This window comes from Sphaerisporangium sp. NPDC005289, from assembly GCF_040607455.1.
Lineage (GTDB): Bacteria > Actinomycetota > Actinomycetes > Streptosporangiales > Streptosporangiaceae > Sphaerisporangium > Sphaerisporangium rhizosphaerae.
Genome location: NZ_JBEXGS010000001.1, coordinates 620,517 through 677,387 on the forward strand (window position 1 = coordinate 620,517; position 56,871 = coordinate 677,387).

The following is a 56,871-nucleotide window of genomic DNA, read 5'->3' on the forward strand; positions in this document are numbered from 1 at the left end:
GTGCATCATCAGTACGGCGGCGATGCCGAAGTTGGGGGCGATCAGCGCGTTGACCCCGGGGTTGGCCTCCAGCCAGCCCCGGACGGTGGCCAACCGTTCGGCGTCGAAGCCGGTGGTGCCGACCACGGGGTGGACGCCGTGCTCGACGCACCACCTGAGGTTGTCCATGACCACGTCGGGATGGGTGAAGTCGACGACCACCTCGGCGGCGGACAGCCCCTCGATGTCGTCACCGGCGTCGACCGCCGCCACCAGCTCCATGTCGTCGGCCGCGTGCACGGCCTTGCAGACTTCCACGCCGACGCGCCCACGGGCGCCCAGAACCCCAACCCTGATCACGAGCCCCAAGCGTACCGTCACCACCACCGCGCGATTCCGGGGACCACTGGAGGGCGGCGAAGACGGCGAGGATGCCCGGCCGGCTTTCGCGGGCGGGGCATCCTCGGGGTGTGGCGGCGGGTCAGGCGATGAAGGAGCTGAAGTCCTTGTCGCCGTAGGGGCCGATGACGGCCAGGGTGAGGGGCTGGGTCAGGATCTCCTTGGCCACCGCGTCGACCTGGTCGGGGGTGACCGCCTCGATGCGGGCGAGCACCTCGTCCACCGGCATCAGCGTGTCGTACACCAGCTCGCTCTTGCCGATGCGGGACATGCGCGAGCCGGTGTCCTCCAGGCCGAGGACGAGGCCGCCGCGCATCTGGCCCTTGCCCCGCTGGAGCTCCTCCTCGGTGAAGCTCTCGGCGACGACGCGGGCGATCTCCTCGCGGCAGATCTTCAGCACGTCGTCGGCCTTGCCGGGCAGGCAGCCGACGTAGATGCCGAACTGGCCGGTGTCGGCGTACTGCGCGGTGTAGCTGTAGGCCGAGTAGGCCAGCCCGCGCTTCTCGCGGATCTCCTGGAACAGCCGCGACGACATGCCCCCGCCCAGGGCGGCGTTGAGGACGCCCAGGGCGAAGCGGCGGTCGTCGGTGCGCGCGTAGGCGGTGGTGCCCAGGACCAGGTTGGCCTGCTCGGTCGGCCGGTCGACGACCCGGACGCCCGCGCGGGGCGCGGCTCCCGGGCCGGACAGGCGCGGGGCGGCCGGCTCGGCCGAGCCGCCAAGGGCGCCCGCCCGCTGGTAGGCCGCGGCCACCAGCTCGACCACGCGCTCGTGGGTGATGTTGCCGCACACCGACACGACGGTGTGCGGGGGCCGGTAGTAGCTCTGGTAGTACTCGGCGATGCGGTCGCGCGACAGCTCGTTGATCGACTCGACCGAGCCGAGGATGGGCCGCCCGATGGGGGTGTCGCCGTACAGCTCGGCGGAGAACTGCTCGTGCACGACGTCCGAGGGGTCGTCGTCGTGCATGGCGATCTCCTCCAGGATCACCCCGCGCTCGGACTCGACGTCCTCGGCGGTGACCAGGGAGGAGGTCACCACGTCGGCGAGCACGTCGATGGCCAGCGGGAGATCCTCGTCGAGCACCCGCGCGTAGTAGCAGGTGTACTCCTTGGCGGTGAAGGCGTTGATCTCGCCGCCGATGCCCTCGATCGCCGCGGAGATCTCCAGCGCGTCGCGGGTGGGAGTGCCCTTGAACAGCAGGTGCTCGAGGAAGTGGGTGGCCCCCGTGTGCTCGGGGGCCTCGTCACGCGAGCCGATGCCGACCCACATGCCGACCGCGACGGATCGCACGGTCGGCATGGTCTCGGTCACCACCCGGAGCCCACCTGGGAGGACGGTGCGCCGGACGACTCCGGCGCCGTCCTTGCCGGGGTGCAGAGTGGCGGTCGTCACGAGTTGCGGTCGTCCCGTCCGCCTCGGGTGCGGGAACGGCGCGGCCGGTCGCCGCCGGAGCGCTCGGAACGCTCACCGCGCTCCGGACGGTCCTCGCGCGGCTCGGCGTCGGCCTGCGGGGCGTCATCGGCATCCCCGCCGCTCTCGGCCTTGGCCGCGGCCTCCTTCTCGATGACCTCCACCGGCACCAGGGACAGTTTGCCGCGCGAGTCGATCTCGGCGATCTCCACCTGGACCTTGTCGCCGACGTTCATGACGTCCTCGACGTTCTCGATGCGCTTGCCGCCGTGCAGCTTGCGGATCTGCGAGACGTGCAGCAGGCCGTCCTTGCCGGGCATCAGGCTGATGAACGCGCCGAAGGCGGCGATCTTGACGACCGTGCCCAGGTAGCGCTCGCCGATCTCGGGCATGTGCGGGTTGGCGATCGAGTTGATCGTCGTCCGCGCGGCCTCGGCCGACGGGCCGTCGGTCGCCCCGATGTAGATCGTGCCGTCGTCCTCGATGGTGATCTCGGCGCCGGTGTCGTCCTGGATCTGGTTGATCATCTTGCCCTTGGGGCCGATGACCTCGCCGATCTTGTCGACCGGGACCTTGATGGTGATGATGCGCGGCGCGGTCGGGTTCATCTCCGCCGGGGAGTCGATCGCCTCCTGCATCACGTCGAGGATCGCCAGCCGCGCCGCCCTGGCCTGCTTGAGCGCGCCGGCCAGAACCGAGGCCGGGATGCCGTCGAGCTTGGTGTCGAGCTGCAGGGCCGTGATGAGCTCACGGGTGCCGGCGACCTTGAAGTCCATGTCGCCCATGGCGTCCTCGGCACCGAGGATGTCGGTCAGGGTGACGTACTGGTCGCCCTCGCCGATGAGGCCCATGGCGATGCCCGCGACCATCTCCTTCAGCGGGACGCCCGCGTCCAGCAGGGCCATGGTCGAGGCGCAGACCGAGCCCATGCTGGTCGAGCCGTTGGAGCTGAGCGCCTCCGACACCTGGCGGATGGCGTACGGGAACTCCTCGCGCGTGGGCAGCACCGGAAGCAGCGCCCGCTCGGCGAGCGCGCCGTGGCCGATCTCGCGGCGCTTGGGCGAACCCACGCGGCCGGTCTCACCGGTGGAGTACGGCGGGAAGTTGTAGTTGTGCATGTACCGCTTGGTGCGCTCGGGGTTGAGCGTGTCGATCATCTGCTCCATGCGCAGCATGTTCAGCGTGGTGATGCCCAGGATCTGGGTTTCACCGCGCTCGAACAGGGCCGAGCCGTGGACCCGCGGGACCACCTGGACCTCGGCGCTGAGCTGGCGGATGTCCTTGGTGCCGCGGCCGTCGATGCGCACGCCCTCGCTGATGACCCGCTCGCGCATGAGCTTCTTGGTCAGCGAGCGGAAGGCGGCGGAGATCTCCTTCTCGCGGCCCTCGAAGTCGGAGCCGACCTTCTCCAGGGCAAGAGTCTTGACCCGGTCGAGCTCGGTCTCGCGCTCCTTCTTGCCCGCGATGGTCAGCGCGGAGGCCAGCTCGCTCTTGACGGCCCCGGCGACGGCCTCGTAGGCGTCCTCCTGGTAGTCCAGGAAGATCGGGAACTGCGCGGTCTCCTTGGCGGCGACCTGAGCGATCTTGCCCTGCGCCTCGCAGAGCACCTTGATGAAGGGCTTGGCGGCCTCCAGGCCCGCGGCGACGGTCTCCTCGTTCGGGGCGACCGCGCCGTCGGCGACCAGCTTGAGGGTGTCGCGGGTGGACTCGGCCTCGACCATCATGATCGCGACGTCGCCGTCCTCGAGCACCCGGCCGGCGACGACCATGTCGAAGGTCGCGCCCTCCAGCTCGGAGTGGGTCGGGAAGGCCACCCACTGGCCGCTGATCAGCGCGACGCGCACGCCGCCGATCGGGCCGGAGAACGGCAGCCCGGCGAGCTGGGTGGACAGGCTGGCCGCGTTGATCGCCACCACGTCGTACAGGTGGTCGGGGTTGAGGGCCATGATCGTCGCCACGACCTGCACCTCGTTGCGCAGGCCCTTGACGAAGGACGGGCGCAGCGGGCGGTCGATCAGGCGGCAGGTGAGGATGGCGTCCTCGGACGGCCGCCCCTCACGGCGGAAGAACGAGCCGGGGATGCGGCCCGCGGCGTACATCCGCTCCTCGACGTCGACGGTGAGCGGGAAGAAGTCCAGGCTCTCCTTCGGATGCTTGGACGCGGTGGTGGCGGACAGGACCATCGTGTCGTCGTCAAGGAAGACGACGGCGCTTCCCGCCGCCTGGCGCGCGAGCCGCCCGGTCTCGAACCGGATGGTACGCGTGCCGAACGAGCCGTTGTCGATCACGGCTTCCGTGCTGTGGACACCCTCCACGGGGGACCTCCTCTTCGGTCGCCCGCGTCCGTGTTGTCGCGCACTCAGGCACTCGCCGGGCCGACCGGTTTCTCGTCGCGGTCGGCGGGCTCGTGCCTGGCTCCGTTATGCCGGCTCCCCGTCATGTGCAGCGCCGGTCTTCGATCGAAGCACCCGGACTGCGCGGCGCATTCGCCGTCGGCATCCGGAAGCCACTACCGAGGACCGGCCCGCAGGCGTCACGGGACGCGCGTTGCTGTGCTGTGCGGACGCGGGGCACTTTCTCGGCTGTTCAGTTGTCTCGTCAGGCCAGTGTGCTCGGAAACGGCGCCCGTCGCGCGGGACGCGCCGACCCGTTTCTCCATATCAGGCGGCCTTTGCCCTGATATGGAGAGGGAGCGGCGCGGAGCCACTCCCTCCCAGACTATCGGCGCAGGCCGAGCCGCTCGATCAGGGTGCGGTAGCGCGTGATGTCCTTGCTCATGAGGTACTTGAGCAGGCGCCGGCGCCGGCCGACCAGCAGCAGGAGCCCCCGGCGGCTGTGGTGGTCGTGCTTGTGGGTCTTGAGGTGCTCGGTGAGCTCGCTGATGCGCTTGCTGAGCAGCGCGATCTGCACCTCGGGGGACCCGGTGTCACCGTCTCCGGTCCCGTACTCGTCGATGATCGTCTTCTTGGCGGCGGTGTCGAGCGACACGGCTCTCCTTCAACTGTCTACGGGCACACCTCAGATTCGGAACTACGCACGACCGTGTGTGCCTACAGTCGCCGTAACAGGTCGGCGGGCAGCGCGAAGCCGCGACCGAGCCGACACGTCAGGCTACCATCGCCGCGAGACCGGCGCGTTCAATGCGCGAACAGGCCCGCGAACAGGGCGCGGACGGCCGGCCGCGGCGCCGGGCCGCCGCCCGGGTCGCGGCGCGGCGCACGGCGCGCGGGTCAGGGGCCGGTGAGCAGCCGGCGCGCCTGGTCGACGTCGTGGCGCATCTGGTCGATCAGCGCGTCGATGGAGTCGAACTTCAGCGTGTCGCGCAGCCGGGCCGTGAAGTCGACCACCACGTGCGCCCCGTACAGGTCGAGGTCGTCGCGGTCGAGGGCGTAGGCCTCGACGGTGCGCTCGACGCCCTCGAAGGTCGGGTTGGTGCCGATGGAGATCGCCGCCGGCCACCGTTCGCCCTCGTACGGGGAGGGCGACTGGGTGCACTCGAGCCACCCCGCGTAGACGCCGTCGGCCGGGATGGCGGTGAACGAGGGCGACTCGACGTTGGCCGTCGGGAAGCCGAGCAGCGCCCTGCCGCGCTGGTGACCGCGCACGACGACGCCCTCGACGCGGTGCGGCCGGCCGAGCGCCACCGCGGCGCCCTCGACGTCGCCCGAGGCGAGCAGCTCGCGGATCATGCTGGAGGAGATCGCCTCGCCGTTGCTCACCAGCGGAACCCCTTCGGCCACGAAGTCGTACTTCTCACCGAGCTGGCGGAGCGTCTCGATGTCGCCCGCGGCCTTGTGGCCGAAGCGGAAGTTCTCCCCGACGACGACCCCGGCGGCGTGCAGGCGGTCGACGAGCACCGCCTGGACGAACTCGTCCGGGCTCATCTGCGAGAACTCCAGCGTGAACGGCAGCACGCACACGGCGTCCACGCCGAGCGCGCCCAGCAGTTCGATGCGGTGCCGCGCCGTGCTCAGCCGGGGCGGGTGGGTGCCCGGCCTGACCACCTCGTCCGGATGGGGGTCGAACGTGATCGCCACGGAGGCGGCCCCCAGGTCGGCCGCCATGGCGACGGCACGTTCGACCATGCGCTGATGACCTTGGTGCACACCGTCGAACACCCCGATCGTGATGACGGACCTGCCCCAGTCTCCGGGCACGTCGTCGAGTCCGTGCCAGCCCTGCACCTCGACCTCGTTCCTTGGTGATGGTCGCGCTCATCCAAGCCTGCCATGCGCGGAGGGCATTTCCCCGCACGGGGACGAGGGTAGCCCAGCGGCGGGCCCGGCGGGCGACGGCCCCGGCTCGCGTACACCGCGACGACCGGGTGCGGGCGCCGCGACGACCGGGTGCGGGCGCCGCTCCAAGGTCTCCGGCGCCGCGCGGCCGGGCGTCGTGCGCGCCGAACGGGCTCAGAGGGACGCCTTGAGCCCCGAGCCGCACAACGGCGCCACGACCTCCCCCTCGGCGTAGGGCGAGCCCTCGGCGCGCAACCGGCGCACCGCCGCGTACGCCACCGCCGCCGTGGGCTCCACCCACAGCCCCCGGGCGGCCAGGGCGGCGTGCGAGCCGGCGACCTCCTGCTCGGACACGGTGACCACGGCGCCGCCGGTGTCGCGGACGGCCGCGAGGATGCGCGCGCCGCGGGCGGGCGCCGCGATGGCGATGCCCTCGGCCACCGTCGGCCCGGCGGCCACCGGCGCCACCTCGGCGCGCCCGGCGGCGAACGCCGCGGCGACCGGTGCGCACCGCTCGGCCTGCACGGCGACGATGCGCGGCACCCGGTCGGCGAGGCCCGCCTCGCGCAGGGCGGCGAACCCGAGGTGGGCGCCGATCACCAGCGTGCCGTTGCCCGCCGGCAGGACCACCGTGCCGGGGACCCTCCCGCCGAGCTGCTCGAACAGCTCGAAGGCGTAGGTCTTGGTGCCCTCGTAGAAGTAGGGGTTGTACACGTGGCTGGCGTAGAAGGCTCCGGTACGTTCCACGTGGCCGGCGGCGGCGCGGGCGGTGTCCTCGCGGGTCCCCTCGACCACGGTCACCCGGGCGCCGTGCCCTCTGATCTGGTGAAGCTTCTTCTCGCTGGTGCCGGCCGGCACGAAGATCTCGGCCGGGACGCCCGCGCGGGCCGCGTACGCCGCCACGGCCGTGCCCGCGTTGCCGCTGCTGTCGGCGACCAGCCGGTCGGCGCCGAGCAGGCGGGCGAGCGCCACCAGCATGACCGCGCCGCGGTCCTTGAACGAGCCGGTCGGCGAGGCGTACTCGAGCTTCAGCCGCACGCCGGGCTCGCCGTCGAGGGCGGCGTCGACCAGCGGCGTCATGCCCTCACCCAAGCTCAGCTCCCGGCCGGGCACGGCGATGGCGTCCCGGTAACGCCACAGGGAGTGGTCGCCGGCGCGGGGGTTCCAGGCGAGCGGGACGGGCGCGAGGTCGAGCGTTCCTCCGCAGTCGCACCGCCACCGGCCGGCCGAGGGAGCGCTGGAACGCCCGCAGGCGCACACGTAGTCCGGCAGATCACGCGTCAAGGGGCACCTCAGGGGACGAAGACGGCGAGAGGCTTGACCGAGCGGCCGCGCTCCTCGACCAGGGCGAGAAGGGCGCCGTCCGGCCCGAACACGCCGATCGGGCCGCTTCCCAGACCCGCCGACGCGAGCCGGCCGCCGTGGCCGATGAGCCGGGCATCCTCGGCCGAGACGTCCATGCGGGGGAACGCCGCCGCGACCGCCTCGGCCATCGGCAGGATCACGCAGTCCTGCGCGAGCTCGTCCAGGGTGCGCGCCACCGACAGGTCGTAGGGGCCGACGCGGGTGCGGCGCAGGCGGGTCAGGTGACCGCCGACGCCGAGCGCGGCGCCGAGGTCGCGGGCCAGCGAACGGATGTAGGTGCCGCTGGTGCACCGCACCGAGGCGTCCACCTCGACCGCGTCGCCCTCGCGCCGCACGGCGGTGATCTCGAAGGCGTGGACGGTCACCGGGCGGGCCCGCAGCTCGACCTCCTCGCCGGCCCTGGCCCGCTTGTAGGCGCGCTCGCCGTTCACCTTGATCGCGCTGACCTGCGGCGGGACCTGCTCTATCGGCCCGGTGAGCGCGGCGACGCCGGCGTGGATCGCCTCGTCGGTCACCTGGCCCGCCGCGACCTCGGCCAGGACCTCGCCCTCGGCGTCGTCGGTGTTGGTGGTGACCCCGAGCCGGATCGTGGCGTCGTAGCCCTTCTCGGTGAGCGCCAGGTGGCCGAGCAGCCGGGTGGCCTTCTCGACGCCCACCACCAGCACCCCGGTGGCCATCGGGTCCAGGGTGCCCGCGTGGCCGACGCGGCGGGTGCCGGCCAGGCGCCGCATCCGGCCCACGACGTCGTGGGAGGTCCAGCCGGCCGGCTTGTCCACGATGACCAGCCCGCTGGGCGGCGCGGGACGCTTCTCGCGCGCCCCTCTGGCGGCCGGGGCACCCGGCTCACCGGCCGCCAGGGTGATCGGCTCGCTGCCCGCCAGGGGGCTCGGCTCGCTGCCGGCCGTACTCATCGGCACATCCTCGAAGTCTCGTCTGCGGGTGGAGGGAACGGGCGGGGCGCCGCTCAGCTCTTCGGGCCGAGGAGCGCGCACAGCTTGGCGATGGTCTCCTCGGGGGTGTCGTGGGAGGTGAAGCCCGCCGCCCGGACGTGGCCGCCGCCTCCCAGGGCCGTGCAGGCACGGCCGACGTCCACCCCTCCCTTGGACCGGGTGGAGACCTGCCAGGCCCCGTCGTCGTCCTCCTTGAGCACGACCGCGACGTCGGGCTCGTCAGTGCGGCGGATGACGTCGATGATGCCCTCGACCTCCTCGTAGGGCAGGCAGTAGGCGGCCCGGTCTACGCGGGACACGTAGGTCCACACCATGCCGGCGCCCGCGGCGGCGTCCTGGTCGAGCCGGACGCGGCCGAGGACCGTGCCGAGGAGCTTGAGGTAGCAGAACGGGGAACGGTCCCACAGCTCGCGGGCGATCTCGTCGGTGCGCAGGCCCGTCGCCACCAGCCGCGCCGCCATCTCGTGCACGGCCGGCGTGGTGGAGGAGTGCTTGAAGGAGCCGGTGTCGGTGACCAGGCCGGTGTAGAGGCAGGTGGCGACGTCGCGGTCGAGCTCGTAGCCGAGCCGGGCCATCAGCTCCTCGACCAGCATGGACGTCGAGGCGGCACGGGGGTCGACGATGGGGACGCTGCCGAACCCGGTGTTGGAGGGGTGGTGGTCGATGACGATCAGTTCGGCGGCCTTGCCCGCGTGGGGGGCGAGCAGGCCGAGCCGGTCGATGGTGGGGACGTCGAAGCTGATCATCAGGTCGGGCTCGGCGGGGTAGGCCGCCGGCTCCACCAGAAGGTCCTGGCCGGGGAGGAAGCGCAGCAGGCGCGGCACGGCGAACCGGCGGTCGCCGAAGGAGGCCACCACGTGCTTGCCCGCCCGCCGCAGCGCCATGCCGAAGCCGAGCATGGAGCCCAGGGCGTCGCCGTCAGGGGTCACGTGGCAGATCAGCGCCACCTCGCGTGCGCCTGAGATGAGGGCGACGGCCCGGCGCCAGTCCTCCTCCCGCACCGCGGGCACGGGATCGCCGGTGTGCGTGCTGGGCATCACTGGGCCGAACGCCCCGCCCGGTCGTGCGACTCTGCCTCCACCCCCACTGGCGGCTCCTGGCCGTCCGGGCTCTCTTCGTCGCCCGGCTTGCGGTAGGGGTCGGGCTCGCCGGCGTGCACGGCGCCCTGCGCGCGCTTGGCGATCTCCTCGTCCCGGGCCCTGGCCTCGGCGAGCAGCTCGTCGAGGTGGCGGGCGCTGTCGGGCAGGGGGTCGTGGCTGAAGGTCAGGGTCGGGGTGAACCGCACGCCGGTCTGGCGGCCGACCTCCGCACGGATGATCCCCTTCGCGCTTTCCAGGGCCGCGGCGGTGTCGGCGCGCTCGGCCTCGGAGCCGAACACGGTGTAGAACACCGTCGCGTCACGGAGGTCGGCGGTGATGCGGGTGTCGGTCACCGTCACGAAGCCGAGGCGGGGATCCTTGATCCGCCGCTCCAGCATCTCGGCGACGACCTGCTGAATGCGGTCCGCAAGTTTGCGGGCGCGTGCTGCGTCCACGATCGCGCTCCCCCTCTTTACTCGCTTTAATCGCTTAACGGCCCGCGGGAATGGAGACTTCCCGCGGGCCCCTAATCTTCGTCCTCGTTGAACAGCCGCCGCTTGGCGGACAGCAGCTCGATCTCCGGATGGAACGCCACCAGCCGCTCGCAGGCGTCGAGCACCTCGCCGCAGTTGCCGGCCGTCGCCGACACCACGGCGACGCCGATCTCGGTGCGCCGGTGCAGGTCGAGATGGCCGGTCTCGGCCACCGCGACCGCCGGGAACCGGCGGCGCACCTCGGCGATCAAAGGACGCACCACTGAGCGCTTCTGCTTCAGCGAGTGAACGTCGCCGAGCAGGATGTCCAGGGTCAGAGCACCTATGTACATGGCTGTCGCCGCGGGTGCGGGGCGATGGAACGCCGGGGGTGTCCGTGGGCCGAGACCCACGGACACCCTCCGTCGTGTCCGTCACCGCCGTCAGGCGCGCGGCTTCTCCCGCATCTCGAACGTCTCGATGACGTCGTCGATCTTGATGTCGTTGTAGCCGAGACCGATACCACACTCGAAGCCCTCGCGGACCTCGGTCGAGTCGTCCTTGAAGCGGCGGAGCGACGAGACGGTGAGGTTGTCGGCCACGACGACGCCGTCGCGGATGATGCGCGCCTTGCTGTTGCGGGTGATCGTGCCCGAGCGGACCAGACAGCCCGCCACGTTGCCGATCTTCGGGACCTTGAAGACCTCGCGGACTTCGGCGGTGCCCGTCTGGGCCTCCTCGAACTCCGGCTTGAGCATGCCCTTCAGGGCCGCCTCGATCTCCTCGATCGCCTGGTAGATGACCGAGTAGTAGCGGATGTCGACGCCCTCGCGCTCGGCCAGGTCGCGCGCCCGGACCTCGGGCCGCACGTTGAAGCCGATGATGACGGCGTTGTCGTCCGCGATCGCCAGGTTGACGTCGTACTCGGTGATCGCGCCGACCGCACGATGGAGCACCCGCAGGCGCACCTCGTCGCCGACATCGATCTTGAGCAGCGCGTCCTCCAGGGCCTCCACGGAACCGGAGACGTCACCCTTGATGATGAGCTTGAGCTCGTCGACCTTGCCCTTCTCCAGGTCGCTGAACAGCTCTTCGAGGGTGCGCCGACGGCTGGACCTCGCCATGTCGGCGATGCGCTGCCGGGCCGCCCGCTGCTGGGCGATCTGGCGGGCCATGCGGTCGTCGGTGACGACGATGAAGTTGTCACCGGCGCTCGGCACGGCCGTCAGGCCCAGCACCAGGACCGGACGCGACGGGTCGGCCTCGGTGACCTGCTCGCCGCTGTCGTCCAGCATCGCCCGGACGCGGCCGAAGGCCTCGCCACAGACGATGGAGTCGCCGACCCGCAGGGTGCCGCGCTGCACGAGCACGGTCGCCACGGGGCCACGGCCCTTGTCCAGGTGAGCCTCGATCGCGATGCCCTGGGCGTCCATCGTCGGGTTGGCCCGAAGGTCGAGCTCGGCGTCGGCGGTCAGCAGGATCGCCTCGAGCAGGTCGTCGATGCCGAGGCCCTGCTTGGCGCTGATGTCGACGAACATCGTCGAGCCGCCGTACTCCTCGGCCACCAGACCGTACTCGGTGAGCTGGGCGCGAACCTTCGTCGGGTCGGCGCCCTCCTTGTCGATCTTGTTGACCGCGACCACGATCGGCACCTCCGCCGCGTGGGCGTGGTTGAGGGCCTCGATGGTCTGCGGCTTCACACCGTCGTCGGCGGCGACCACCAGCACGGCGATGTCGGTCGCCTGCGCACCACGGGCACGCATGGCGGTGAACGCCTCGTGACCCGGGGTGTCGATGAAGGTGATCTTGCGCTCCTGGCCTTCGTGCTCGGTCGCGACCTGGTAGGCGCCGATGTGCTGGGTGATGCCACCGGCCTCACGGGCCACCACGTTGGTGTTGCGGATGGCGTCCAGCAGCTTGGTCTTACCGTGGTCGACGTGACCCATGACGGTCACGACCGGCGGGCGTGCCGCGAGGTCGCTCTCGTCGCCCTCGTCCTCGCCGAACTCGATGTCGAAGGCCTCGAGAAGCTCGCGGTCCTCCTCCTCCGGGCTGACGACCTGGATGGCGTAGTTGAGCTCGGCGCCGAGAAGCTGCAGGGTCTCCTCGTTCACCGACTGGGTGGCGGTCACCATCTCGCCGAGGTGCAGCATGATCTGCACCAGCGAGGCGGGGTTCGCACCGATCTTGTCGGCGAAGTCGGACAGCGAGGCTCCGCGCGGCAGGCGCAGGGTCTGGCCGGTGCCACGGGGGACCTGCACGCCGCCGATCGACGGGGCCTGCATGTTGTCGAACTCTTGACGCCTCTGGCGCTTGGACTTGCGTCCGCGCGTCGGACGGCCGCCGGGACGCCCGAAGGCTCCCGCCGTGCCGCCGCGGCCGCGGGCACCGCCGCCACCGGGACGACCGGCGAAACCGCCGCCGCCACCGGCACCCGCGCCGGCGCCACCGCCGGGACGACCGCCGGTGCCCGTGCGGGGGCCGCTGAAGCCGCCGCCACCAGGACGACCGGCGCCACCGCCACCGCCACCGCCGGGACGGCCACCGCCGCCACCGGGACGACCGCCGCCGCCACCGGGACGGCCACCGCCACCGCCGCCACCGCCCTGGCCGGGGCCGGACGGGCGCGAAGGCATCATCATCGGGTTCGGACGCGGCCCACCGGGACGGGGGCCGCCCGCACCGGGACCGGGACGCGGCCCGCCGGCGCCGGGACCCGGACGCGGACCCGCCGCTCCGGGCGGGCCGGAACGCGCGCCCGGCGGACGCGGCATCGCGCCGTCGCGGGGACCCTCGCGGCGCGGCTCGCGCGGACCGGCGCCATCTCGGCGCGGCTCGCGGGGACCGCCCTCACGGGGAGCGCCGTCGCGGCCGGGAGGGCCACCGCCCTCACGGCCCGGACGCGGCGGGCGCTGGCCCATGCCGCTCGCGGTCGAGGAGAACGGGTTGTTGCCCGGACGCGGGCCGCGCGGACCCGGCTTCGGGCCGCCCGGACGCGGAGCCCCGGAGCCCGGGGCGCCGGAACGCGGACCCGCCGGAGCGCCAGGAGCGCTCGGAGCGCTCGGAGCACCGCCACCGGACGCCGCCGGGGCGCCGGAGCGCGGAGCGGCCGGACCCGGACGGGGGCCGGGCTTCGGGCCGGAACCCGGACGCGCGCCGGGCGAGGCCGGGCGGGCGTCGGAACGCGGGGCCTCGAACCGAGGGGCCTCGGTGCGGGGGGCCTCGGCGCGAGCGGCCTCAGGACGCGGCGCGGCGGGGCGCGGAGCCTCGGTGCGCGCGGCCTCGGGACGCGGCGCGGCCGGGCGGGGGGCCTCCTGCGGAGGCTGGTTCACGTGGGGCATCGGAACTGGCGGGCGCGGCGCGACGTTCGCCGGACCCGGGCGCGGACCAGGGCCGGGACGCGGGCTGGGGCCCGGTCGCGGAACACCCTGACCCGGCGCGGGCGCGCCGTTGCCGGCCTGGCTCGGAGCCGGCCGGGGGGACGCCTTCGGCGCCCTGGACGACCTGTCGCCGCCCCTGGAATCGGAGGACCCCTTCAGGGCCTCCGTAAGCTTGCGGACCACCGGCGCTTCTATCGTTGAAGACGCCGATCGCACGAACTCGCCCATTTCTTGGAGCTTGGCCATCACGACCTTGCTCTCTACTCCGAACTCCTTGGCGAGCTCGTAGACTCGGACCTTCGCCACTGCACTCCCTAACTCGGCCCGGGAGGCTGTGCCGCCGGACCGTCGCTACCTAGACGTACTCATCGCCGCATGCTCATCAGGCGCTCATCGCTATCTGACCCGCCCATCGACTCGGCGTCTTACATGACAGTTGGTAACCATTCACCCGGTCCTACTCGGCGTCAAGCCCTACCAGGTGAGCGCGCAGACACGCCGCGTCAAGCGACTCCGCGACTCGGAACGAACGCGGAAACGCCCGGCGACGTTCGGCGAGCTCCAGGCAGCTCAGCGCCCGGTGCAGATATGCACCTCGGCCCTGAAGCCGTCCTCGCTGGTCGGGAATGATCTCACTCCCGACCACCACCAGGCGGAGCAGCTCGGACTTTACCGTGCGAACCCGGCAGCCCACACACGTTCTCAGCGGGGCCGCCCGGCCACCGTACTCAAGCTTACCTTGTGGAGGCATCGGCGGGGCCGACGGCATCCCCTGCGGCGGGCGCCTGGGTATCGGGCCGGATGTCGATGCGCCACCCGGTGAGGCGAGCGGCCAGCCGGGCGTTCTGCCCCTCTTTGCCGATCGCGAGCGAGAGCTGGTAGTCGGGCACGGTCACCCGGGCGACGCGACCATCGAGATCGATCACCTCGACATGTGAAACCCGCGCCGGCGACAGGGCATTCCCGACGAAGTCGGCAGGATCGTCCGACCAGTCGATGATGTCGATCTTCTCGCCGTGCAGCTCGGTCATGACGTTGCGCACCCGTGACCCCATCGGGCCGATGCACGCGCCCTTGGCGTTGACCCCGCCCCGGCGCGAGCGGACCGCGATCTTGGTGCGGTGGCCGGCCTCGCGGGCGATGGCGGCGATCTCCACGGTGCCGTCGGCGATCTCGGGCACCTCCAGCGCGAAGAGCTTCTTCACCAGGTTCGGGTGCGTGCGCGACAGCGTGACCGAGGGGCCCTTGTGACCCTTCTTCACCTGCACCACATAGCAGCGCAGGCGCTCGCCGTGCACGTAGTCCTCGCCGGGGACCTGCTCGTTGTGCGGCAGGATCGCCTCGATCTTGCCCAGGTCGACCAGCACCACCCGGGGGTCCTTGCCCTGCTGGATGACCCCGGCGACCAGCTCGCCCTCGCGGCTGGCGAACTCGCCGAAGTTGATCTCGTCCTCGGCGTCCCTGAGCTGCTGCAGGATGACCTGCTTGGCCGTGGTCGCGGCGATGCGGCTGAAGTTGCCGGGGGTGTCGTCGTACTCCCTGGCGATCTGGCCCTCGTCGTCGAGCTCGGCCGCCAGGATGGTCACGTGCCCGGAGGTGCGGTCGAGCTCGGCGCGAGCCTTGGCCGCCGCCCCCTCGGTGCGGAAGTACGCGATCAGAAGCGCGTCCTCGATGGCCTTGACGACCAGGTCGAAGGAAATGTCCTTCTCCCGCTCCAGGCTGCGCAGGACGCTCATGTCAATGTCCACAAGGCTCCCCCCTAGCCCTCATCGCCGTCGTCGTCGCCGGCGTCGTCTTCATCATCCGTCTCGTCGTCGAGCCGGCGGAACTCAACCTGCACCCGCCCCTTGGCCAGCTCTTCCCACGCCAGCGGGCGTGAGGCCTCCCCCACCGACAGCTCGACGCCGGTGTCGCCGACGGCCAGGACGCGGCCCTCCAACGAGGTGCCGTCACGCAGGTCGGCCTTCACCAGCCTGCCCTTGGCGCGGCGCCAGTGGCGCGGCTCGGTGAGCGGGCGGTCGACCCCGGGCGAGGAGACCTCCAGCACGTACGGGCTGCCGCCCATCACGTCGCTGTCATCGAGTGCCTGCGACACCATCTGGCTGATGTCGGCGACCTTGTCGAGGCTGACGCCGTCGTCGCCGTCCACGATGACGCGCAGGAGGCGCCGCTTGCCCGCCGGGGTGACGATGACATCTTCAAGATCGAGGCCCTCGGAGGCCGCGACGGGTTCAAGAAGCTTGATCAGGCGGTCACGTCGAGCGTCTGCGCCCATGCTGACCTCCCAGTTGTTTCAACGGCCGTCTCAAGGGACGGCCGAATGCGTACCTCGCCCAACGGTTCACCAGCCTATCGACACCGGGGCACGGAAAGAGCGTCACTCGGTTACCCACCGGGCGACGCGCCGTACGATGCTATGTGCCAAGCCAGGAAAAGCCGTCATTCACAAGGAGGCCGCACCGTGCGTCAGCGTGCCCTGACCCGGCGCGTGGTGCTGCGCGGCACCGCGGTCGCGGCGGTCGCCGCCTCCGTGGCCGGATGCTCCGGCGCGGGGCCGGCGCCGGGCGCCGCGCCCACGCCGCGGCCGCCCGATGCCGAGACGGTGCTGCTCACCGGCGTCATCGCCGACAAGGAGCAGATGGTCGCCCTCTACCGGCAGGCGGCCCGCGCGAACGCCAAGACCGCCGCGAGGCTCCAGCCGTTCCAGCAGCGCCATGAGGCCCACCTGGCCGAGCTGCGGCGCCGCCTGCCCGCCCCGGTGCCGCCTCCGGCGGGCACGCCCACGCCGTCGGCCTCGGCGGGCGGCTCTCCTTCGGCGGCGGCGGTCTCCATCGGCACGCTGAGGCAGATGGAGGGCAAGGCGGCGGCCGCCCGGGTCCGGCAGGTCCGCACGGTCTCCGCCCCGCTGGCCCAGTTGCTCGCCTCCATCGGCGCGTGCGAGGCCGCGCACGCGGCGGCCCTGGCGAGGCCGAGGTGACCGACGCCCTCAGCGAGCTGAACAAGGTGCTGGCCGCCGAGCACGCGGCCGTCTACGCCTACGGCGTCGTCGGCGCGCGCTCCTCCGGCGACCAGCGCACCACGGCGACGGCGGGCTTCAACGCCCACCGGGCCAGGCGCGACCAGATCCGCGGCCTGATCGCGGCCAGGGGCGGCACCCCCTCGGAGGCCGGCCCCGCCTACGAGCTGCCGTTCCCGGTGACCGCCCCGCGCGAGGCCGCCCGGCTGGCCGCGCTGGTCGAAGACCGCGTGACGGCGGCCTATCTCGAGCTGGTCGCGGTCGGCGATCTGTCGCTGCGGCGGCTGGCCGCGCAGGCCATGCAAGAGTGCGCCGTGCGGGGCTACGGCTGGCAGCCGGTGATCGCCGCGTTGCCGGGGCACCCGGCGCCCGCGCCGGCCCCTTCTCCGGCGGGACGGGCGACCGGCTCTCCGCCCGTCTCCCTCGACCAGTAAGGCACTGTCTCCCATACCTCCACGTTTGCGATCGGTGCGCGGGGTAGTTGCTGATCCATCGCAACGCACGGAGGGACACATGGGCTGGAGTTACCGTAAGTCGATCAAGATGGGGCCGTTCAGGCTCAACCTGTCGCGCAGCGGTGTCGGACACAGCTATGGCGGACGAGGCTTCCGTGTCACCAAGACCGCCGACGGGCGGCGCACCATCACCGTCAACCTGCCGGGCGGCTTTCACTGGCGCAAGACGCTCGGCGGCAGCCGTAGTTAGACCGGTCGCCGGGCCGGTGGCCCGGCGTTCACGAGCCGCGCGCCGTGCAGTTCGACTCTGACGCGGTGCGTGTTGGGGCTCGCCGCCTCGGGCCGAGAGGCGGCGGGCCCTTTTCCATGCCGGCCGGGTTTCCATGCCGGCCGCCCGGAGCGCGCGGGCGCCGCGCGAGGCGGCGCGGGCGGCCCGGGCCGCGGGCGTCAGGCGCCCTGGGCGGGCTCCGGCTCGGCGGTGGCGGCGGCCAGCACGCGGCCGACGGCCTCGGGCAGGGGGATCTCCTGCTTGGTCCCCGAGGCGCGGTCGCGCAGCTCCACGACTCCCTGGGCCAGCCCGCGGCCGATGATCAGAATGGTGGGGACGCCCAGCAGCTCGGCGTCCTTGAACTTCACGCCCGGGGAGACCGAGGGGCGGTCGTCGACCAGGACGCGCAGCCCCTTGCCCTCCAGCTCCTCGGCGAGCGCGAGCGCCACCTCGACCTGGTTGTCCTTGCCGGTGCCGACGATGTGGACGTCGGCGGGCGCGATCTCGCGCGGCCAGACCAGGCCGAGCTCGTCGTGCTTCTGCTCGGCGAGCACCGCGACGGCGCGCGAGACGCCCACCCCGTAGGAGCCCATGGTGATGCGGATGGGCTTGCCGTCGGGGCCGAGGGCGTCCAGGCCGGCGGCGTCGGCGTACTTGCGGCCGAGCTGGAAGATGTGGCCGATCTCGATGCCGCGGTCGATGGACAGCGGGTGGGCGCAGCGGGGGCAGGAGTCGCCGGCGCGCACCTCGGCGGCCTCGATGGTGCCGTCGGGCTCGAAGTCGCGGCCCGCGACGACGTGGGCGGCGTGCCGGCCCTGCTCGTTGGCGCCGGTGACCCAGGACGAGCCCGCCACGACCCGGGGGTCCACCAGGTAGCGGATGCCGAGCCCCTTGAGGACCTGCGGGCCGATGTAGCCGCGCACGAGGCCGGGGTGCTTGGCGAAGTCGGCGGCCTCGAAGATCTCGGGGACGCCGGGCGACAGCGAGGCCTCCAGCCGCTTGAAGTCGACCTCGCGGTCGCCGGGCACGCCGATGACCAGCGTCTCGGCCTCGCCGGACCCGGGGGTGCGCACCTTGACCACGACGTTCTTCAGGGTGTCGGCGGCGCCGACGCCGAGGCCGTAGCGCTCGTTGACGAAGGAGACCAGCGAGTCGATGGTCGGGGTGTCGGGGGTGTCCAGCACCTCCATGGCGGGGTGCTCGGCGGTCACGGCCGGGGGCGCGGGGGTGGTGAAGGCCTCGGCGTTGGCGGCGTACCCGCAGTTGTGGCAGGCCACGAAGGTGTCCTCGCCGGTGGGGGTGGGCGCGAGGAACTCCTCGGAGGCCGAGCCGCCCATCGCGCCGGACATCGCGAAGCAGATCTTGTAGTGGATGCCGAGCCGGTCGAACATCTTGATGTAGGCCTCGCGGTGCAGCTCGTAGGAGCGCTTGAGGCCGTCGTCGGCGAGGTCGAAGGAGTAGGAGTCCTTCATGACGAACTCGCGCCCGCGCAGGATGCCGGCCCGGGGCCGGGCCTCGTCGCGGTACTTCGTCTGGACTTGATAGAGGATGACCGGATAGTCCTTATAGGAGGAGTACTCCCCCTTGACCATGTCGGTGAACATCTCTTCGTGGGTGGGGCCGAGCAGGTAGTCGGCGCCCTTGCGGTCCTTCAGCCGGAACAGCGTGTCGCCGTACTCGGTCCAGCGGCCGGTCGCCTCGTAGTACTCACGGGGCAGCAGCGCGGGGAACAGGACCTCCTGGCCGCCGATGGCGTTCATCTCCTCGCGCACGACGCGGGCGACGTTCTCCATGACGATCTTGCCGAGGGGCAGCCACGAGTAGATGCCCGGGGCGACGCGGCGGACGTAGCCGGCGCGGACGAGCAGCTTGTGGCTCGGCACTTCCGCGTCCGCCGGATCCTCACGCAGGGTGCGCAGGAACAGGGTGGACATACGCAGCAGCACGGCTACTCCTCGGTCGCGGTGGTTGACAGGTATACAGGCTATCGAGTCCCGCGGGACCGCCGGCCGAATTTATGCCGCTCACCCGGTGGCGCCCGCCGCCGTCGCCGGGTGGCCCGACCGGATTATTGCGAGCGCCCTCGGCGTGCGAGTCTGGTCGGGAGGACCCGCCTGGGCGAGAATCGGCGCAAGACGTCGCGGGGCCGGCAGGTCCCGTTAAGGAGGCCGCATGTCGCTGCGCGTGGCGATCGTCGGATCGGGTCCCGCCGGTATCTACACGGCCGAGGCCCTGACCAAGCAGGCGGGCGAGCCCGTCGAGATCGACGTCCTGGACCGCCTGCCCACCCCGTACGGGCTGGTGAGGTACGGCGTCGCCCCCGACCACACCTCGATCAAGTCGATCGCCGGCTACCTGCGCAAAGTGCTGGAGCTGCCGTCGGTGCGCTTCCTCGGCGGTGTGGAGCTGGGCTCCGACGTCACGGTCGACGATCTCGCCGCCTGCTACGACGCGGTGGTCTACTGCACGGGCGCGATGGTCGACCGGCATCTCGGCATCGCCGGCGAGGACCTCCCCGGCAGCGTGGCCGCCACCGACTTCGTCAACTGGTACTGCGGTCACCCCGACGTGCCGCCCGACGCCTTCTCCCTCGACAGCGCCGAGGTGGCGGTGATCGGGGTCGGCAACGTGGCGGTCGACGTGGTGCGCATCCTGGCCAAGACGGCCGACGAACTGCGCTCCACCGACGTGCCGCAGGAGGTCCTCGACCGGCTGGCCAAGAGCCAGGTGACGACCATCCACATGATCGGCAGACGGGGTCCCGAGCACGCCAAGTTCACGCTCAAGGAGCTTCGCGAACTCGGCGAGCTGACCAACTGCGACGTGCTCGTCCGTCCGGACGAGGCCGGGTCGGGCGAGCTGGGCGAGCTGTCGCGGCAGATCCGGGGCAACGTGGAGGTCCTGAGGTCCTGGTCGTCGCGGACCCCGTCCGGCCGGCCCCGCCGGCTGGACGTGCGGTTCTGGCTGCGCCCGGTGGAGATCCTCGGCGCGGGCAGGGTCGAGGCGCTGCGGCTTGAGCGCACGCGCCTTTCGGAGGGCCGGGTCGTGGGCACCGGCGAGTACGAGACGATCCCGGCCGGCATGGTGCTGCGCTCGGTGGGCTACCAGAGCGTCCCGCTGCCGGGGGTGCCGTTCGACACCGCGACGATGACCGTGCCCAACACGGCCGGGCGGGTCGGCGAGGGGCAGTACGTCGCGGGCTGGCTCAAGCGCGGGCCGACCGGCGTCATCGGCACCAACAAGTCCGACGCCGCCGAGACCGTGCGCACCTTGCTGGCCGACCTCACCGCGCGTCCTGAGCGGCCCGAGCCGGGCGCCCGGCTGGAGGACGTACTGGCCGCGCGCGGGGTGCGTCCGGTGACCTACGCGAACTGGCTGGCCATCGAGGCCGCCGAGGCGGCCCTGGCCCTGTCCCTGGGCCGCGGCGAACACGTCAAGCTAGTAGGCCGCCCCGCCATGCTCGCCGCCTTCACCCCCTCCACCCCCGAACCCTGATCCGCCTTCCGCGACGGGGGCCCCGAGGGCGTGGCCGGCGCGGCGGAGGGCGGCGGCCAGGGTCTTGATGGTCGCGGGTTCCTCCATCACGCCGCCGCCGGCGTCGCGCCGCTCCTCCCAGGCGCGGACGCGCTCGGCGTAGGCGTCGCGGGTCGCCAGGTGGAAGGCGTACACGGTGGCGTACCGGCTGACCAGGTGCGAGGGGTGCATGTCCCAGCCCTGGTAGAACCCGTGGCGCAGCGAGTGACGCACCATGCCGGCGTGCGCCCGCCACAGCGCGTGCACGTCCCGCGTCGAGCCGGAGGCGGGTGAGGCGGCCAGCGAGCCGTCCGACAGCTCGACCCCGGTGCCGGCGAGCGCGACGCGCATCACCTCGCGGGCGTGGTCGCAGACCGGATGGTCAAGGCGCTGCTCGGCGGGCGGGAGCCCGCAGGCGGCGGTGTAGTCGAACACCCCGAAGTGCGCCGCGGCCAGGCGCCCGCCCAAAGACGGCACCAGGTCGGGCGAGCGGGCGAGGAAGAGCACGGTCTGCGGCGCCTCCACCTGCATCTCGAAGCGCAGCGTGCCGGACGCGAGCCCCAGTCCCTCCTCCAGAGAGGCCAGGCACCCGGCGAACCGCCCGAGGTAGGTCTCCATGAGGACCTTGGGGAAGGTGACCGTGAAACCGGGCGGCAGCCCGCCGGCCCGGACGGCGACCTCGGTGAGGAAGCCGTCGAGGGTGCGCAGGCTGCGGGCCGGGTCCCCGTCGGCGAACGACTTGACCCGCAGCCCCCAGCGGCGCGGCAGCGTACCGGCGGCGTGCATGGCGGCGACCGCCTCGGCGGCCCGGACGGCGTGCTCGTCCTCCTCGGCCGCCGGGCGCGTCCCGTACCCGTCCTCGAAGTCGATCCGCAGGTCCTCGACGGGCTCGCGGGCGAGCTTGCGGGCCACCCGGCCGCGGACGTCATCGGCCGTCTCCGCCGCGGCGGGCCCGAAGAGCGCCGGCAGGGCCGCGCCGCCGGGCAGGTGGCGCTCCAGCAGGCTCAGGGCCTCCTCGCCCCACGCCTGCACGGTCTCCGCGACGATGCGGTCGGCGGGCACGTACACGGTGTGCACCGGCTGCCAGGAGGCGCCGGTCGCGGGGTAGCGCCGCGCCTGCTCGGCCAGGGCGGCGTCCACGCCCGGCACGTCGTGGCCGCCCAGGGTCAGGCGCACCTCAGATCGTGTCCACCAGGTCGCGCCAGCGCCGGACGCGCTCGGCGTCGACCGGGTCGGACCAGGACGAGCGCGCGGCGCTGCCGATGTGGAAGGCGCGCACGCCGTAGTCGAGAAGTGGGGGGACCAGGTGGGGCCGGAGCCCGCCGCCGGCCAGGATGATCGGCGCGTCGCCCGCCTCGGCGCGCGACCGCAGCACCGGCAGCCCCGCGGCGATGCCCGAGGGGTCGCCGGAGGTGAGCACGGTGGCGAGGTTGGGCAGCAGCCGCACGGCGCGCCAGCCCGCCTGCACGTCGGCCGCGTTGTCCACGGCCCGGTGGAAGGTCCAGGGCAGCGGCGTGACGGCCTGGATCAGCGCCTCGGTGGCCGCCAGGTCCACCTTCCCCTCCTCGTCGAGGAAGCCGAAGACGAACCCCGCCGCTCCGGCGTCGGCCAGGACGCGCGCGTCGCGCTCCAGGCCCTCCAGTTCCTCCGGGGTGACGCCGTAGCCGGCGTTGGAGCGGAGCATCACCATCTGCGGCAGCGCGGACTTCTTGGCGATCGCCGCCACGGTCTCCGGGGCGGGGGTGAGCCCGCCGACGGACATGTCGGCCACGATCTCCAGGCGGTCCGCGCCGCCGTCCTCTGCGGCCACGGCGTCGCGCACGTTCAGCGCGATCACCTCGAGCAGCGATCCGGTCATGGGTCCTGAGGTTATCGGACCCTCTTGTCCATAGATGGACCGCTACCACCCGCAAGCCGGCCAATGGTCCGAGGTAGGCCGGCTACATCATGATCTGTTCCGGGGGCACCATGATCCGATCCACCGCCGGAAAGTGCCGCCGGGCAGGCGGTTCAGTGGGTCGCCACATGCGCGGACCTGCGGCGCCGCGCGTGCGGCAGCGCCGGGGACGCCAGGTCGGCGGCCCGCTGGAACAGCGCACCCGAGGCGCGGTGCGGGAGGTCCACCGTGCGGACGTGCCGGAACCCGAGCTTGCGGTAGTACCCCTGAAGGCCCGGGTTGTTCTTGGAGCAGTCGAGCCGCAGCCACCGCCGGCCGGTGGCCGCCACGCGCAGAGCCGCCCAGTCGAGCAGCGCCCCTCCGAGGCCGGACCCGGCGAAGGCCCGCTTGACGGCCAGCTTGTGGACGTACAGGCCCGATTCGGGGTGGTCGGCGCGCCGCCAGAACTCCGGGTCGGCGTGGTCGTCCAGGGCCATGGTGGCGGCGGGGACGCGGATCTCTCCCTCCTGGCGGGCGTCCTCGTCGTCCAGCACGTACATGGTCCCCTCGGCGATCAGCGGCTCGATGCGCGCGGCCGGGAAGCCGTCGGCCGGCCACTGGCGGATGCCCCGGGTGTGCAGCCAGCCCGCCGTCTCCGCCAGTAGCGCGAGAACGCCGGGCAGGTCGTCGGGGGTGGCATTACGCAGCGTGAGGGAACCGGCCTGCTGGAGGGTGTGGGAGTACATGACTCGTCCTTTCGTCGCCGTGTGTAGCGCCTCGAACACCGAACGTGCTCGACCGGGGGCGCGGCCCTATCAGTCAAGGCCGGAGTGAACGGCGTCAGCCGCCGGGCCTGTGGGCGTCAAGGGCCGCGATGGCGGCCCCGGCCCGCGCCGGCGGCAGGACGGCGCGGCCGCGTCGCGAAGCGAGACGGCGCGCGCGAGGTCAGCTCAGTGCGAGCTCGTACCTGATCAGATGCTTGTCGGCGGGCAGTACCGACAAGGCGACCCGGACCGGGGTGCCCTCACGGTCGTAGCCAACTCGGACATATACGACAACAGGGGTACCAGGTTCGAGTTGCAGGCGGGCGGATTCCTCAGGAGTCGGCATACGAGCCGAGATGTCGTCCACGACGCGGACCTGGCGGTGACCCAGTTCCTCCAGCACGCGGTTGGCCCCACGCGTGATGTCCGCCGGACGGGCGATCTCGGAATCGCGCACCAGCGTGTGCGGGAAGTAGGAGTCGTTGGTGTTGTAGGGCTGGTCGTCGACATAGCGCAGCCGCCGCCGCACCACCGCGAGCGCGTGCTCCTCCAGCTCCAGCCTCGCGGCGATCTCCTCGGGCGGCTCCACGATCGAGACCTCGATCTCCTGGCCGGGCTTGCGGCCCTCCTTGGTGACCGCCTCGGCGAACGCCTCCCGGCGCAGCACGCCCGGCGGGGTGTTGAGCTCGGCCTGGGGACGCATGAGAAGCGCGCGGCGGTCGCGAACGAAGCTGCCGCGCCGGCGCATCCGGGTGATCAGACCCTCGTTCTCCAGCTCGGCCAGGGCGAGCCGTACCGTGTTGCGACTGACCTCATGGCTGTCCATGAGGTCCATCTCCGTCGGCAGCTGGGCGCCCGGCCCGAGCTCGCCGGAGTAAATCGCCCTGCGTAGCTCGCCGGCCACCTGCTGGTACAGCGTCGACCGTGCCAAATCTCACCTACGGTTGCGTCCTTTTGTACCTACGAATTTAGACGATCTCGATCTGACGGCAAACAACCCCTTGACCCAAGCGTCTCCACACCGCATTATCCAAACGTTGGTACAAATCCATCAAAGAGGCGGCGAGGGGTGAGGGCCTGTGCTGGCAGTCCGGGCGGGCACGCCATATCTGCCCTGGCACGATCCCCGCGAGGCGACGCGTCTACTGCGCTACGCGCTGCACCGGGAGGGGTTCACCCACACCTACCAGAGCAGCGCGAACGGGATGTCGGTGCTGTCGGTGACCACCGGGCTGACCGTGTGGTGCCGCAGCGGGTCGTTCGTGTGGAACGAGGACGGCCTCACGGTCACCCATCCGTCCGATGACCCCGTCGGCGCCGCGCAGCTCGTCAAGCGCCATCTCCGCCGGCCGGTCGAGGAGGAGCCCGAGGATTCCCGGGCCCACGACTCCGGCGACCGGCCGCCCACAGACTCCGTGCGGTAAACGACGGCCAGGACCCCAACCCTCGCCGGGGTCCTGGAAGTCGCGCCGGGGCGGAACGTGTCCTGGCGGGTCCCCCACGCCCGCCAGGACACGCCTTCCGCCATCACCGTCGGCCACGGCCCTTCCCCCCGTCAAGGCCGTTCCCCGCCCCCTCACGGCGCTCCCCGCCCCCCCGTCACGGCGGCTCCCCGTCCCGAGCCCGGCCCCCGGTTCCTCGTGACGCTTCCCGTCCCGCACCGGCCCTCCCCGGTTCCTCGTCGCGGCCGCTTCCTGTTCCCTCGCGGCCGGCCCGCTCTTGATGGAGCCGTCCTTCCGGCCCTGGTCACGGCCGCTCCTCCGTCCTCGCCAGGGCCGCTCGCCGGCTCTCCATCGGCACCGCCGCCCGGCGGCGCGCGCCGGGACCGCGGGCGCGGGCGTGGCCTGCGTCACACGTCGCGGCCTTGACCTGAACCACGGTTGAGGTTGCATGCTGAATCGCGGCACCCTCGCCGGGCGGACCGACCCGCCCGGCCGCGCGGGGCAGCCTTCCAGGAGGGACCGGGCGTTGATCGACAGGCAGAGCGCTCCGCCTCCCCTTCCCCCTCTCCCCTACGTGCGGGCCGCCGGCTCGCCCGGGCCGGACGTCTCCGGCCGGAGCGGGCCGCCCGCCCCGGCCGCCGGGCGCCACTCCGCCGGGACCGACGGCCACGTCCCGGGGGCGGGCGACCGACGCTCTCAGACCCCCGATAACGGACACCGTTCGCCCCCCGATAACGGACACCGACCGCACCCTGAGAACCGACCGCACCCTGAGAACGGACACGCGCCGGCGCCCGGCACGTCGTCCGCGGGAGGCGACGCGTCCGACCCCCGGCACTTCAGGAACGTGCTCGGCAGGTTCGCCACCGGCGTGGTCGCGGTGACGGCGATCGACCCGGCCGACGGCGCACCCCGCGGCCTGGCGGTGAACTCCTTCACCTCGGTGTCGCTGGATCCGCCGCTCGTGTCCTTCTGCGTCTCGACCGCCAGCACGACCTGGCCGCGCATGAAGGCCGCGCCCACCCTCTGCGTGAACGTCCTGTCCGAGCGGCAGGAGCACGTGAGCAGGCGGCTCGCCGCCAGGGTCTCCGACAAGTTCACCGGCCTGTCGTGGAGGCCGTCGCCGGGAGGCGGCCCGCTGTTCGAAGGCGCGCTGGCCTGGCTCGACTGCGCGATCGAGTCCGAGCACCCGGCGGGCGACCACATCATCGTCGTGGCCCGCGTGCTGGCGCTGGACGCGCACGCCGACCACGGCCCCCTGCTGTTCTTCCGCGGCGACTACGGCCGCTTCGACGCCTGACCCCGCCGCTCGGGCGCACCGACCAACGCCACTTGGGGTCCCACTGTCCAGACCGACCAGTCGGTATGGACGGGCCGGGGACGGGTACGGCATCATCGGGGGGCATGACTCTGTTCTCGGTGGACGGCAAGACCGTCGTGGTCACGGGCGGCTCGCGGGGCATCGGCAAGATGATCGCCGCCGGCTTCGCGGCGGCCGGCGCCACCGTCTACCTCTCCTCGCGCAAGGCCGCCGAGCTGCACGAGACGGCCGCCGAACTCGGCTGCGCCGCCGTCCCCGCCGACCTGTCGACGCCGCAGGGCATCGAGACGCTCGTCTCGGCCGTGTCCGAGCGCGAGAGCCGGCTGGACGTGCTGGTGAACAACGCCGGCGCCACCTGGGGCGCTCCGCTGGAGGAGTATCCCGAGCACGCCTTCGACAAGCTCTGGGGTATCAACGTCAAGGGCGTGTTCTACCTGACCCAGCGCTTCCTGCCGTTGCTGCGCGCCTCCGCGACCGCCGGCGACCCGGCCCGCGTGATCAACATCGGGTCCGTGGACGGCCTCCGCGCGCCGGGCGTCGAGAACTACGCCTACTCGGCGGCCAAGGCGGGCGTCCACATGCTGACCCGCCACCTGGCGCACCGGCTCGCCGGTGAGTCGATCACCGTCAACGCCATCGCACCCGGGCCGTTCGAGTCCAAGATGATGGCCTTCGCGCTGGACGATCCGGGGATGCGCGCGGCCGTCGAGTCCCAGGTGCCGCTCGGGCGCATCGGACGGCCGGACGACATGGCCGGAGCGGCGATCTTCCTGGCCTCCCGCGCGGGCGCCTACCTCACCGGCGCCGTGATCCCCGTGGACGGCGGCATCTCCACCGTCTGACCCGCGCGTGGTGGCCTCCTCTCCGGACCTCGGCCATCTCGAGTCGGCGTCGGGCATCGTCCGCGGGCTCAAGGCGCTGCCGGCGCCGTGGCACGGCCGAGCATGGCATGCTGCGCGAGCAGTCCGGCCCGGGTCCTGTTGGGGCAGTCCAGCTTGACCAGGATGCGCGACACGTGCCCCTTGACCGTGGCCTCGGACAGGTGCAGCCGGCGGGCGATCTCGGCATTGGACAGACCCTCGCCGAGGCAGTCGAAGACCTCCCGCTCCCTCCTGGTCAGGGCCCCGATCAGTGTGAGCCTGCCGTCCTGGCTCGCCTGGCGGCCGGCCGCGGCGTTCAGCAGCCGCCGCGTCGTGGCGCCGGACAGCACGGTGTGGCCGCCGGCCGCCACCCGGACCAGCCCGATGAGGTCCTGAGGCGGGGTGGACTTGAGCAGGAAGCCGGCCGCCCCCGCCTGCAGGGCTCGAACAACGTGGTGGTCGGTGTCGAAGGTGGTGAGGGCGACCACGATCGGCGGCTCACGCAGCGCGGCGATGTGACGGATGGCGGTGATGCCGTCGACGCCCGGCATCCGCAGGTCCATGAGGACGACATCGGGACGGTACCTGGTGACGGCGTCCAGCGCCTCGGCGCCGTCGTACGCCTCGCCGACGATGTCCACGTCGCCGGAGGTGCCGAGGATCGTCCGCAGGTGCGCGCAGACCAGCGGGTCGTCGTCGACCAGCAGGACGCGGATCACGGGCCCTCCCCCGCCGCCGGGAGGACCGAGGGCAGGTCCGCCTCGACCCGATAGCCGCCGTCGGCGCACGCTTCGGCGCGCAGCGTACCGTTGATCAGTTCGATGCGCCGTCGCAGGCCGAGCAGCCCGGCACCGGCACCGGCCGACGCCAGCACCGCGTCGCCCGCTCTGGTCGGCGCGGTGTTGCGGACGCTCACCCGGACGCCGGCGGGGAGTTGCCGGACCTGGAGCCGCACCCGCGCTCCCGGTGCGTGCTTGTGCACGTTCGTCAGGGCCTCCTGGACGACTCGATACGCGGTACGGCCCACCACGGGCGGCAGCAGGCACGGGCCTTGCGCGCCGTCCACCTCGACGACCGTCCCGACCGACCGCGCCGACTCGACCAGCCCGGACAGATCGGGCATCGGTTCGAGCGGCCCCGTGCTCGCCGCGTCCGAGGGGCCGGCGGCGTTGAGCAGGCCGACCAGGTCACGCAGTTCGCCGAGGGTCTGGCACCCGGTCGTGCGAAGTTGTCCCGCCGCCTGCCTGGACGCCTCGTCGGCCGCGGTCAGCTGCAACGCTCCGGCCTGCAGCACCATGACACTCACCCGATGACTGACCACGTCGTGGATCTCCGCCGCCAGCCGCAGCCGCTCCTGCCTGCGGGCCTGCTCGGCACGCAGGTGGTGGCCGCGCCTGGCGCGTTCGGCTCGTGCCACGACGTACCTGCCCAGGACGACGGGCGCGCCGACCAGGATGAGGACCATGCCGGCGACGGCGACCGCGCGGGACGAGGGCGGCGCGCCCAGAAACGCGATGGCGGCCACCAGGACCAGCGGCGGCCAGGCCAGGCGAGGGTTGCGGGCGAAGACCGCCGCGGCGTACGCGGCGAAGGGGACGGCCGCCGGAAGCAGCGTGATCTCCGGTTCCAGGCGGGTTCCCGGGGCGAGCCCCGGCCACACCCGCACCGCCGCCACCAGGATGACCGCGAGCAGCGCCATGAGCCAGGCGACCGCCACCGGTGCCCGGCGGCGGAACCAGAGCGATAGCGCGCTCGCCACCAGCAGGCAGAAGACGCACAGGTCGTACGGCTCGCGGAGAACCGGGACCTGGGTCACCGTTCCCGACAGGGAGACGACGCCGGCCACGACCACCACGACGATGTCCGCAACTCGCTCACGCCCCATGGCGAGACCCTAGCCAACGCCGTTCAGCTGACGACCGAGGCCGAGCGAAAACCCTACTAAAGTCGCATACAGCACCCCCTTCGGGACGGTTCAGCGGTCGCGAATCCCTTCTTCACGCGCTGTCGCCGGCGGTCCGCGCCGGGCTGGAATCGGCTCATGCTCGACAGACGAACACTGCTGCTGGGATCCGCCGCGGCCACTGGAGCGATATTGCTCGGCGCGTGCGGGCAGAGCACGACGAGACCTCGGCCGAAGGCCCGCACGGGGTACCTGAAGGTACCGGGAGCAAGGCTGTACTACGAGACGCGAGGCTCCGGGCCACCCCTGCTGATGATCCATGGCGGCGGGACCGACGCCGGCTCCTTCGCCGCCATGGCGCCCGAACTGGCCGAGCACTACACGGTCATCACCTACGACCGGCGCGGGAACTCCAGGAGCCACCTGGACGGACCGCCGGCCGACCTGCGACTCGACCAGCAGGCCGACGACGCCGCCCTGCTGCTCAAGACGCTGATCGACACGCCGCCGCACGTGTTCGGCAGCAGCGGAGGCGCCATTGTCGCCCTCGAACTCGCCACCCGCTACGGAGACCGCCTCGGCACGGTGGTCGCACACGAACCCCCGGTTCCGGCCGTCCTCCCGGACGCCGCGGCACAGCAGGCCAAGTACGAGGCCGTCTACCAGACGTACCGCTCAAGGGGAGCACAAGAGGCATTTCGCCAGTTCATCGCCATAGATCCAGGAAAGGAGGATCCGGCGGCGGACGGCGACTATCCCGCCGACCCGGATTTCGGCGCCCGGATCCAGGGCAACCAGGAGTTCCTGCTGGCCCACGAGATGCTCCCGTTCATCCGGTACCGGCCCGGCCTCGCCGCCCTCCGCCTGAAGCTCCCCGGCCTGGTGCTGGGAGTGGGCCGGTACCAGGCCAAGATCGCGACCCGGATCGTCCTGACCCTCGCCGATCGACTCGGCGCCGAGGCGACGCCATTCCCCGGCGACCACACCGGCTACATCTGGCGCCCCCGGGAGTTCGCCGGGAAACTGAACGCGGTCCTGACCTGAGCACGCACGCCAGCGGAGAGCTCTGCGTCATATCCGGCCGACAACCGGCAATCGGCTCAGACGTAACGTAAACCTAAAAGATCACTCTTGTCATGGATATATGTCGATGACACGGTGATCACATGCTCACGCGTCTCAAGGTGGTCGCGCCGGTCGCAGTGACCGTCGCGCTCGCCCTCCCCGCCGGGGCCGCGCTCGCGGATCCCACCCCTACGCAGGCGTCCAGCACGTGCGATCCCACCCAGACCGCACCTGTCCACTTGAACAAGGTCCCCACCCCCAAGAGCGTGCTCGGCTTCGACCTCGGCGAGCGCGAGGTCACCTCCGCCGAGTCCGACACGCTCCTTGAGTCGATCGCGCGGGCCAGCGACCGCGTCGTCTCCGGCACCCTGGCCACCACCGCCCAAGGCCGGCCGCTGAAGTACGCGATCGTCGGCAAGCCCGCGAACGTCACCAAGGCCGGGCTCACCGCGACCGAACTGGCCATCAAGACGCTGCGCGATCCGCTCACGCCTTCTGCTCTGGCCAAGCTGCTCGCCAAGCGCACCACCGCCGTCCTGTGGGTCACCGGCAACGTCCACGGCAACGAGGAGAGCGGAGCCGACGCGGCGCTGAAGACGCTGTACGACCTGTCCGACCGCGACGACTGCGCGGCCAGGCGCATCCTGGACAACGCCACCGTCGTCATCCTGCCCATCCAGAACCCCGACGGGCGCGAGGCGGACAACCGGCGCAACGCCTACGGCTTCGACATGAACCGCGACTGGTTCGCCCGCACCCAGCCGGAGACCGACGGCAAGCTGGAACTGCTGCGCAGGTACCCGCCGCAGCTCTACATCGACGCCCACGAGCAGGGCGGCACGGCGTACTTCTTCCCGCCGAACGCCGACCCGATCTACCACGACATCGCCGAGCCGGCCTACGACTGGATCAGCAACCTGTACGGCCAGGCGATGATCGACGAGTTCACCCGGCGTGGCCTGCCCTTCACCAACCGGGACGTCTACGACCTGTTCTACATGGGATACGGCGACACCGTCCCGACCACCGGCTTCAACGCGGCCGGCATGACCTACGAGAAGGGCGGCAGCTCCCCCATCGCCACCCGCGCCTTCGAGCAGTACCTCACCCAGTGGGTGTCGCTGTCGGCCGCGGCCTCGCACAAGGAGAGCATCCTCACCACCTGGCACGGCATGTACACCGACGCGCTCAAGGAGGGCCTGGCCGGAAGGCTGGAGCCCAACCAGGTGTACAACCCCGGCCACGAGGTGATCAGTCAGGTGCCCGACCGGCCGGTCCGCCACTACTTCCTGCGCGCCGGCGACCCCGCCAAGAAGGCCGCGGTCGAGTCGGTCGTGCGCCGGCTGCAGCGCATGGACGTCAAGGTCTACAAGCTCGCCAAGCAGATCACCGTCTCCGACTACAAGGAGTACGGCCGCCCGCCGGCCCGTGCCACCCTGCCCAAGGGCACGTACTGGATCCCCATGGCCCAGGGCCAGAAGCACTGGATCCAGGCCATGCTCGGCGAGGACGGCTACACCCCGTTCCCCTACTTCTACGACGTGACCGCCTGGAGCCTGCCGCTGCTGGCGAACGTCTCCGGCGGCTCCTCCGGCAGCGTCCTGGCGCCGCCCGCCTCTCCGGCCGAGCGCGTCCCCGACGTGGTCTCGCCCCCGGCTCCCGCCAAGCGGCCCAAGGTCGGCGTGCTGGAGCTGTCCGCCACCTCGGGCACCACGGTGGAGTCCCTCGGCTGGCTGCGCCACCGGCTGGACCGCGAGTGGAAGCTCCCCTACACCAAGCTGACCCCGGCGAACGTCGCGTCCGGCAAGCTGGCCGGCCTGGACGTGCTGCTCGTCCCGGCCGGCCCCGCGGCCACCGCGAACACCGCCCTCGGCGAGCCCGGGCGCGCGGCGCTCAAGACGTGGGTGAGCGGCGGCGGCCGGTACATCGGCTGGAGTGGCGGCGCGCAGCTCGCGTCCCTCGCGGGGGTGAGCACGGCGACCTTCACCGAGCCGACCTCCGACGTCCCCGGCTCGCTGTTCCGCGTCCAGGTCGCCAAGGGCCCGCTGGCCGCCGGCGTCGGCTCCACGGCCTGGCAGTTCTACTCCTACGACCCGCTGATGCGGGCCTCGGACCCGGCCCAGGTAGTGGCCTCCTACCCGGCGGCGGACTCGGCGGACTGGTTCGTGTCCGGCTTCCAGCTCGGCGCCGAGGAACTCGGCGGGACCGCCGCCGCGCTGGACGAGCCCGTCGGCCGCGGCCACGCGATCCTGTTCGCCGCCGAACCCAACTTCCGCGCCTTCACCGACGGCACCGCCCACCTCATCACCAACGCCCTGACCGCCGACCTCCCCCGACCTCGCACCTCCGGCCTGGACAACAGGCCCGCCACTCCCGAGGATCCGCCCACCACCCCGCAGAACCGCACCGCCACCCCGCAAGACAGGACCGCCACCCCGCAGAACCGCACCACTGCCCCGCAGGACGGGACCGCCGCCGCGCAGAATCCGACCTCTGCCGCCGCCGGAGACCCGACGGTGACGGCCGCGGCCGCTCCGGACCGCGAGTCGGCCATTCGCATCACCGTGAACGCCGCCGACAAGGCCAAGGTCGCCGCCGCCCTGACCGGTTTCGGCGCCACCTGGACCGAGCGCCCCGGACCCGGCGGCTCGCTCCGCTTCGTCGTGCCCAATCCCGAAGGCCTCGGCCTCGACGAGCACCCCTGGGCCGCCAAGCTCCCGGCCGCCCTCCGCGCCGCCGGAGTGACCCCCCTCGCGGTGGTCCTCCCCTGACCCTGCCCACCGCCTGACAACCGCGGCTCGCGCCTCCTGCGAAACAGCACAAGGCGCGAGCCGCACCCATGCCGGGCACCGCGAAGCCCCCGTCACCCCTCAGCGCCCAACCTCTGACGCCCCGGCGTCCCGAAACCTCACCGCGAACCAGACGACCCTCCCCCCGCCGTCCCGGTACATCCCCCACCGATCCGAGATGGCGTCCACCAGAAAGAGCCCTCGCCCGCCTTCCTCATCAAGGCCACCCCGGACCCGCGGCTCCTGCTCCGATCCCCCGTCGACCACCTCGACATGGACGGCGCCGTCACACTCGCTGATGGCGAGCGTCACCGGTCCGCCGCCGCGCGAGTCCGAGTGCGTGACGCTGTTGGTGACCAGCTCGGAGACAAGCAAGACGACCTCGTCCAGGACCGGATGAACGCGCCCGAGCGCCTCCCTGACGAAGGCCCGAGCCTGGCCGGCCGACTCCGGAACGCCGACCAGGTCGATCACGCCCTGGAGGGTCTCCACCGAGCCGTCCGCCCGCGAAGACGCGACCTGGTCGGGACCACTCATCGATTTGCGAGGTTGTTGCGGGGTCGACATGCCTTCCCACCTCACCGTTTCTACGGATAGTAAAGAGACGGCTTCATACGGTGGCCGACGAAGGAGTGCCCGCGACAGCGGATTCACCTCTCAATGACGCCTCACTTGCGGGGTGGCGAAGGCGAGGTGCGGAGGCGGGCCATGCACGCAACGGAGGGGTAAAAGGTGACGAAACCCGTCGAGGTCAACCCAGAAGAGTCCCCCCGGGCGCTGTTCGCCTATGAACTACGGCGATACCGCCTAGAGGCAGGGCTGACACAGGCGGAACTGGCGCACAGGATCGGCTATACGACGAGCGTCGTCGGCATGGTCGAAACCGCCCGGCGTCCACCGGGAAAGCGTCTCGCCAATCTCTGCGACGAGACCCTCGGTCTCGACGGCGTCCTCACCCGCCTCTGCGCCATAGCCAGGTGGGAAACCGTCCCCGAGCACTTCCGGAATTGGATGGACGTGGAACAGCAGGCCACGGCTCTCCGAAGTTGGGATCCCCTTCTGATCCCCGGACTGTTCCAGGTAGAGGAGTACGCGCGCAAGGTGATCGAAGGCGAGCCCGGGCTCACCCCGGACCAACGTGATCAGCACGTCGGAAGCCGACTACGCAGGAAGGCGATCTTCGAGAAGGAACATCCCCCGACGGTCTGGAGCATCATGGACGAGAGCGTCCTGCACCGGCCGCTCGGTGGAACGACGGTGATGCGCACGCAGTTGGAATACCTCCTGGAAATCGCCCAGCACCCCAAAGTCATCATCCAGGTCGTCCCTTACAGCGCAGAATCGACAGCGGGAATGCTGAGCGCGTTCACGATCGCGGAGCTGGAAGGCGCGTCCCATATCGTGTATGTGGAGTCCTCTGCGCGAGGTCAGGTGATCGACGATCGCACAACGATTCTCAGGGTCGCCGCCCGCTACGATGCCATACGAGCAGAGGCTCACGCCCAGTACCTTTCACTGCAGCTCATCAAGGACGTGATGCAGCGATGGACCTGAATGAAGCGAAGTGGCGAAAGTCAAGACGATCAGGCCCCGACGGGGGCCAGTGTGTCGAGGTGGCCACCAATCTCCCCGGGGTCGTCGCGGTTCGCGACTCCAAGGACTCCGGTGGCGCCACCCTCGCGTGCACCGACACGGAATGGCACGCCTTCATCGCCTCCCTGAGGACGACTCCCTGATCCCCTCGCCCATCTGCCCACCCCGCCTCGACCGGCACAGCGACCGTCTGAGGAAACCCCGCTCCCGGTCGGGGGGCGAGGGGGGCGGCAGCCCCCTGGAAAGAACAGCCCGAGCCGAAGGCGAGGCCCATCTGCCGGACGGCTCGGGTCCTTGCTCGAAGTAGAACACGGCCTTCGCGCCGTTCGAGTCGCGTGTTGGGATGGGTCAGAGGCGGGTCAGGAGGGCTGTGGTGAGGCGGTCGGCGGCGCCGGGGGTGGTGCTGAGGAACAGGTAGGGCTCGGTGAGCTCGAGTTCGATCAGCGCCGGGGCGCCGCCGGGGAGGCGGACCAGGTCGACGCGCGCGTACAGCAGGTCCTCGCCCACCTCGGCGAGGACCCGCTCGGCCAGGGCGAACTGGTCCGGCCCGGGGTCGCGCGCGGGGACGGCCCGGTGGTCGGCGGGCACGACGTCCGCGAGCATCGCGTTACGGCGCCGGGCGTGGCTGAACCGGCCGCCGATGTAGATCATGGAGGTCTCGCCCTCGGTCTCCACCATGTCCAGGTACGGCTGGACCATCGCGACGCGGCCGGCCGCGACGAGCGCCCGGGCGTGGGCCTCGGCCGTTGCGCGGTCGGCGGTGCGCATCGTGTCGCGGGCTCCGGCGGAGATGGCCGGCTTGACCACATACTCCAGGTTTTCGGCGTACTCGGCGTACTCGGCCTGACGGGGCAGCGTCACCTGCTCGCCCGGGTGGATCCAGTGCGTCGGCACGGTGGGCACGTCGAGATCGCGCAGGTAGGTCTTGTCGGTGTTCCGCTCGATCACCGAGGCCGGGTTGAACAGCCGGGTGCCGCTCTCCACCTTGTGGGCCCATTCGACGAACTGGTCCCGGCGCAGGATGTAGTCCCAGGGGGAGCGCACGACGGCGGCGTCGAAGGAGTCCCAGTCGGCGGCCGGGTCGTCCCATCGGACCGCGGCCCCCTCCGCGCCGGCCCGCCGCCAGGCGGCCAGCAGGACCTCCCGGTCGTCATCCGGCCCGTCATACGTGACATAAGCGAAATTCACGACACTCCATCCCATACTTCACGAATCCCGGGCTTGAGCATCGTACGGACATGCCGACTATTTGCGACCGAGGAGGTGTGCGGTGAGCCGGGCTTTGTCAACGGCCGACGAGGATGTTCGTGGAGGCTCGTGTGTCGTTCGCGTACACCAGGCGGGAGGACGAGCGGCTGCTCACCGGACAGGGCCGCTTCGTCGCCGACATCGACGTGCCCGGCTGCCTTTCGGCGGTCTTCGTCAGGAGCCCCGTCGCGCACGGCAGGCTGCGCTCGGTGGACTGCTCCCCGGCCGCGTCGGTGCCGGGCGTCGTCGGCGCCTGGTCGGCGGTCCACCTCACCGGCCTGCCCGCGTGCGCGCAGACCGCCGCCGACCTGCCGGACCTGCCGCCCATCCCGCCCGTGCTGCTGGCCAGCCTGTCCACCCGTGAGGCCGTCGCCGGACGCGAATGGCCGACGCTGGCCACCGACCGGGTGCGCTACCCCGGCGAGGCGATCGCCGTGGTCGTCGCCGAGGACCGTTACCAGGCCGAGGACGGCGCCGCGGCGGTCGGCGTCCTGATCGACCCGCTCCCGGCCGCCGTCACCACGGCCGCCGCGCTGGACGGGACGGTCACCCTGTTCGAGGGCATGAGCAACGTCGCCTTCGAGTTCGAGGCCGGCCATCCCATCGACGAGGAGGTGTGGCGGAGCGCGGCCGTGGTCGTCGAGGCCCGCTACCGCCAGCAGGTGCTGCTGCCCTCGCCGATGGAGTGCAGGGCCTTCCTCGCCGTGCCCCGAGGGGACGGGCTGACCGTGTGGTGCTCGCACCAGATGCCGCACCGGCTGCGCCGGGAGCTGGCGGAGGTCCTCGGGTGGCCCCCCGGCCGCATCCGCGTCATCGTCCCCGACAGCGGCGGCGCGTTCGGCTCCAAGAGCGCCATCTTCCCCGAGTACGTCGTGACCGCCACGCTCGCCGTGGCGCTCGGCCGGCCCGTCCGGTGGATCGAGGACCGCATGGAGTCGCTGCTGGCAGCCACCCGGGGCCGCGGGCAGGACCAGCGGGTGCGGCTGGCCGCCGGCGCCGACGGGCGCCTGCTGGCCTACGAGCTGGCGATCGACGCCGACGTCGGGGCCTACCCGCACCTGGGCGCGGCGCTGCCGACGCAGACGGCACGGATGGCGACGGGCCCCTACCTGACGCCCCGGGTGCACGCCACCGTCCGCTCGGTGCTCACCAACACGATGATGACCTACCCCTACCGCGGCGCCGGGCGCCCGGAGGCGGCCTCCGCGCTGGAGCGGACCATGGACGAGCTGGCCCGCCGCCTCGGCCTGGACCCCGCCGAGCTGCGGCGGCGCAACTTCATCCCGCCCGAGCGCTTCCCGTACGACACCCCGACCGGCCGGCGCTACGACAGCGGGAACTACGCCGCCGCCCTGGACCTCGCACTGGAGACCCTCGGCTACGAGCGGTGGCGGCGGGAGCGTGACCGGCGCCGGGCCGACCCGGCCGCCCTCCCGCTGGGCATCGGGCTCGCCTGCTACGTCGAGCGCTCCGGCGGCGAACCCGGCGGCCTGCACGAGTTCGGCGGCGTCGAGGCGTGCCCGGACGGCACGGTGGTCGCCCGATGCGGCAGCGCCGCCGGCGGGCAGAGCCACGAGACCACGTTCAGCTCCCTGGTCGCCGACACCCTGGGCCTCGACCCGGCGCGCGTCCGGCTGATCGAGGGGGACACCGGCGAGGTGCCCGAGGGCGTCGGCTCGTTCGCCAGCCGGTCGGCCCAGTTCGCCGGCGCGGCGCTCCAGCGGGCCGCCAGGACCCTCATCGACCAGGCCAGGCAGCGGGCGGCGGCCCTGTGGGAGCTGCCGGTGCACAAGGTGAGCTGGTCCCGGGGCACCCTGCGGGCCGAGAGCGATCCGCCGGCCGCCGCCGACCTGGGCGAGCTGGTGAAGGAGACCGGGCCGCTCCGCGTGGACGACCGGTTCGAAGGGGCCATGGCCTTCCCGTTCGGCGCCCACGCGGCGGTGGTCGAGGTCGACGTGGACCTGGGCACCGTGCGCGTGCTGCGACTCGTCGCGGTGGACGACTGCGGGGTGGCGCTCAACCCGGTCGCGGTCCACGGGCAGGCGCTCGGATCGGCCGTGCAGGGCATCGGACAGGCCCTGTACGAGGGCGTGCCCTTCGACGACGCCGGCGTGCCCGTCCTGCCGAACGGGCTGCTGGACTATCTGCTGCCGACCTTCGCCGAGGTGCCCCCCGTCGACATCGCGGCCACCACCACCCCGACCCCGGTCACGCCGCTCGGCGCCAAGGGGGCGGGCGAGTCAGGGTGCATCGGGACGCCGCCCGCGATCGTCAACGCCGTCGCCGACGCTCTGCGCCTCGCCGACCCCGGCCTGCTCCAGATGCCGCTCACGCCCGACGTCGTCTGGCGCGCCGCGCGCGCCTCGGAGAACGCCCGGCGCCCGGCGGCGGCCCGGGAACCCGGCCGGGTCGAGAACGCACAGGGATCAGGCCACGGCGCACACGGCACGAGCGGCGGCGCGGACCGGTCGAGGCACGGCGCGGACCGGACGGGGCGGGGGCGATGAAACCCCCCTCCTTCGACTACCTGGCGCCCGGCACGGTCGCCGAGGCCGTGAACGCGCTCGCCGTCCCCGGCAGGCGCGCCGAGGTGCTGGCGGGCGGTCAGAGCCTGATCCTGGACATGCGCCTGCGCCGGACCAGCCCTGACGTGGTGGTCGACATCAACGGCATCGACGAGCTCGCCGACGTGCGGGTGGAGCGGGGCGCGCTGCTGGCCGGGGCGCTGGCCCGGCACCGCGACTTCGAATCCCCGCTGGTCGCGCCCGGCCCGCTCGGACGCCTGCTCTCGCGCGCCGTCGTCAACGTCGCCCACCCGCCCATCCGCGCCCGCGGCACCATGGCCGGCAGCCTGGCCTGGGCGCATCCGGCCTCCGAGTGGTGCGCCGTCGCCCTCGCGCTGGACGCCGGCATCGAGCTGCGCGGCCCGGCCGGGGCGCGGGTGGTCGCGGCCCGTGACTACTTCCGCGGGCCGCACGCGACCGCCCGCGCCCCGCAGGAGCTGATCACCTCCGTGCGCCTCCCGCTGCTTCCCGGCGGCACGGGGGTCGCCTTCGCCGAGCATCGGCGCACGCAGTTCTGCTTCGCCCAGGTCGCGGTGGCGGTGGCGCTCACCGTGCGCGACGGCGTGATCGCCGAGGCGAGGATCGCCCTGGCCAACTGCGCGGACCGGCCGCTGCGCGCGCACGCCGCCGAACGCTCCCTGATCGGCGCCGAGGCCCTCCCGCCCGGCCACGGCCGGCCGCCGCCCACGCGGACCGAGGCCCTCCCGGACCTGCCGCCATCCACGCGGACCGAGGCGGTGCCGGACCTTCGGCCGCCCGCGTACGGTCCGTTCGCGCGGGCGGCCCGCATCGCGGCCCAGGACGACGCCGACCCCGTCCCCGAGCCGTACGCCGATGTCGAGTACCGCCGGCACGCCATCGCCGTCCTGGTGGCCCGCGCCCTGTACGAGGCGTCGGCGGACGGGTGGGCGCACGCCGCCGACGACCTCCCCGGAGGTGACCCGCGATGAGGATCACGCTGGTGGTGAACGGGCGGGACTACCTGCTGGACGTCGAACCCCGGCGTGTCCTCGCCGACGTCCTGCGGGAGGACTGTCACCTGACCGGGACACACCTGGGCTGTGAGCTGGGTGTCTGCGGGGCGTGCACGGTGCTGCTGGACGGCGAGGCCGTCCGGTCGTGCCTGCTGCTGGCCGTGCAGTGCGACGGACGGCCGATCCGCACCGTCGAAGGGCTCGCGTCTCCGGACGGCCGTCCGCACCCGCTCCAGGAGGCGTTCTCCGCCGAGCACGCCCTTCAGTGCGGTTTCTGCACGCCCGGGTGGCTGATGCTGGCCGCCGGGGCGCTGGAGTCCGACCCGGCCCTCGCCGACGATCCGGAGCGGCTGGCGGCCCTGCTCGGCTCCAACCTCTGCCGGTGCACCGGCTACACCCCTATCTACCGCGCCGTCCTGCGGGCGGCCGGCCGGCCGCCCGCAGAACCACCGGCCTGACCCCCGTCAAGGCCGGTGGACGACGTGACCGTCAGGGCTGGAAGACGGTATCGAACTCCTCGCCCGCGTTGAGGCGGTCGATCAGGGACAGGACTGCGCGGGAGCCGCCGTTCGCGGTGACCCACCGGCTCACGCGGCACGCCGCCTCGGCGTACAGGTTCCCGTCACCGCCGGCCGCCTCCCGCCAGCGCCCCAGCTCCGCGGGGAGGGCCTTGTCCGAGGCCACCAGGCAGCGGTCGGGCGACCCGGCCGGCGCCAGGTAGCGGGCGTCCCCGGAGACCAGGACGGCGAGCCCCTCGTTGAACCACTGCGGCACGTCGCCTCCGTCCAGCCGGGCGCGCAGCTCGACGTGCGACAGCTCGTGGGAGGCGATGACGACGTCCAGGCCGCGAGGAGAGAGCATGACCGCCCGGTTCAGCACCGCGACCCCGCGCTCCCCTCCCCCGCCGATGCGGCGGTAGCACCCGTCGGTGACGCACGCCAGCACGCGGGGACTGCTCCTGCGGCCCCCGTAGAAGTCCGCGACCCTCCGCTCGGCCTCGCGGACGACTCCGAGCAGCCGCTCCCCGCGGACCGCGGGCGTCTCCGGTTCGGCGTACACGCCGTCCCCGAGGTCCTCCAGCCCGTAGCAGCCCGGGCAGGCGACCGCCGCCACCGAGGGGAACGCCACCGCCACCCCCAGAACGGCTGCGACGACCAGCGCGACCGCCCCGCCCAGAGCCCATCTCCGCCGCCGACGCACCGCACCCCTCCACCGCCGAACCCCGCCGTCCACCACCACGCCGCCCAGCCTTCCCCATTTCCACCCCTACGGCATCAGCCCGTGGACCGTATTCACCCCACCCCAGGGATGACCTCCGCCCGCCAGGGCGGCGCTTGACGCGAGGAGCACACGGCCGGCGGGCGGGGGCGTGTCCCGGCGGGTGGGCCATAACGCTTCTCTGTGAATCGGGAGGTGTGATTCGTCGCTTTTGGGGTGGTCGTGGAACGCTCTGGAGGAAACGGAACGGTGAGGATCGGGTGGTCAGGTGTCAGCGGGTGGCGGAGGATCGACAGGGCGGCGATCCGGCCGGGTGATCGCCGCGGCCGCGGCGGTCGTGGCGGCGCTGGTCATGGCGGGGTGCTCCTCCGGCGCGGACGCCGGCCAGGCGGCCCCTGCGGAGCGCCGGTCCGCCGTCGGGTCGCCGGGGTCCGCGGCCCCGTCGTCCGAGGCGGGCGGGGCGTCGATCCGCAAGCCGCCGCCGGTGGACCCCGCCTGGCCCCGCTGGGGGTTCACCCACACGGGGGTGAGCGCCAACAACGTCACCGAGCGGTTCGAGCGGAACGTCAGCGGCGCGCTCGCGCGGACGCCGATGGCGCAGAACCAGCACATCATGGGCTTCGGAGCGCTCAACCCCGAGCCGCGGCCGGAGGAGTTCTTCTGGGAGGACCTCGACAGCCGGACCGACTTCATGCTGCGCTCCGGCGGCGCGCCGATCATCACCCTGTGCTGCGCCCCCGACTGGATGAAGGGCGGCCCCGAAGGCCCCACCGAGGAGTCGGCCTGGACCGAGCACCTGGAGGACGCCCCTTACCCCGAGCACTTCGACGACTTCGCCAAGCTGTCGGCGGCCGTCGCCAAGAGGTACACCGACGTCAAGTACTTCATGGTGTGGAACGAGCTCAAGGGCTTCTGGCCGGACCACTCCAAGCCGGCCGACATCAAGGGCTACACCGAGCTCTACAACAAGGTCTACGACGCGGTGAAGGCGGTGCGTCCCGACGCCCAGGTCGGCGGCCCGTACATCGGCTTCGACAGCAACAAGACAGGGAAGTCCGCGCTGCGGGGCGCGTGGGGCGTCGTCAACCAGAACGTGCTGGACGCCTTCGACTACTGGTTCGAGCACAAGAAGGGCGCCGACTTCGTCGTGGTCGACGGGGCCTCGCTGACCGACGCCCACGAGCTGCTGCCCGACGCGTTCGGTGCGCTGGACAAGTTCGGCGCGGTGACCGCCTGGCTGCGCGACAGGACCGGCGACCTGCCCGTCTGGTGGTCGGAGTGGTACTTCGTCCCCGAGGACGGCACCACGTGGGCCGAGCCGATGCGGCTCGCCGTGCAGGCCGTGTCGATGATGGAGTTCGCCGAGAGCGGGGCCGCCACCGCGCTGTACTGGAACCCGCAGGCCAAGTCGGGGGCCTGCCGGGGCTGCATGTGGGCCCCCGGCACGGGCGCCCTGGAGCCGACCGGCAAGCTGATCGGCGACTTCGCCGCTTCCTTCCCCGCCGGGGCCGAGCTTGAGCGGGTGACCTCCTCCGATCCCCGGGTGCGTGTGCTGGCTCAGCCGCGGCGGCTGGTGATGGTCAACACCACCGGCCGGCGGCTGAGCGCGACCGTGGACGGCGAGCGGGTCGACCTGCGGCCCTACGAGATCAAATGGAGCGACCGCTAGCCCGCCCGTGACCTCCCCCGCTTCGCCCGGCGGGATCGCCCCAGCCCGGGTTCGCGCAGGCCGATCGGCCGGAGGGTTCTTCGGAAGGGGGCACTGCGGGTAAGTACCTCATGACTGGGGGGAGTCATGAGACGAATCACCACGGCCGTCGTGCTCGCCACGACGACGATGTTCGGCACCGTCGCGGCCGGGGGGCCGCCTGACCAGGATGGCAGGCAGTCGGTAAGTGCGGACCAATATCGGATTCTGACCCGTCAATGCCGGTACGCCAACACGGCGCAGGCCCAGAGCGACTGCCGTGCGGAGGTCCGGCGCAAGTACCGCGTCGGCGAGCGGGCCACCGGCCTCGACTGCCGCACCTACTCGGGCGTCACCGTGTGCGGCACGCTCAAGCTCGGCCCGCGCGAACAGCGGTGCGTACAGGACTCGGTGAGCAAGGGCCTCACCTACCGCCGGGCCGAGGTGGAGTGCTACGCCTTCTTGTGACGGAGCCCGTCATCGGGCGCCGTCATCGGGCGCCGTCACGGCGGCGGCGCCCGGCCGGAGCCCCGGCGGGCGCCCGGCCGGAGCCCCCGGGCGTCTGCGGCGTCCAGCCGGCATGCCCAGATGCCGCGGCTCACGGCCGATTTCCGAACGCCCGCACGCCCGCACGCCGGCGGCGCCGGGCTCCGGTCGTCAGCGGGGGGAGGTGCCGTACACCGGGTCGGGGATGGGGGCGTCGGCCAGCAGCTTGGCGACGGCGTCGCCGATCTCCCCCACGTTCCACCGCTCGCCCTTGTCGACGCCGGGCCCGTGGTGCCAGCCGGTGGCGATGGAGATCATGCCGCCCTCGATCTCGAACACCCGCCCGGTGACCCCCGACGCCTCCGCCGAGCCCAGCCACACCACCAGGGGAGCCACGTTGGCGGGGTCCATGATGTCGAACCCGATCTCCGGCGGCGCCATCATCGCGGAGAAGACCTGCTCGGTCATGCGGGTGCGCGCGGACGGCGCGACGGCGTTGACCGTGACGCCGTAGCGCGCGAGCTCGGCGGCGGCGGTGTGGGTGAGGGCCACGATGCCGGCCTTGGCGGCGGCGTAGTTGGCCTGGCCGACGCTGCCGAGCAGCCCGGCCCCCGATGAGGTGTTGATGACGCGGGCGTCCACGGGCCGGCCGGCCTTGGCCCGCTCCCTCCAGTACGCGGCCGCGTGCCGCAGCGGCAGGAAGTGGCCCTTGAGGTGGACCCGGACGACGTCGTCCCACTCCTGCTCGGTCATGGACACGATCATCCGGTCGCGCAGGAAGCCCGCGTTGTTGACCAGCACGTCGAGCCCGCCGAAGGCGCTGACAGCCGTCTTGACCAGCCTGCCCGCACCGTCCCAGTCGGCGATGTCGTCGTAGTTGGCGACGGCCTCGCCGCCGAGGCCGGCGATCTCCTCCACGACGGCACGCGCCGGGTCTCCCGAGCGCCCCGCCCCCTGCGGGCCGGTGCCGAGGTCGTTGACCACGACCTTGGCGCCCTGGCGCGCGAACTCCATGGCATGGGCGCGACCGATGCCCCGGCCGGCACCTGTCACCACGACGACCCGTCCCTCGCAGAGACCGCTCACTTCACCGTTCCCTTTTCTGTTAGACCACCGCTCTTTTCCCCATCTCTTCGGATTTATGTGTATTTGAGGCGATCGTCACAGTGGGGCACCGCTGATCGTCGGGGTGCGCCACCCCAGGTGGAAGGCGCCTCCGGCCGTGCGGCGAGGCCGGTTCCGCGACGGCGGTGAAGATCGTCCGACCGAATGTATAGCAAGCGCTTGGTCAGTTCGGGAACGTAAGGTGAGCAGGTGACTCGTGCCGGTCGTCAGGTGAACAAGCGATTGCATGGAGGCCCATAATGGAGGACGTGAACACGCGCAAGAACTCCGGCGGCGCGCCGGCGGCGACGGGTGCGACCAGCGAAATCGCTCCGCGCGGCGACGCCACGGCGCCCAGGCGCCAGGGCTCCCCCCGGCGCGCGGCCACCTCCGGCTCCGCCTCCGAGCGCCGCGAGCACCTCGTCAAGCTCGCCGCCGAGCTCTTCGCCCGCAAGGGATTCCAGGCGACCACCGTGCGGCAGATCGCCGACGAGGCGGGCATCCTCTCCGGCAGCCTCTACCACCACTTCGACTCCAAGGAGTCGATCGTCGACGAGGTCCTGTCGACGTTCCTGAAGGACCTTATCGGGCGCTACCGCGAGATCCTCGCCGGGGACGGCGACCCCCGCACCATGCTGTCGGAGATGGTGCGCATCGGCTTCGGCACCCTCGAGCCGCACCGGGCCGCCATCACCGTGATGCAGAACGACTGGAACTACCTGCGCTCGCTGCCCGGCGACCGCTTCGACTACCTCATCAGGGCCGAGGACGAGGTCGAGCGCATGTGGATCGGGCAGATCAAGCGCGGCCAGTCGGCGGGCCAGCTGCGGTCCGACGTCGATCCCAAGATCACCTACCGGATGATCCGCGACAGCATCTGGGTGGCCGTGCGCTGGTTCCGCCCGGGCGGACGGCTCAACACCACCCACCTCGCCGAGCACTACATCACCGTCCTGTTCGACGGTCTGGCCACGGGCGAGCGCACGAGCCAGGAAGCATGACGCCTCTGCACAAGGCCGTGCGCACGGCGCTGACCGACGTCGCCGACCCGGCCAAGGCTCCCGCCATGCAGGCGTACATGAAGTCGGCCATGCCCTTCCTCGGCGTCCAGGCCGCGCCGCGGCGGGCGGCGCTGCGCAGGGTGCTGGCCGAGCACCGCATCGACGGCGCGCCCGAGTGGCGCAAGACCGTGCTGGCCATGTGGCGTGACGCCGAGTACCGCGAAGAGCGGTACGCCGCCATCGAGCTGTGCGCCTTCCGCTACTACAAGCCCTTCCAGACGCTCTACACCGTGCCGATGTACGAGGAGATGATCGTCACGGGAGCCTGGTGGGACTACGTCGACGACCTGGCGATCCACCGGGTGGGCGCGCTTCTGCGGGCCTTCCCCGACACGATGCGCCCGCTCATGCTCGAATGGGCCCGCGACGGCGACCTGTGGCGGCGGCGCACGGCCATCCTGTGCCAGAACGGCTTCAAGGACCGCACCGACGCAGGCCTGCTGTACGCCTGCATCGAGCCGAGTCTGGCCGACACCGACTTCTTCGCCCGGAAGGCGATCGGCTGGGCCCTGCGCGAGTACGCCAAGACCGATCCCGAGGAGGTCGTCCGCTATGTCCGCCACAAGGGTCTCACCGGCCTCAGCCGCCGCGAGGCACTGAAGAACCTCCCGACCACCTGACCTCGCAGGTCACTCACGATCTTGTGACGACACGTCCGCAATTCAGGCGAAAAATGGTTACATGATCAATATCGTCGGCGGCTTCGTCTATATTCGAGCCGAGGGCGATGTTCATGGTGACCTGTCACCGGAACGGGCGAGGCGAGGGGGCGTGGGTGAGCGAGCAGGAGAAGGCTCCGGCCGGGATCGATCCCACGACACCCAGCGTGGCGCGGATGTACGACTACTACCTCGGCGGCAAGGACAACTTCGCCGCCGACCGCGCGGCGGCCGAGCAGATCATCAAGCTGCTGCCGAACGCCCGGCACGTCGCCCGCGAGAACCGCGCCTTCCTCGGCAGGGCCGTGCGCCACCTCGCCGGCCTCGGCATCGACCAGTTCATCGACATCGGCGCCGGCCTGCCCACCCGCGAGAACGTCCACCAGGTGGCCCAGGCCCGGGCCCCGCGCTCGCGCGTCGTGTACGTCGACAACGACCCCATCGTGCTGGTCCACGCCCGCGCGCTGCTCGCCGACAACCCGCAGACCACCGTCGTCGAGGGCGACCTGCGCGACCCGAAGGCGATCACCGAGCACCCCGCCGTCCTGGCCACCATCGACTTCGACCGGCCCTTCGCCGTGATCCTCTGCGCGATCATGCACTTCGTCCAGGACGACGAGGAGGCCGCGAGCATCGTGACGCACCTGCGGAGCACGCTGCCGCCCGGCGGCGCACTGGTGCTCTCGCACGGGTTCCGCGGCCACCAGGCCGGCCCGAACATCGCCAGGGCCGAGGCGGTCTACGCGCGGACCTCGCGGCCGCTGAAGATCCGCGACCGCGAGACGATCGAGCGGTACTTCTCCGGGCTGGACCTGGTGGAGCCCGGTCTGGTGCACGTGGGGTCATGGCGTCCCGAGCACGACCTCCTGGAGGACGAGTCCGCGGCCGGCGGTCTCGGCGGCGTGGGGCTGGTCCCTCGCCGCCGCACCTTCAGATAGTCGGGCTATCCAGCATGGGTACGATGCCCGCATGCGGATCTCCCAGCTCAGCGTCGCCTCGGGGGTGCCGATCCCCACGATCAAGTACTACCTGCGCGAGGGCCTGCTCCCGCAGGGCGAGCAGACCGGCGCGACCAGGGCCGAATACGGACAGGCCCATCTGCGCAGGCTGCGGCTGATCCGCGCCCTGCTGGAGGTCGGCCGGCTGCCGGTCGCCTCGATCGCCAAGATCGTGGCGGCGGTGGAGGACGAGAGCACCCCGGTCCACCGCATGCTCGGCACGGCGCACTACGCCCTGGCCTCCCCGGCCGCGTCCGACCCCGGCGACCAGGAGCAACGCGCCGCCCGCGAGCGGGTCGACCGGCTGATCGACGACCTCGGCTGGCGGATCACCCCGGACGCGCCCACCCGGGACGAGCTGGCGCAGGTGCTCGTGCGGCTCGCCCAGCTCGGCAGGCCCGCCGGCGAGGACGACCTGCGCCACTACGCCGATGTGATCATGCGCCTGGTCGCCGAGCGCGAGATCGGCAAGGTCCCCATGGACGGTCCCCGCGAGACGGCCGTCGAGTCCCTGGTGATCGGCACCGTGCTGTACGGCAAGGTCTTCGACGTGCTCAGGAGGCTGGCCCACGAGTCGGAGTCCGCCCGCCTCCTCGAAGGCCGGCCCGCGCCGCCCGTCCGGCGCACGTCCAGGCCGGAACGAGCGGGATAGGACGGACAGGGCCCCGCGCGGCGTCAGTCGCCGAGCAGCCAGCGGGCGGCGCGCAGGAGGAGGGCGCGGTGGGACGGGCTCTCGTATGACCGCACGTCGTGGCCGAGTGCGTCGTACACCAGCCGCCCCCCGCGCACCTCACGGGCCCACACCAGCGGCTGCCCGAGCGAGGAGGCCAGCGGCCGGACGCCGGGCGACACCTCAAGGTCGCTGTAGATCTCGTCGACCAGCTCGAAGTCCGCAAGGCCCTCGACGATCGGGTGGCCGCCGTGGACCTTCACCTCCGCGGGGCCGAGGGGCGGGTGATGGGAGGGCCCCAGACCCAGGCCGCCCCGACCAGCCCGCGCCAACCGGGCCAGTCGTCGAAGCAGATCGAGGCCGCGTGCACGGCGAGGACTCCCCCGCCCCGGTCGAGATGGGCGAGCACCGCCGCGCGGGCGGCGCGGGGCAGCCGGAACGGAGCGACCCCGAGGCTCCGCGACCAGCCGTCGTCCGCAAGGCGGCGCAGCGCGTTCACGGTGACCAGGTCGGGGCGGGGGCCCGCCGCGAGCGTCCCGGCGATGTCGTCGGTGACCAGCGACCGCACCCCGGCCTCGGCCAGGACCTCCGCCAGCGCCGCGGACGTCGCCGGGAAGTCGTGCGCCGGCCCGCCGGAGAGGATCACGTTCGTCGCCACGGACCCAACCCCATCACGGACGCCACCCCCACGCCACCGGCCCGGATCGGGATCGCATGGGTCAAGGGGACGGGCAGGAGAGCCGGCGGCGCGGGGACGGCGAGTAAGGGGGCGCAACGGCGCGGGGAGGACGGGGACGGGGACCGCACGGCTCGGGGACGGCGGGTACGGACGGGATCGGGGCGCCAGTAAGTTGGGGGGATGCCGACCGAGCGTCGTTCTGGGTGAGACGTCGCCGGGCGCGGCGACCGAGCGAGCCACCGCCACCGGAGGTCTGTGATGGGTGCCCAGGGCCACTGCGATCCACGGTTCGCCCGTGTCCGGGAGGTCTTCGAGAACCACTTCGCGAAGGGCGAGGAACTCGGCGCCGCGTTCGCCGTCCACCTCGACGGCGAGCCGGTGGTGGACCTGTGGGACGGCGTGGCCGACCGGCACACCGGGCGTCCCTGGGAGCGGGACACTCCTGCCCTCACCTACTCGTGCACCAAGGCCGTCACCGCCGCCGTGGCGCTGATGCTCGCCGAGCGGGGCGAGGTGGACCTGAGCGCCCCGGTCGCGGAGGTCTGGCCGGAGTTCGCGGCCGGCGGCAAGGAACGGGTGACGGTCGAGCACCTGCTCACCCACCAGTCCGGGCTCCCGGTGATCGAGGAGGACGTCCCGGCCGAGGAGTTCGGGGACCAGCCGGCGATCGCCGCGCGGCTCGCCGCGCAGCGGCCGATGTGGGAGCCGGGCACCGCCCACGGCTACCACGCCCTCACCTACGGGTTCCTGGTCGGCGAGGTGGTCCGCCGGGTCACCGGCAAGAGCGTGGGCGAGTTCGTCGCCGCGGAGATCGCCGGCCCGCGCGGGCTGGACCTGTGGCTGGGCGCTCCCCCCGACGTGATCGCCCGCGCCGCCCGCCTCTCGGCCGGCGAGCGCAGGACCCCCGGCGGCGCGACGGGCTCCGACGGGACCGAGGCGGTGCGCGCCGCGGCCGAGCTGCCGGGACGGGGGCCCGGTGACCCCATGTGGGAGATGGCGCGGGCCGCGCTGGACAAGGGCAGCATGATGAACCGGGCGATGGGCAACCCCAGCCCCGGCAAGGTGAAGGGCGGGGCCAACAACCCGGCGATCATGCGGGCCGGGTGGCCGGCCATGGGACTGATCACCACGGCGCGCGGCCTCGCCGGGTTCTACCGCGACCTGCTCGCGGGCGAGATCGTCCGGCCGGAGACCCTCCAGGACGCACTGCGGCCGAGGGTCAGCGGCCCCGACCGGGTGATGTTCCTGGACAGCGCGTTCGGCCTGGGCTTCATGCGCCCCGCGACGATGTTCTTCACCCCTGGCAAGGGCGCCGCGACGGCGTTCGGCCACCCGGGTCTCGGCGGCTTCGTCGGCCTGGGGGACCACCGGTACGGGCTGGCCGTGGCGTACACGATGAACCGGATGGCGAACGCGGTGGCGGGGAGCATGCGCGGCTACCGCCTGCTCGAGGCCGTGTACGACTCCCTTCCCTGACCCCCGAGCCCTGACCCCCGAGCCCTGACCCCCGAGCCCTGAGCCCTGAGTCCTGAGTCCTGAGTCCTGCGCCCTGCCCCTCGGAGGGCTTTACCCGGTCGAGCACGCAGGAGGTGGGTTTCCTGGAAAAGGGGCACTGACCTTGACATATGCTTAACGGGCATACCTTCTGTAATTGAATCGTCACCGTGGTGATCTACCAAATCCGTGACAACCGGCGTATCGGATGAGACCTTCGTCTGGGGAGTCAGGAGCATCACCACTCCGAGGGGACAAGATGGACGCCTGGTCCGTTCCGGGATACCGCGAAGAACGCGTGCTCGGCTCCGGTGGCAGCGGCCGGGTGGTCCTGGCCGTCTACAACGGCACCGGCGCCTACGTGGCGATCAAGTACCTCAGTGACGAGCTGAGATCCGACCCGCGCTTCCTGGCCGCGTTCCGCGAAGAGGCGCGCACGATGGTCGAGATCGGCGACCCGAACATCGTGCGGTTCTACGAGTACGTCGAGAGCCCGCTGGGCGCCGCCATCGTCATGGAGCTGGTGAACGGCGTCCCGCTGCGCAAGATCCTCCACGAGCATGGGACCACCAGCCCGGAGGCCGCGCTGGTCGTCCTGAAGGGCTCGCTCCTCGGCCTGTCGGCGGCCCACGCCGCGGGCATCGTGCACCGCGACTACAAGCCCGAGAACGTCCTGGTCCAGGCCGACGGGTTCAGCAAGCTGGCCGACTTCGGCATCGCGACCCCGGCCGGGCGGCCGGGCCTGCCCTCCGGCACCCCGCCCTACATGGCCCCCGAGCAGTGGAACGGCTCCCCCGCCGGCCCCGCGACCGACGTCTACGCCGCCACCTGCGTGTTCTTCGAGTGCCTGACCGGCCAGAGGCCGTACCGCGCCGACCACCCTGCCGCTCTGATGCGCCAGCACCAGTCGGCCGCGATCCCCGCCGAGGCGGTGCCCGGCTCGGTGCGCGGGCTGGTGACCCGGGGTCTGGCCAAGAACCCCGCCGACCGTCCCTCGACCGCGCGGGCGTTCGTCGGCGAGCTGGAGTCGGCGGCGGTCGCGGCCTACGGCCCCGAGTGGGAAGAGCGCGGGCGCCGCCACCTGGCCGAGCTCGTCGCCCTGCTGGCCTTCGGCTTCCCGTTGTCCGAGCCCGGGCCGCAGGCGAGCACCAGCCTGGCCAGTACCGTGCTGCGCGGACCGCTGCGCCCCCTGAGCCGGGTTCGTCATCCGGGGCGCGTGCTGGTCGGCGCCGGCGTCGTGGCGGTGGGCGTCGTGATCGCGGTGCTGGCCGCCGGCCGCGGTGGCACGCCGGTGCGGGACGTGGCGCTGACCACCTCCCCGACCGCGCGGGCCGTCGCGCAGGTCCCGGCGGGCGAGCCGTCGAAGGCGCTGGCGAAGGCGCCGGTCACCTCGAGCCCGGACGACGGGACCGACCCTCCGGAGTCCTCGCCGTCCCCGTCGCACGCGACCCACACCTCTCCGGCTCCGGCGCAGGTCGACCCGCCGGCCACGCCACAGGGCACCCCCGGGACGACGCACAGACCGACCCACAGGCCGACTCCGACGCCCACCCGCACTCCCACCCGGACGCCGACCCCGACCCCGACCCCGTCCCCGTCCCCCACGCCGTCCCCCACACCCACACCCACGCCCACCCCGACACCGAGCCCCACCCCCACACCGACGCCCACGCCCATGCGGTTGTCGGTGCGGGAGCTGGCGGTGGCGGCGTTCGACGGGCGCACCGCGACCGTGCGGGTGCGCACCTCCACGGCGCAGACCGTCACGCTGAGCGTCCGCTTCACCGAGCGCTCCTCCGGCGGCGCCCTGGCCGCCCCGGCCGCCCCGGTCACGCAGACGTTCACGCTCACCGGCTCCACGTCCTACACCCGCCAGGCCACGGCCGGTTTCGCCGCGCCGGCCTGCGGCAAGACGGTCTACCGGCAGGTCACCGTCTCCACCACGCCGGGCGCCGCGGGCGGCTCGCGCAGCCGCACGGTCATGGTCAAGGGCGACCCGTGCCCGCCGCCCACGGTCGACGACGTCTCGGTCCGCTGGAACGGCAAGACGGCCCGCGTGGGCGTGCGCACGGGAGGGACGGGCGAGGTGCGCCTGGCCGCCGCGTTCACCCGCAGGCAGGGCGAAGGCGCGGCCAAGGTCGTCGACCAGGCGAGCCGCACCCTGTCCGGCGACACCTCCTACGCGCTCTCGCTCTCCGGCGACCTGGGCGAGGTGGCCTGCGGCGAGACGGCGTACTTCGGCGTCCGGGTCACCACCACGCCCGCGGCGGCGAACGGCACCCAGTTCAAGGAGGTGGGCGTCGACGGGCCCAAGTGCGCGCCGCCGACGGTCTCGATCACCTCCTGGGACGGCGGCACGCTCAGGGTGCGGGTGAGGAGCTCGTCCCCCGACCCGGTGCGGCTGACGGCGAGCTTCCAGCAGACCGTCACGGCCGGGGAGCGCACGATCACCCGCACCGCCGCCCGCCGGGCGACCCTGTCGGGCGACTCGGTGTACGACCGGGTGTTCACGGTGCGGTTCGCCGACCCCAGGTGCGGCTACGTGGACGTCAGGAAGGTCACCGTGACCGTCGCTTCCGCGCTCGGGACGGCGAGCGACTCGGCCACGCGCACGCGCAGGGGCCGGGCGTGCGCCGAGCCCACGCCGGAGCCCACCAAGTCCGACCCGCCGACCGAGGAGCCGCCGGACAAGGACCCGCCGAAGGACCCGCCGCCCTCGCCCGAACCGCGGGACGAGCCGTCCGGCGACTCCGGCGACGGTCCCGTCCTGACCTGAGCGACCCTCCCGCGGGCCGCCCGCCGCGAGCGCGCCTGACCGGACGCGCACGCACAGATGCGGATGACCAGGCGCCCTCGCAGGCGCGGATGACCAGGCGCGCATGACCGGGTCCGCCCACGACCGAGTCCGCCCACGACTGGGTCCGCACGCCATGTGCGCACGTCGCGTGCGCACATGGTGGAGTGCGCACGTGGCCGGGTGCGCGGCGGGCCGCCCGCCGGGCAGACTCTCGTCCGAGACGACCTACCCGGTGGAGGCACTGTGAGCGCGCGCGTGCAGAAGCTCGGCAACGTCCTGATCCCGGTGGACGACCTGGACAAGGCTCTGACCTTCTACGGCGAGGTGCTCGGGCTGACGGTCAAATTCAGGGACGGCGACCGTTTCGCCGCGCTGGACGCGGGAGGCGTCACCATCGCGCTGGCCGCCCCGGCCGAGCAGGTGGCCGGCGCCGTCACCGCGCCGTCCTACAAGGTCGGCGACCTCGCCGGAACGGTGGCCGAGCTGACGGCCGCGGGCGCCGAGCTGGTCAGCGGCCCGGGGGCCGGCCCGCACGAGAGCAGGGCCGTGCTGCGCGACCCGTCCGGCAACGTCCTGGTGCTCTACTCCCCTCTGTGACCCTCCGCGGAGACTCTGTGACCCTCCGCGGAGACGCGGGTGCGGGTGAACCAGATGGTCTTGCCGGGACCGGCCGGCAGCGGTACCACGCCCCACGCGTCGGTGAGCGCGGCGACGATGCGCAGCCCCCGGCCGTGCTCGGACTCGGCGCCGGCCTGGCGCAGGCGCGGCCATCCGGCCCCCCCGTCGGCGACCGAGCCCGTCACGGTGTCCGGGGCCGTTCCCAGCGCGAGCCGCACGGGAGCGGCGCCGTGCACGAGGGCGTTGGCGACCAGTTCGGTGACGACGATCGCCACGTCGTCGATCAGGTCGTGCAGGTCCCACTCGGCGAGCCTCTCGCGGACGACCGCACGGCACTCGGCCGTGACACCCGGCTCGGCGCGCAGCTCCCAGCGGATTTCGCGGGGACAGGACGGAATGCCGATCATCTCTGATCCCTGGCCTTTCGCTCGGGGTGCATCGGCCGCGTGACGGCCCCCGCACGGATCCCCCGATCCGGGTAACGGGGCGGACCTTTACCTTCCGGTGGACGGCATGGCCGCCAACAGGCGTCGTGGCGGGGTGTGTCTGTAGGCGGGAGCCCCTGATTCGGCGCGCGTGCGGCCGGTCGTCGCAGAAACCGGCGGCCTGGTCGCCGATTACCGGCGACCGTGCGTAGTCACCAGACGGCTTTGGCTACTGTCGGTGTCGGCGATACGCATCCACGGGGGTCGGAGGGTACGCGATGCCACGTAAGCCACGCAGCCTCAAAGAGGAGATGGACCGCCTCAGCGCCGAGCTTCGCGAGCGGGGGTCCACCTGGACCGAGATCGCGCGGGAGTTCCAGCGCCGCTATCGGCTCAACTCCCGCCAGGCGTTCCGCGAGGCGCACCGCTACACGCAGGAGCGCGTGGTCGAGGAGTGGAAGGCGCTGTGGCCGTCGGAGCCGTTCAGCGTGCGCAAACTCGGCTCGTGGGAGGCGTGGCCGAGCGCCAGCGGCAACGAGCCCCCGGTGGCGGGGCTGAACCGGCTGGCGCGGGTCTACGGGTGCCGGGCGTGCGACCTGATCGACGGGGAGGACCACACGGCGTCCGACCAGAACGCGCAGGTCGCCCGCGTGCGGCACTTCCCGTCTCCGCCGAGCCCGGCCGGCCTGGCCTTCGCCGACATCCAGGGCCTGCTCGCGCCCCTGTCTCCGCGCGGGCCGGCCTCTCAAGAAGACCTGCGTGAACGGGAGTACGAGCGGCTCGTCCACGCCTTCACCGATTGGGCAACACAGATGAACCGACGTGACGCTCTCGCGCTGATCGGCGCGGCCGCGACCTCGGCGTACGCCTCGCCGCACCTCGAACGGCCGGACGAGGACGAGTCCCGGCGCCTCGCCATGGCGGGAGCCGACCCGAGCCGCGTGGACGAGGTGACGCTCGGCCACATCCAGGCGGTGCTGCGCCATTCCATGCGCCAGGAGGACACGCTCGGCCCGCACGCCGCGCTGGCCACGGTGCTCGCCCAGCAGCAGCTGGTCGTCTCGCTGCTGTCGGCGGGGGTGCCGGAGCACATGCGCGCCAAGACGCTGTCCCTGCTCGCCGACATCCGCCGCTGCACCGCGTGGATGCTGTTCAACCTCAACGACTTCCGCGGGGCCGACCGCCACTACGCGCGGGCCCGCGACGCCGCCCACCAGGCCGACGACGACGCCATGTGCAGCATGGTGCTGGCCAACTGGAGCCAGCTCGCCACCTGGCGCGGCGACCCGCGCCTGGGCGTCGAACACGCGCTCGGGGCCTTCGCGTGGGGGCAGCGGGCGGGCAGCCGGCTGCTGACCGCCTATGCCTGCGACGTCGGCGCCCGCGCCCACGCCGCCGTGGTGCGCCGCTCGGCCCGGGGCGAGCGGCGCAAGGACCACACGCGCTGCCTGCGGTCGCTGGACCAGGCGCAGCGCGAGCTGCACGGCGCCGCGGCCGACGACCCGGGCGCGCGGCTGGTCACCTTCTTCGGCCAGGGCCAGTATCTGTCCACCAAGGCGGGCTGCCTGCTCGACACAGGCGACCCGTCGCAGGCGCTCCAGGTGGCCGCCACCGCCGCCTCCGGCATCGACCCGGCGTTCGTCCGCAACGCCGCCTACCTTCGGTTGAAGACCGCGCAGGCCCACATGGACCTGCGGGACATCGACGTGGCGTGCGAGCACCTGGCCGAGGCGGCCCGTCTGGCGGGGCGCAACACCTCTCCCCGCCTGGTGCGCTCGGTCGTCGAGACGCGCGAGAAGCTCAGCCCGTGGCACCGCACCCGCAGCGTGGCCGCTCTGGACGAGCGGCTGCACGCCGTCCGGCTCATCGCCTGACCGCTCCGCCGGCCCCGGCCCACACCCCGGGGCGCGTCCGGCCCGCCAGGGCCAGCGCGAGGACGCAGATGATGATCAGGTCCGCGGCCAGCGGGGCGACCCACGGCCGGTAGGTCTCGGCGACCCACTGGGTGAACGGCGTGGGGGTCATGATCCTCGCGGCGCCGGGCAGGTAGATCAGGCTGGTCAGGACGCTTCGGGTCACCAGCAGGCCGTCCAGGCGGCCGGCCGGCATCAGGGCGAGCAGCGGGAACAGCAGCGCGTCGTACCACGGATGCTGCACCGGCGAGGTGAGCAGCCAGCACAGGCACCACGCCAGCGCGGGGCGCGCGGCGTCCAGCCCGGGCGGTCCGGCGGGAAGCCCCCAGCACAGCAGCACCCCGATGAGGAGCGCGGCGCCGAGGGCGAGCTGCCCCTCCAGCAGGGACGCCTGTATGCCCAGGCCCAGCGCGTCGGTGACCACCCGCCACGGGTCGGCCAGCGAGTGCGCCCCGATCTTGCCCATCAGGTTGCCCAGCGCCTCGGGTCCCTGGGTCGCGTAGGCGGCGACCAGGGCCGCGCCGGCGCCCATCGCCAGGCACCCGAGGGTGGCGAGCGACCTGCGGGACGCCCAGGCGAGGCCGGCGCCGGCCAGGACGAACGGGGCCTTGACGGCGGCGGCGGCGCCGAGCAGCGCGCCCGCCACCAGGCCGGCGGCCGCCCCGGCCCGCCGCACGGCCAGCAGGGCCCCCAGCAGGAAGACCACGCCGAGGCCGTCCACGTGCCCGCCGAGCACGACATGCCAGAGCATCAGCGGGTTGAGGCTCCACAGCAGGTGGACGCGGATCCGCCGCTCGCGGTCGCGCCCTGCCAGCCGGTCGAGCGCGAGCGCCGACAGCAGGAACGCCAGGGCGGTGCCCACCTTGAGCGCCAGCACCGTGCCCGCCATCGTGCCGCCGCCGGCGACGGACGCGGCCGTCTGCGCCCAGGTGGCCAGCGGCCCGTACACCGAGGGGGCGTGCCGCCAGGCGAGCGGGGCGTACCGGCCGACCGGGTCGGCGATCTCGTACAGCCATGCGGGCGTGGTCACGTACGGGTCGTGGCCGAGTCCGGCGATGCGCCCGTAGACCGCGTAGTTCAGCACGTCCGTGGAGCCGGCGGGCGGCAGGACGGCCAGGACGGCGACGGCCGTGACCGTGCCGAGGGGCAGCACTCCGCGCGGGGGGCGCCATCCACGGCGCAGGGCCCCGAGCGCGACGGCCAGGCCCAGCCCGCCCGCGATGAGGGCCGTCCAGCACAGCCAGAGCACCAGGGCGTCGGAGGGGGCGGCCCGCAGGGACCACGGCGGGCCGTCGCCGCCGACGTCGGGCACCGCCGCGGACGGGCCGAGCAGGGCGATGGCCGCCATGGCGGCGATGGCGAGGCCGAGGAGGACGAGCCCCGCGCCTCCGGCCAGGCGGGCGCGCCGTGGGGGCGCGGCGCCGGGCTCCCGGCCCGTCATCGATGGTCGCGCAACAGCGGGAACCGTCGTCGGCACCGGCCGGCCCTCCCAGGGTAGCTACCACGGTGGTCGCGCCGCCGCGGCGTCCGGGCCGCGTACCGGCGCCGGCGCCTCTCCTGCCCCATGATCGCTCCCCCCGCGACACTCCGGCATCGCCGGCGTCACGGAAGCGGCCGGATCACCGGCGGCTTGGCGCGCTATTTCGCAAGATGCCAACCTTAAGGGTAGATCGCCCCACCCAACGCCGCGCGGCGACGGGACGACCCGTCCGCCCGCACCGACGGCCGTCCCTAAGGGGACATGGCATCACATATCCCCTATCGAACACGCTTTCCGATAGGCGCAGATGGCCGGATAAATCGGTTCGGCGCCGCTTATCCGTGAACGTACACCATCACGCTTCCGCGACAGCTAACGGCGGCCGATCCGGTATAACGGGAAATGACCGTCGAGCCCGGGTAAAGGCCATGGGAATCACCGCTCGCGCGATTCACGCGCGCCATCGCGAGGTCAGGAGAACGACACCGGCGCGCCCCGATCAACGCGTCCGGCCGACGACATCTGAAGCGCATTGCGATGGTTTCGGCAGGACACGCCGGCGCGGTTTCCCCGCGACCACCGAAATCCTCTGAAATGGCGGACTTACTACGGGGAGACCGGCAACGGCCCTTCCGAGGGGGTGGAGCCCGACGGGGAGGA

At 72.5% G+C, this 56,871-nt stretch carries 54 protein-coding genes (2 of these 54 running past the window's edge); 24 read left to right on the top strand and 30 right to left on the bottom strand.

Annotated elements, in window-relative coordinates; translation table 11 throughout:
* From dapB to rimP, 14 genes are all read right to left on the bottom strand, one after another.
* A protein-coding gene (gene dapB, locus ABZT47_RS02385) for a 4-hydroxy-tetrahydrodipicolinate reductase (RefSeq protein ID WP_354835237.1) crosses the window boundary here: on the bottom strand, positions 1–339 show its 5' end (the start). It extends 399 nt beyond the left edge of the window; the window shows 339 of its 738 coding nt (coding positions 1–339); its start codon is at positions 337–339; the stop codon falls past the left edge of the window.
* 121 nt (positions 340–460) lie between these two features.
* The gene (locus ABZT47_RS02390) at positions 461–1,771 is read right to left on the bottom strand and encodes a pitrilysin family protein (RefSeq protein ID WP_354835239.1); all 1,311 of its coding nucleotides are present in this window, start codon (positions 1,769–1,771) and stop codon (positions 461–463) included.
* Positions 1,768–4,104: a polyribonucleotide nucleotidyltransferase gene (locus ABZT47_RS02395; RefSeq protein WP_354835241.1), complete on the bottom strand. Its 2,337-nt coding sequence runs from the start codon at positions 4,102–4,104 to the stop codon at positions 1,768–1,770. The genes ABZT47_RS02390 and ABZT47_RS02395 overlap by 4 nt, the downstream gene beginning before the upstream one ends.
* Before the next feature lie 403 nt (positions 4,105–4,507).
* The gene (gene rpsO / locus ABZT47_RS02400; protein ID WP_354835243.1) at positions 4,508–4,777 is read right to left on the bottom strand and encodes a 30S ribosomal protein S15; all 270 of its coding nucleotides are present in this window, start codon (positions 4,775–4,777) and stop codon (positions 4,508–4,510) included.
* A gap of 242 nt (positions 4,778–5,019) precedes the next feature.
* On the bottom strand, positions 5,020–5,973 hold the full coding sequence (locus ABZT47_RS02405; RefSeq protein ID WP_354835245.1) for a bifunctional riboflavin kinase/FAD synthetase: 954 nt from the start codon (positions 5,971–5,973) through the stop codon (positions 5,020–5,022).
* 225 nt (positions 5,974–6,198) lie between these two features.
* Positions 6,199–7,308 carry a pyridoxal-phosphate dependent enzyme gene (locus ABZT47_RS02410; RefSeq protein ID WP_354835247.1) on the bottom strand — a complete coding sequence of 370 codons (1,110 nt, stop codon included), beginning with the start codon at positions 7,306–7,308 and terminating at the stop codon, positions 6,199–6,201.
* Between the two features lie 8 nt (positions 7,309–7,316).
* Positions 7,317–8,300, bottom strand: a complete 984-nt coding sequence (truB, locus tag ABZT47_RS02415; RefSeq protein WP_354835249.1) for a tRNA pseudouridine(55) synthase TruB — start codon at positions 8,298–8,300, stop codon at positions 7,317–7,319.
* Between the two features lie 53 nt (positions 8,301–8,353).
* A complete protein-coding gene (locus ABZT47_RS02420; RefSeq protein ID WP_354835251.1) occupies positions 8,354–9,376 on the bottom strand; it encodes a bifunctional oligoribonuclease/PAP phosphatase NrnA in 1,023 nt (340 codons plus the stop codon).
* The gene (gene rbfA / locus ABZT47_RS02425) at positions 9,376–9,876 is read right to left on the bottom strand and encodes a 30S ribosome-binding factor RbfA (protein WP_354835449.1); all 501 of its coding nucleotides are present in this window, start codon (positions 9,874–9,876) and stop codon (positions 9,376–9,378) included. The genes ABZT47_RS02420 and rbfA overlap by 1 nt, the downstream gene beginning before the upstream one ends.
* Positions 9,877–9,944: 68 nt before the next feature.
* The gene (locus ABZT47_RS02430) at positions 9,945–10,244 is read right to left on the bottom strand and encodes a DUF503 domain-containing protein (RefSeq protein WP_354835253.1); all 300 of its coding nucleotides are present in this window, start codon (positions 10,242–10,244) and stop codon (positions 9,945–9,947) included.
* 90 nt (positions 10,245–10,334) lie between these two features.
* Positions 10,335–13,577 (bottom strand): translation initiation factor IF-2, encoded by a 3,243-nt coding sequence (gene infB / locus ABZT47_RS02435; RefSeq protein WP_354835255.1) that lies wholly within the window; start codon positions 13,575–13,577, stop codon positions 10,335–10,337.
* Positions 13,578–13,728: 151 nt separating this feature from the next.
* Entirely contained in the window at positions 13,729–14,040 is a 312-nt protein-coding gene (locus tag ABZT47_RS02440; RefSeq protein ID WP_354835257.1) for a YlxR family protein, read from the bottom strand.
* Positions 14,006–15,007 (bottom strand): transcription termination factor NusA, encoded by a 1,002-nt coding sequence (nusA, locus tag ABZT47_RS02445; protein WP_354835259.1) that lies wholly within the window; start codon positions 15,005–15,007, stop codon positions 14,006–14,008. Before nusA ends, ABZT47_RS02440 begins: the two co-directional genes overlap by 35 nt.
* Positions 15,008–15,030: 23 nt before the next feature.
* On the bottom strand, positions 15,031–15,546 hold the full coding sequence (rimP, locus tag ABZT47_RS02450) for a ribosome maturation factor RimP (protein ID WP_354835261.1): 516 nt from the start codon (positions 15,544–15,546) through the stop codon (positions 15,031–15,033).
* 186 nt (positions 15,547–15,732) lie between these two features.
* On the opposite strand from rimP, the gene ABZT47_RS02455 reads away from it, so the two are divergent.
* The 3 genes from ABZT47_RS02455 (at position 15,733) to ABZT47_RS02465 (ending at position 16,992) form a co-directional block, all read left to right on the top strand.
* The gene (locus ABZT47_RS02455; RefSeq protein WP_354835263.1) at positions 15,733–16,248 is read left to right on the top strand and encodes a hypothetical protein; all 516 of its coding nucleotides are present in this window, start codon (positions 15,733–15,735) and stop codon (positions 16,246–16,248) included.
* Positions 16,245–16,721 (top strand): ferritin-like domain-containing protein, encoded by a 477-nt coding sequence (locus ABZT47_RS02460; RefSeq protein WP_354835265.1) that lies wholly within the window; start codon positions 16,245–16,247, stop codon positions 16,719–16,721. Before ABZT47_RS02455 ends, ABZT47_RS02460 begins: the two co-directional genes overlap by 4 nt.
* 79 nt (positions 16,722–16,800) lie before the next feature.
* Positions 16,801–16,992, top strand: coding sequence for a DUF4236 domain-containing protein (locus ABZT47_RS02465; protein WP_354835267.1), 192 nt, complete (start codon positions 16,801–16,803; stop codon positions 16,990–16,992).
* Between the two features lie 197 nt (positions 16,993–17,189).
* Here ABZT47_RS02465 and ABZT47_RS02470 read toward each other — a convergent pair whose 3' ends face one another.
* Complete coding sequence (locus ABZT47_RS02470; RefSeq protein ID WP_354835269.1) at positions 17,190–18,956, bottom strand: proline--tRNA ligase; 1,767 nt, start codon at positions 18,954–18,956, stop codon at positions 17,190–17,192.
* A 226-nt stretch (positions 18,957–19,182) separates the two neighbouring features.
* Here ABZT47_RS02470 and ABZT47_RS02475 point away from each other — a divergent pair, with 226 nt between their 5' ends.
* Positions 19,183–20,505, top strand: coding sequence for an FAD-dependent oxidoreductase (locus ABZT47_RS02475; protein WP_354835271.1), 1,323 nt, complete (start codon positions 19,183–19,185; stop codon positions 20,503–20,505).
* On the opposite strand, the gene ABZT47_RS02480 is transcribed toward ABZT47_RS02475, so the two are convergent.
* The 4 genes from ABZT47_RS02480 to ABZT47_RS02495 all read right to left on the bottom strand — a co-directional run bounded on the left by ABZT47_RS02480 (position 20,449) and on the right by ABZT47_RS02495 (position 24,094).
* Positions 20,449–21,699: an aldolase gene (locus tag ABZT47_RS02480; protein WP_354835273.1), complete on the bottom strand. Its 1,251-nt coding sequence runs from the start codon at positions 21,697–21,699 to the stop codon at positions 20,449–20,451. The genes ABZT47_RS02475 and ABZT47_RS02480 overlap by 57 nt on opposite strands.
* Position 21,700: 1 nt before the next feature.
* Entirely contained in the window at positions 21,701–22,381 is a 681-nt protein-coding gene (locus ABZT47_RS02485; protein WP_354835275.1) for a copper homeostasis protein CutC, read from the bottom strand.
* 152 nt (positions 22,382–22,533) lie between these two features.
* Complete coding sequence (locus ABZT47_RS02490; RefSeq protein WP_354835277.1) at positions 22,534–23,145, bottom strand: GNAT family N-acetyltransferase; 612 nt, start codon at positions 23,143–23,145, stop codon at positions 22,534–22,536.
* Positions 23,146–23,344: 199 nt separating this feature from the next.
* Positions 23,345–24,094 (bottom strand): GntR family transcriptional regulator, encoded by a 750-nt coding sequence (locus tag ABZT47_RS02495; RefSeq protein WP_354835279.1) that lies wholly within the window; start codon positions 24,092–24,094, stop codon positions 23,345–23,347.
* A 148-nt stretch (positions 24,095–24,242) separates the two neighbouring features.
* On the opposite strand from ABZT47_RS02495, the gene ABZT47_RS02500 reads away from it, so the two are divergent.
* From ABZT47_RS02500 to ABZT47_RS02510, 3 genes are all read left to right on the top strand, one after another.
* The gene (locus tag ABZT47_RS02500) at positions 24,243–24,587 is read left to right on the top strand and encodes a hypothetical protein (protein ID WP_354835281.1); all 345 of its coding nucleotides are present in this window, start codon (positions 24,243–24,245) and stop codon (positions 24,585–24,587) included.
* Between the two features lie 865 nt (positions 24,588–25,452).
* On the top strand, positions 25,453–25,905 hold the full coding sequence (locus tag ABZT47_RS02505; RefSeq protein ID WP_354835283.1) for a flavin reductase family protein: 453 nt from the start codon (positions 25,453–25,455) through the stop codon (positions 25,903–25,905).
* A gap of 104 nt (positions 25,906–26,009) precedes the next feature.
* Complete coding sequence (locus ABZT47_RS02510; protein ID WP_354835285.1) at positions 26,010–26,768, top strand: SDR family oxidoreductase; 759 nt, start codon at positions 26,010–26,012, stop codon at positions 26,766–26,768.
* Between the two features lie 68 nt (positions 26,769–26,836).
* On the opposite strand, the gene ABZT47_RS02515 is transcribed toward ABZT47_RS02510, so the two are convergent.
* On the bottom strand, positions 26,837–27,505 hold the full coding sequence (locus ABZT47_RS02515) for a response regulator transcription factor (RefSeq protein WP_354835287.1): 669 nt from the start codon (positions 27,503–27,505) through the stop codon (positions 26,837–26,839).
* Complete coding sequence (locus tag ABZT47_RS02520; protein ID WP_354835289.1) at positions 27,502–28,671, bottom strand: histidine kinase; 1,170 nt, start codon at positions 28,669–28,671, stop codon at positions 27,502–27,504. The genes ABZT47_RS02515 and ABZT47_RS02520 overlap by 4 nt, the downstream gene beginning before the upstream one ends.
* Positions 28,672–28,827: 156 nt before the next feature.
* Here ABZT47_RS02520 and ABZT47_RS02525 point away from each other — a divergent pair, with 156 nt between their 5' ends.
* On the top strand, positions 28,828–29,733 hold the full coding sequence (locus tag ABZT47_RS02525; RefSeq protein WP_354835291.1) for an alpha/beta hydrolase: 906 nt from the start codon (positions 28,828–28,830) through the stop codon (positions 29,731–29,733).
* Positions 29,734–29,855: 122 nt separating this feature from the next.
* A complete protein-coding gene (locus ABZT47_RS02530; RefSeq protein ID WP_354835293.1) occupies positions 29,856–32,525 on the top strand; it encodes a M14 family zinc carboxypeptidase in 2,670 nt (889 codons plus the stop codon).
* Between the two features lie 99 nt (positions 32,526–32,624).
* Here the strand turns inward: ABZT47_RS02530 and ABZT47_RS02535 are convergent, their stop codons facing one another.
* Positions 32,625–33,017, bottom strand: coding sequence for an ATP-binding protein (locus tag ABZT47_RS02535; RefSeq protein ID WP_354835295.1), 393 nt, complete (start codon positions 33,015–33,017; stop codon positions 32,625–32,627).
* Positions 33,018–33,275: 258 nt separating this feature from the next.
* Here ABZT47_RS02535 and ABZT47_RS02540 point away from each other — a divergent pair, with 258 nt between their 5' ends.
* Entirely contained in the window at positions 33,276–34,097 is an 822-nt protein-coding gene (locus ABZT47_RS02540; RefSeq protein ID WP_354835297.1) for a helix-turn-helix transcriptional regulator, read from the top strand.
* Complete coding sequence (locus ABZT47_RS02545; RefSeq protein ID WP_354835299.1) at positions 34,088–34,279, top strand: DUF397 domain-containing protein; 192 nt, start codon at positions 34,088–34,090, stop codon at positions 34,277–34,279. The genes ABZT47_RS02540 and ABZT47_RS02545 overlap by 10 nt, the downstream gene beginning before the upstream one ends.
* Before the next feature lie 205 nt (positions 34,280–34,484).
* On the opposite strand, the gene ABZT47_RS02550 is transcribed toward ABZT47_RS02545, so the two are convergent.
* On the bottom strand, positions 34,485–35,324 hold the full coding sequence (locus tag ABZT47_RS02550; RefSeq protein ID WP_354835301.1) for a hypothetical protein: 840 nt from the start codon (positions 35,322–35,324) through the stop codon (positions 34,485–34,487).
* 119 nt (positions 35,325–35,443) lie between these two features.
* Between ABZT47_RS02550 and ABZT47_RS02555 the strand changes: the two genes are divergently transcribed.
* Genes ABZT47_RS02555 through ABZT47_RS02565 form a run of 3 tightly spaced genes read left to right on the top strand, consistent with a single transcriptional unit; the run spans position 35,444 to position 39,380 of the window.
* The gene (locus tag ABZT47_RS02555; protein WP_354835303.1) at positions 35,444–37,891 is read left to right on the top strand and encodes a xanthine dehydrogenase family protein molybdopterin-binding subunit; all 2,448 of its coding nucleotides are present in this window, start codon (positions 35,444–35,446) and stop codon (positions 37,889–37,891) included.
* Complete coding sequence (locus ABZT47_RS02560) at positions 37,888–38,898, top strand: FAD binding domain-containing protein (RefSeq protein ID WP_354835305.1); 1,011 nt, start codon at positions 37,888–37,890, stop codon at positions 38,896–38,898. Before ABZT47_RS02555 ends, ABZT47_RS02560 begins: the two co-directional genes overlap by 4 nt.
* A complete protein-coding gene (locus ABZT47_RS02565; RefSeq protein ID WP_354835307.1) occupies positions 38,895–39,380 on the top strand; it encodes a (2Fe-2S)-binding protein in 486 nt (161 codons plus the stop codon). The genes ABZT47_RS02560 and ABZT47_RS02565 overlap by 4 nt, the downstream gene beginning before the upstream one ends.
* A 31-nt stretch (positions 39,381–39,411) precedes the next feature.
* On the opposite strand, the gene ABZT47_RS02570 is transcribed toward ABZT47_RS02565, so the two are convergent.
* Entirely contained in the window at positions 39,412–40,122 is a 711-nt protein-coding gene (locus ABZT47_RS02570) for a hypothetical protein (RefSeq protein ID WP_354835309.1), read from the bottom strand.
* A 331-nt stretch (positions 40,123–40,453) separates the two neighbouring features.
* Between ABZT47_RS02570 and ABZT47_RS02575 the strand changes: the two genes are divergently transcribed.
* Positions 40,454–41,809 carry a xylan 1,4-beta-xylosidase gene (locus tag ABZT47_RS02575; RefSeq protein ID WP_354835311.1) on the top strand — a complete coding sequence of 452 codons (1,356 nt, stop codon included), beginning with the start codon at positions 40,454–40,456 and terminating at the stop codon, positions 41,807–41,809.
* A 126-nt stretch (positions 41,810–41,935) separates the two neighbouring features.
* Positions 41,936–42,295, top strand: coding sequence for a hypothetical protein (locus tag ABZT47_RS02580; protein WP_354835313.1), 360 nt, complete (start codon positions 41,936–41,938; stop codon positions 42,293–42,295).
* A gap of 189 nt (positions 42,296–42,484) precedes the next feature.
* On the opposite strand, the gene ABZT47_RS02585 is transcribed toward ABZT47_RS02580, so the two are convergent.
* Positions 42,485–43,399: an SDR family oxidoreductase gene (locus ABZT47_RS02585; protein WP_354835315.1), complete on the bottom strand. Its 915-nt coding sequence runs from the start codon at positions 43,397–43,399 to the stop codon at positions 42,485–42,487.
* 344 nt (positions 43,400–43,743) lie between these two features.
* On the opposite strand from ABZT47_RS02585, the gene ABZT47_RS02590 reads away from it, so the two are divergent.
* The 4 genes from ABZT47_RS02590 to ABZT47_RS02605 all read left to right on the top strand — a co-directional run bounded on the left by ABZT47_RS02590 (position 43,744) and on the right by ABZT47_RS02605 (position 46,787).
* Entirely contained in the window at positions 43,744–44,418 is a 675-nt protein-coding gene (locus tag ABZT47_RS02590; protein ID WP_354835451.1) for a TetR/AcrR family transcriptional regulator, read from the top strand.
* Positions 44,415–45,098 (top strand): DNA alkylation repair protein, encoded by a 684-nt coding sequence (locus ABZT47_RS02595; protein ID WP_354835317.1) that lies wholly within the window; start codon positions 44,415–44,417, stop codon positions 45,096–45,098. Before ABZT47_RS02590 ends, ABZT47_RS02595 begins: the two co-directional genes overlap by 4 nt.
* A 155-nt stretch (positions 45,099–45,253) precedes the next feature.
* Positions 45,254–46,075 carry an SAM-dependent methyltransferase gene (locus tag ABZT47_RS02600; protein WP_354835319.1) on the top strand — a complete coding sequence of 274 codons (822 nt, stop codon included), beginning with the start codon at positions 45,254–45,256 and terminating at the stop codon, positions 46,073–46,075.
* A gap of 31 nt (positions 46,076–46,106) precedes the next feature.
* Entirely contained in the window at positions 46,107–46,787 is a 681-nt protein-coding gene (locus tag ABZT47_RS02605; RefSeq protein WP_354835321.1) for a MerR family transcriptional regulator, read from the top strand.
* 23 nt (positions 46,788–46,810) lie between these two features.
* On the opposite strand, the gene ABZT47_RS02610 is transcribed toward ABZT47_RS02605, so the two are convergent.
* A complete protein-coding gene (locus ABZT47_RS02610) occupies positions 46,811–47,068 on the bottom strand; it encodes a ThuA domain-containing protein (RefSeq protein ID WP_354835323.1) in 258 nt (85 codons plus the stop codon).
* Positions 47,065–47,463 carry a hypothetical protein gene (locus ABZT47_RS02615; protein ID WP_354835325.1) on the bottom strand — a complete coding sequence of 133 codons (399 nt, stop codon included), beginning with the start codon at positions 47,461–47,463 and terminating at the stop codon, positions 47,065–47,067. Before ABZT47_RS02615 ends, ABZT47_RS02610 begins: the two co-directional genes overlap by 4 nt.
* 279 nt (positions 47,464–47,742) lie before the next feature.
* Between ABZT47_RS02615 and ABZT47_RS02620 the strand changes: the two genes are divergently transcribed.
* From ABZT47_RS02620 to ABZT47_RS02630, 3 genes are all read left to right on the top strand, one after another.
* Positions 47,743–48,960: a serine hydrolase domain-containing protein gene (locus ABZT47_RS02620; protein ID WP_354835327.1), complete on the top strand. Its 1,218-nt coding sequence runs from the start codon at positions 47,743–47,745 to the stop codon at positions 48,958–48,960.
* 277 nt (positions 48,961–49,237) lie between these two features.
* Positions 49,238–51,754, top strand: coding sequence for a protein kinase (locus tag ABZT47_RS02625; RefSeq protein ID WP_354835329.1), 2,517 nt, complete (start codon positions 49,238–49,240; stop codon positions 51,752–51,754).
* Between the two features lie 264 nt (positions 51,755–52,018).
* On the top strand, positions 52,019–52,372 hold the full coding sequence (locus ABZT47_RS02630; RefSeq protein ID WP_354835331.1) for a VOC family protein: 354 nt from the start codon (positions 52,019–52,021) through the stop codon (positions 52,370–52,372).
* On the opposite strand, the gene ABZT47_RS02635 is transcribed toward ABZT47_RS02630, so the two are convergent.
* Positions 52,357–52,800: an ATP-binding protein gene (locus ABZT47_RS02635; RefSeq protein ID WP_354835333.1), complete on the bottom strand. Its 444-nt coding sequence runs from the start codon at positions 52,798–52,800 to the stop codon at positions 52,357–52,359. The two genes, ABZT47_RS02630 and ABZT47_RS02635, sit on opposite strands and share 16 nt — an antisense overlap.
* Positions 52,801–53,096: 296 nt before the next feature.
* Here ABZT47_RS02635 and ABZT47_RS02640 point away from each other — a divergent pair, with 296 nt between their 5' ends.
* The gene (locus ABZT47_RS02640) at positions 53,097–54,692 is read left to right on the top strand and encodes a hypothetical protein (RefSeq protein ID WP_354835335.1); all 1,596 of its coding nucleotides are present in this window, start codon (positions 53,097–53,099) and stop codon (positions 54,690–54,692) included.
* Here the strand turns inward: ABZT47_RS02640 and mptB are convergent.
* Positions 54,682–56,172: a polyprenol phosphomannose-dependent alpha 1,6 mannosyltransferase MptB gene (gene mptB / locus ABZT47_RS02645; protein WP_354835337.1), complete on the bottom strand. Its 1,491-nt coding sequence runs from the start codon at positions 56,170–56,172 to the stop codon at positions 54,682–54,684. The two genes, ABZT47_RS02640 and mptB, sit on opposite strands and share 11 nt — an antisense overlap.
* A 645-nt stretch (positions 56,173–56,817) precedes the next feature.
* A protein-coding gene (locus ABZT47_RS02650; protein ID WP_354835453.1) for a phosphatidylglycerol lysyltransferase domain-containing protein crosses the window boundary here: on the bottom strand, positions 56,818–56,871 show its 3' portion. The gene runs 1,728 nt beyond the window's last position; the window shows 54 of its 1,782 coding nt (coding positions 1,729–1,782); its start codon lies off the right edge, out of view; the stop codon is at positions 56,818–56,820.

Coding starts and splice junctions, on each gene's coding strand:
- ABZT47_RS02640 (WP_354835335.1), top strand. CDS start 53,097: ATGCCACGTAAGCCACGCAGCCTCAAAGAGGAGATGGACCGCCTCAGC.
- ABZT47_RS02595 (WP_354835317.1), top strand. CDS start 44,415: ATGACGCCTCTGCACAAGGCCGTGCGCACGGCGCTGACCGACGTCGCC.
- ABZT47_RS02530 (WP_354835293.1), top strand. CDS start 29,856: ATGCTCACGCGTCTCAAGGTGGTCGCGCCGGTCGCAGTGACCGTCGCG.
- nusA (WP_354835259.1), bottom strand. CDS start 15,007: ATGAGCGTCCTGCGCAGCCTGGAGCGGGAGAAGGACATTTCCTTCGAC.
- ABZT47_RS02510 (WP_354835285.1), top strand. CDS start 26,010: ATGACTCTGTTCTCGGTGGACGGCAAGACCGTCGTGGTCACGGGCGGC.
- truB (WP_354835249.1), bottom strand. CDS start 8,300: ATGAGTACGGCCGGCAGCGAGCCGAGCCCCCTGGCGGGCAGCGAGCCG.
- ABZT47_RS02605 (WP_354835321.1), top strand. CDS start 46,107: ATGCGGATCTCCCAGCTCAGCGTCGCCTCGGGGGTGCCGATCCCCACG.
- ABZT47_RS02580 (WP_354835313.1), top strand. CDS start 41,936: ATGAGACGAATCACCACGGCCGTCGTGCTCGCCACGACGACGATGTTC.
- ABZT47_RS02490 (WP_354835277.1), bottom strand. CDS start 23,145: ATGTACTCCCACACCCTCCAGCAGGCCGGTTCCCTCACGCTGCGTAAT.
- ABZT47_RS02620 (WP_354835327.1), top strand. CDS start 47,743: ATGGGTGCCCAGGGCCACTGCGATCCACGGTTCGCCCGTGTCCGGGAG.
- rimP (WP_354835261.1), bottom strand. CDS start 15,546: ATGGGCGCAGACGCTCGACGTGACCGCCTGATCAAGCTTCTTGAACCC.
- ABZT47_RS02520 (WP_354835289.1), bottom strand. CDS start 28,671: ATGGGGCGTGAGCGAGTTGCGGACATCGTCGTGGTGGTCGTGGCCGGC.
- ABZT47_RS02560 (WP_354835305.1), top strand. CDS start 37,888: ATGAAACCCCCCTCCTTCGACTACCTGGCGCCCGGCACGGTCGCCGAG.
- ABZT47_RS02440 (WP_354835257.1), bottom strand. CDS start 14,040: ATGCCGTCGGCCCCGCCGATGCCTCCACAAGGTAAGCTTGAGTACGGT.
- ABZT47_RS02420 (WP_354835251.1), bottom strand. CDS start 9,376: ATGCCCAGCACGCACACCGGCGATCCCGTGCCCGCGGTGCGGGAGGAG.
- ABZT47_RS02565 (WP_354835307.1), top strand. CDS start 38,895: ATGAGGATCACGCTGGTGGTGAACGGGCGGGACTACCTGCTGGACGTC.
- ABZT47_RS02465 (WP_354835267.1), top strand. CDS start 16,801: ATGGGCTGGAGTTACCGTAAGTCGATCAAGATGGGGCCGTTCAGGCTC.
- mptB (WP_354835337.1), bottom strand. CDS start 56,172: ATGACGGGCCGGGAGCCCGGCGCCGCGCCCCCACGGCGCGCCCGCCTG.
- ABZT47_RS02485 (WP_354835275.1), bottom strand. CDS start 22,381: ATGACCGGATCGCTGCTCGAGGTGATCGCGCTGAACGTGCGCGACGCC.
- ABZT47_RS02525 (WP_354835291.1), top strand. CDS start 28,828: ATGCTCGACAGACGAACACTGCTGCTGGGATCCGCCGCGGCCACTGGA.
- ABZT47_RS02545 (WP_354835299.1), top strand. CDS start 34,088: ATGGACCTGAATGAAGCGAAGTGGCGAAAGTCAAGACGATCAGGCCCC.
- ABZT47_RS02625 (WP_354835329.1), top strand. CDS start 49,238: ATGGACGCCTGGTCCGTTCCGGGATACCGCGAAGAACGCGTGCTCGGC.
- ABZT47_RS02430 (WP_354835253.1), bottom strand. CDS start 10,244: ATGTACATAGGTGCTCTGACCCTGGACATCCTGCTCGGCGACGTTCAC.
- ABZT47_RS02635 (WP_354835333.1), bottom strand. CDS start 52,800: ATGATCGGCATTCCGTCCTGTCCCCGCGAAATCCGCTGGGAGCTGCGC.
- ABZT47_RS02475 (WP_354835271.1), top strand. CDS start 19,183: ATGTCGCTGCGCGTGGCGATCGTCGGATCGGGTCCCGCCGGTATCTAC.